This is a genomic window from Eggerthella sp. AM16-19 (assembly GCF_003474385.1).
Lineage (GTDB): Bacteria > Actinomycetota > Coriobacteriia > Coriobacteriales > Eggerthellaceae > Senegalimassilia.
In genome coordinates, this window is record NZ_QUCY01000014.1 from 1 (window position 1) to 57,671 (window position 57,671).

Below are 57,671 nucleotides of genomic sequence, written 5' to 3' on the forward strand. Positions count from 1 at the left end.
ATCGCCGACGCGGCTTACGCCGCACCCCCAGAAACGTTACGCCGTGCAACCATTCCATTGGGTTTCGCGAAACAAAAGAGCTTCCCTGCTCCCGAAAGCGGGAGCAGGGAAGCTCAAGCTCCAAGCAAATTCGCAATCGCCGCGGCTCCGTGGAAAGCGGCAAGCATAGGAGCCATCCCATTTCACTCGTTCCGGGAGACGGGATGGCTCCTATGCTCTGAACGGGTTTGCATTTCCCTCGATTCCGCAGAAGGCCCGCGCACATAAGAAGGCCTCCCTTTTCCAGAAACGGGAGGCCTTCGAGCTCCTTATGAGCGCATCGCGGTCGCGACCAGCCGTCAAAGGCTAGATAGCCTCGTCTCCTCGCTCGCCAGTGCGGATGCGCACCACCTCGTCGACCGGGAAGACGAAGATCTTGCCGTCTCCCACGTTGCCGGTCCGAGCGATGGCGCTGATCACATCGATAAGCGCGTCCACCTCAGCATCGTCGCAGATGATCTCGAACTTCACCTTCGGCACCATGTTCAACAGCACCTCGGTGCCGCGGTAGTACTCCTTCCAGCCATGCTGGGACCCGCAGCCTTGCACCTGCGAGATAGTCATGCCCGAAACCTTCGCCTCGAACAGGGCATCCTTGAGCGGCTCGAGCTTTTCAGGGCGAACGATAGCGGTGATCTTCTTCATGGTTCAACTCCTTCCAATGCTAGCCGCAGCTTAATCCAGGCCGATGTATGCAGGGTAAGCGGATTCGCCGTGGGCTGCAATGTCGAGGCCCTGTGCTTCCTTCTCCTCGCTGACGCGCAGGCTGCCCTTGAAGCAGGCCTTAACGATGAAGGCGAGCACCACGTCGAGAATGCCGACGAATACAATGGTGATGGCGATACCTGCGATTTGGCTGCACAGCAGGCTCACATCGCCGGTGTACAGAAGGCCGCCGAAGTCGGTCCAGGACAGCTCGGGCACGCAGAAGATGCCGGTGCAGATGCCGCCCACGATACCGCCGACCGCATGGCAGCCGAACGCGTCGAGCGCATCGTCATAGCCGATCTTGGCCTTGCAGAACGAGATGGCGAAGTAGCAGATCGGGGACACGATGAGACCCATGATGATCGCAGCCCAGGGCTCGACGAAGCCAGCGGCCGGGGTGATGACGACCAAGCCGGCGACAAGGCCGGTGGCAGCGCCGACGAGCGTGGGCTTGCCCACCTTCACACGTTCGACGATCATCCAGGAGACGAGCGCCGCGCCGGAGGCGACCACGGTGTTGATCAGGGCAAGGCCCGCAACGCCATCGGCGACGAATTCGGAACCGGCGTTGAAGCCGAACCAACCGAACCACAAAAGGGTTGCGCCCAGGGCCACGAAGGGCACGTTATGAGGACGGTAGCCCATCATGCCGAAGCCCTTGCGCTTGCCGAGCATGAGGCACAGGATAAGGCCGGTCAAGCCAGAGGAGATGTGCACGACATCGCCGCCTGCGAAGTCGAGCGCGCCGATGGTGTCGCCGATAAGGCTGCCATCACCACCCCAAACCATATGGGCGAGCGGCGGGTACACCACGATGGTCCACACTGCCACGAATGCGCACACCGCTCCGAACTTCATACGGCCGGCAAGAGAGCCCGTGATAATGGCGGTGGTGATCATGCAGAACGCCATCTGGAAGATGAAGTTGATGATGGTGGGATACGTCGTATCCTCGGGAACCGTCTCGGCCTCGGCGAGCATGTCGGTCACGCCGCCCAGGAAGCCGAGCTGATCGAACCCACCGAAGAACGGGCTGGAGCCGTCCCCGCCGTACGCTAGCGACCAGCCGCAGATCGTCCACGTGATCGCCACGATGCCGATGGCCGAGAACACCATGACCATCGTGTTCACAACGTTCTTTCGACGCGACAGGCCTCCGTAGAAAAACGCCAAGCCTGGCGTCATGAGCAAGACGAGCATGGCGCATACCAGCATGAATGCCGTTGAACCCGTGTCATACATCACGCTACCTCCTTCGCTTTCCGATACCCATTCCCTCTGAGCACCTTTTTCTTACGCATTCGATACTGCCACTGATTGACCTGGCCTTTTGCGCAATACGCCATTGTTAACGCTCTGGGAAACGCTTTGTAACGAGCATGAGACGCGGGTGTTACAATGTGGAAACAGGCGAACTTTGTTGAAAGGAACGGGCTTATGGGCGTGCGATTCGTTGCCGTTGAAACGGATGAAGATCAGGAAAAGCTGGCGAAGCTTGCCGACGAGATTTGGCACGAATACTGGCCCGCGATCATCGGCGATGCGCAAACCGATTACATGGTCGAAAAGTTCCAAAGCCTGGAAGCCATCAAGCGAGACATGGCCGAGCATACCTACGAATACTGGTTCGTGGTTGACGAAGCCGGCAAAACCGTTGGCTACACCGGCGGCTGCGAGGAATCTGAGACCAGCCGCTACTTCATCTCGAAGATCTATCTACTGGCCGAGGAACGCGGCAAGCATTATGCTTCGCAGATCATCGGCTTCTATACCGACTTATGCCGGTCTCGCGATCTGCATAGCATGTACCTGACTGTGAATAAGCAGAACGACCTGGGCATTCGAGCCTACTACGGCAAAGGATTCGTCACCATCGAATCCGTCAAGAACGATATCGGCAACGGGTTTGCCATGGATGATTACGTGATGGAAAAGGAAGCGTAAGCGCTTTCACCTATCTGCTGTGAAGCCTTTATGGCCTTGCAGCGAAAAAGGCCCCACGTCTTCGATTCCGTTCGCCGACCTTGTCGGCAGCGCAAGCGTAAATGACTCAACTTGCTTGAACGGACCTCGAATGACGTGGGGCCTTTCGTTGCTCGCGAACTTGGCAGATCCGCGGGCTACAATGCCCGGTAGCGTTCTTGTACGCTGGCAGCGATGCCCTCGGCATCAAGCCCTTGTTCGTGAAGCAGCTGCCCTACCCCGCCTTGCGTGACGAACGCGTCCTTGATACCCAGGTTCATTGCCGGGGTATGCAAGCCCATGCGGGCCATCTCGCCGAGCACGCCTTCACCGACGCCGCCTGCGATAACGCCCTCCTCCACCGTGACGACCAGCTTCGTTTCGGCGGCAGCTTGAATAGCCTGCACATCCAGCGGCTTGACCCAGCGCATGTCCACCACGCGAGCGGAAACCCCCTGCTCGGCAAGCGTATCGGCAGCCGCCAATGCTTGGCCGACCACGCGGCCGAACGCCAAAATGGCGACGTCTTCGCCTTCGCGTACCACGCACGCCTTACCCTCCGGCAGCACCTCGGCAGCCTCGGGCAGCACAACGCCCTCGCCCTCGCCGCGCGGATAGCGGATGGCGAACGGGCCGCCCATCGCAAGCGCCGTATGCAACGCATGCACGAGCTCGGCCTCGTTCGAAGGCGCCAGCACGCGCATGTTGGGCACCATACGGGCATACACCAGGTCGAACACGCCATGGTGCGTGGGCCCGTCGGCGCCGACGATGCCGGCGCGGTCGATGGCGAAGACGACATCGAGCTTCGGCAGCGCCACATTGATGATCATCTGATCGACGGCGCGTTGCATGAACGTGGAATACAGCGCCACCACGGGCTTCTTGCCGTTTGCCGCCAGGCCGCCGGCGAAACCGACAGCATGCTCCTCGCAAATGCCCGTGTCCACGAAACGCTCCGGGAACTTCTCCGCGAACTCATCTAGGCCGGTGCCGCCCTTCATAGCGGCGGTGATGGCCACGATGTCGGCATTGTTCTCCGCCTCGGCGACCAACGCCTTGCCGAACACGCTGGTGTACTTTGGAGCAGAGGGTTTACCCGATTTGATGACCTCGCCGGTTGCGATGTTATAGGGCGCAATGCCGTGGAACTTCTCGGGATTGCGCACCGCAGGCATGTAGCCTTGGCCTTTACGCGTGACCACGTGCATGAGCACCGGGCCGTCGGCATTCAGCACTGCTCGCAGCGTTTCCCGCAGCTGCGCGATGTTGTGCCCGTCGATCGGCGCCGTGCATACGATGCCCAGCTGCTCGAAGATCATGGAATGGGGAATGACGAACTGCTTCATCGATTCCTTCATGCTGCGGCCGAAGTTGGTGATGGCCTTGCCCACCGGGCCGCTGCTCTCCAGGTGCTCCTGCACGTTGTCGCGCGCTTGGCGGTACTGCGACGATGCGCGCATGTAACCCAAATGCTTCATGAGCGCGCCAACGTTGTGCGAGATGGACATCTCGTTGTCGTTCAAGATGATGACCATGGGCGTTTGAGCCTGGCCGATATTGTTCAAAGCCTCGAACGCCATGCCACCGGAAAGCGCCGCATCGCCGATGAGCGCGACGACCTTCTGGTCAGCGCCCGCCAGATCGCGGGCCTCCGCCAAGCCGAGCGCCACCGAAAGCGAGTCGGATGCATGCCCGGAATAGTGCACGTCGTAGGGGCTCTCGCTGGGCTTGGGGAAGCCGGAGAGACCGCCATAGGTGCGAAGCGTGCCGAAGTCCTTCAAGCGTCCGGTGACCAGCTTGTGCGCATACGCCTGATGCCCCACATCGAATACGATCTTATCCTTGGGGCAATCGAGCAGGCTGTGCAGCGCCAGGATGATCTCGACCGCGCCCAGCGACGAGGCAACATGACCACCGGTTTTCGAGGTGGTGGTCACGATTTCGTGACGGATCTCGCCCGCAAGTATAGATAGCTCCTCATTGCTGAGGAGCTTCAGGTCGGCAGGGGATGTGATTATGTCCAGAATGCGCTTATCGCTCATGCTGCGCCTTTCCTTTTGTCATGCCATCCGATCGCCTTGCGCGACCTAGGCGGAAACGGCGGCCTGGCCTTGCTGCGCCGCGCCGCCGTCCGCTTGACCTTCCTTATGCGCGCCCGCTGCAGATGCCGCGGGTTGCGCCGAATCATCGGCAAGCCCTGCCGGGGCCTCGGAGGCCAGCGCTTCTTGGACGCTGGCCTCGTCGATGCCCTGCTCAAGCAGATCGCTTGCGCGAAGCCCCAGCCCAACCGCTTCCTCATACAAGGAAAGCGCCTGGTCCAAGGGCAAATCCTTATCGTTTACCGCTTCGACGATCTCATCGAGGCGGCTTTTGAGCTCCTCGAAGGACCCGTACGATTCCAATGCCACCGAATCGCGCCCTTACAGCACCAGGGGCTGCGCCGGGTCATCGCCTGCGGGAGCCGCGGCGGCCCCATCGTCGATATCTTTGGCGATGCGGCCCAGCACGCCGTTGACGAAGCGCGGGGAATCGTCCTCGCCGCCGAAATCCTTCGCCAGCTCCACCGCCTCGTTGATGGCGACGCTGGTGGGCACATCCTGAACGAACATGATCTCGTAGGCTGCCAAGCGCAGAATGGAGCGGTCGACGATGGGCATGCGGCCCAGCGACCAGTTCTCCGCAGCGGCCTTCAGGCTGCCGTCGATGACGATGCGGTTCTGCTCGACGCCGCGCACCAGGTCCTGAGCATATTCCGAAAGCGGGCCCTCCTCGGACGGGAAGACGCCTTCAGCCACGATCTGAGCTGCGGATGCGCCCTTGATCTCAGCGGTGTACAGAACCTGCAGCGCGACGCGACGTGCCGTCGTGCGCTCGTGTCTTTTCGATGCCATGTGCAAATAATCCCCTGTGCTTCTTCTTATTCCTAACGGTTGAACTGGACGCCGTCGATGTAGACGTCGACCGATCCAACCTGCGCGCCCACCTGGCTTGCCACGGCGTCCGCCACGGACTGGCGGACCGCAGCCGCCACGTCGGGCAGCACGTGTCCATAATAAACGTCGATGCGCACCGAGATCTGCAGCTTGTCGTTTTCGTCCGCTGCGATCTCGATACCGGACGTGGAGGGCTTGCCGCCGAGCACGCCGCGAATGCCGCGGCTTGCCGCGGGGGCGTTGCCAACGCTGGCGACGCCGTCCACATCTGCCACGGCGATGGAGACGATGGTCTCGACGACGCCCGGCGCAAGCGCCATGCCGTCAACGGTCAAATCGCTCATAACACATCTCCCATCTGGGTTTCGATGAAGTCCGTGGTGGCTTCGCCGGCGCAGAACACCTGGTTATCCAGCACGCGGCGATGGAACGACAGCGTGGTGGGGATGCCCTCGATGACGAACTCGTCAAGGGCGCGGCGGCCGCGCGCCAGGCACTCCTCGCGATCCTGGCCGTACACGATGAGCTTGGCCACCATGGAGTCGTAGAACGGGCTGATCTTCGAGCCGGAATGCACATAGGCCTCCACGCGCACGCCCGGGCCCGCCGGGGGCTCGAAGCGCGTGATGGTACCGGGGCACGGACGGAAACCGTGCTCGGGATCCTCGGCATTGATACGGAACTCCATGGCATGGCCGAACGGCGTGAACGGTGCCCTATCGGCGCAGCTCATGGGCTCGCCGGAGGCGATGCGCAGCTGCTCTTTGATGATGTCGGTGCCCGTGATCTGCTCGGATACCGGATGCTCCACCTGCACGCGCGTGTTCATCTCCATGAAGTAGAACTTGCCCGTGGTGTCCAGCAGAAACTCGATGGTGCCGGCGTTGCGGTAATCCACGGCGCGCACGGCCTTGATGGCCGCAACGCCCATGGCGCGGCGCAGCTCGTCGGTCAGCGCCGGAGAAGGCGCCTCCTCGATGAGCTTCTGGTGACGACGCTGCACGGAGCAGTCGCGCTCGCACAGGGCCACGTTGTTGCCGAAGTCGTCAGCGAGCACCTGCACCTCGACGTGACGCGGGCGCAGCACGAGTTTCTCCAGGTAGACCTCGTCGTTGCCGAACGCGGCGCCGGCCTCGGCGCGGGCGGCCTTGTAGTGCGACTCAAGGTCGGCGGGGTCGTGGACCTCGCGCATGCCCTTGCCGCCGCCGCCGGCGGTCGCCTTGATGAGCACAGGATAGCCCACGCTCTCGGCGAACCGACGAGCCTCCTCCACGGTATCGATGCAGCCATCGGAACCGGGGACGGTGGGCACGCCGCAGGCCTTCATGGTCTCACGGGCGGATGACTTGTCGCCCATGCGCTCGATGCACTCGGCGGAGGGGCCGATGAACACCAGGTCGTTGTCGGCGCATGCGCGGGCAAAGTCGGCATTTTCCGCCAAGAAGCCGTAGCCGGGGTGGATGGCATCGGCGCCGGTGATGGTGGCCGCCGCGATGATATTGGACATGACCAGGTAGCTTTTCGTTGCCTGGGCGGGGCCGATGCACACCTTCTCGTCGGCATACTGCACGGGATAGGTGTTCTCGTCCTCGGTAGAGTACACCGCCACGGTCTTCACGCCCAGCTCCTTGCAGGCACGCATGACGCGCAGGGCCACCTCGCCGCGGTTTGCGATGAGTACTTTCTTGAACATGTTACTGCTCCGAGACGGGCTGGACGGAATGGGGCTCGATGTAGAACAGCACGGTGCCGAACTCGACGGGGTCGGCGTCCTTGACGCACACCTCGCGGACGGTGCCCATCTCCTCGGCGGTGATCTCGTTCATGAGCTTCATGGCCTCGACGATGCACAGGGTCTGATTGGCGGCAACCTCATCGCCCACCTTCACGAACGCAGGCTCGCCCGGTGCGGGAGCAGCGTAGAACGTGCCGACCATGGGGGCCTTCACGGCATACCAGTTGGCGGGACGCTCGGGCTCGGTGGCAGCGGCGGCCGGAGCAGCAGGTGCTGCTGCGGGAGCTGCGGGTGCGGCGGCGACCGCCGGAGCGGCTGCGACCGGTGCAGCTGCCGGCATAGCGCCGGGCATGCGCACGGCGATGCGCTGACCGCCGTCCTCGACCACGATCTCGCCTACGCCGCTTTCCTCGGCAACGCGAACTAATTCGCGAATCTGATTGATATCCACGTAATCGTCCTCCTTGATATTGCTGGACTCCTCCTGCATGAGGAAGTCAACTTTCTCGGATGCGCGGTGCTTGCTCAGGAAGGTACGCGCCTCGTTGGGGAACAGGGCGTACATGAGCACGTCCTCTTCGCTTTGGGCCAGATCGCCGACCTCTTCGGCGACCTCGTCATAGGTGGTGGTGACCAGGCTCGACGGCGGCACGTCGTCGGGCAGCACCTGCGAATTGCCCGCGACCTTCTTCATGATCTCGGGGTCGATGCGCCCCGGGGCCTTGCCGTAGTAGCCGCAGATGTAGTCCTTCATCTCCTTGGACACGACGCCCCAGCGCTTGCCGGTGAGCACGTTGAACACGGCCTGCGTGCCCACGATCTGCGACATGGGCGTGACGAGCGGCGGATAGCCGACCTCTGCGCGCACGCGCGGGATCTCCTTCATGACCTCGGGCAGACGGTCGGATGCGTTCTGCACCTCGAGCTGGCTCATGAGGTTGGACATCATGCCGCCGGGCACCTGATGCGAGTACACCTGCATATGGATAAGCGAGGACACGCCGCGCTTGTAGTGGCTGCGCTTGCGCACTTCCTCCCAGTATTCGGCGATCTCGAAGAGCAGGTCCAGATCAAGGCCGGTGTCGTAACGGCTTTCCTGCAGCGCCGCCACGATCATCTCGACGGCGGGCTGGGAGTTGCCGAAGGCCAGCGGAGCGGATGCGGTGTCGACGATGGACACGCCCGCCTCGGCCGCCTTGAGGTAGTTGGCCGGGGCCATGCCGCCGACATAGTGGCAGTGCAGGTGCACGGGCAGGCCGATCTCGGCGTTGAGGGCCTTCACGATGCGCTCGGCACGGTACGGCATCATAAGGCCGGCCATATCCTTCACGCAGATGGAGTCAGCGCCGAGCTCCTTGAGCTGCTGCGCATATTCAAGATAGCTGTCAAGCGTATGCACCGGGGAGATGGTGTAGGAGATGGCGCCCTCGAAGTGGCCGCCGCATTCGTTGACGGCCTCGGCGGTATCCACCACGTTGCGGATATCGTTGAGCGCGTCGAACACGCGGAACACGTGCACGCCGTTGCGCTTGGACGCCTTGATGAAGCGGTTCACGATCTCGCGGGAATAATGCTTATAGCCGACCAGGTTCTGACCTCGGGTGAGCATGGACAACGGCGTGTTCGGCGTTGCCGCGTTGATGGAACGCAGGCGATCCCACGGATTCTCATCCAAAAAGCGCATGCACGAGTCGAACGTCGCGCCGCCCCATGCCTCGATGGCCCAGTAGCCGACGCGATCCATCTTCGGCAGGATCGGCAGCATGTCGCCGATGCTCATGCGCGTGGCCCACAGGCTTTGCTGGCCGTCACGGATAGTGGTATCCATGATCTGAAGCCTTGACATGAACTCGCACCCCCTTCGTTTTCAAGTGATACAGACCGTATTGATCGAAACCAGGATTATAGAAGATGCCGGCGCCGATACCGTGCGCACACGGCGAATTCACGGGCAAGAAACAGAAACGCCGCCCAGGCGGTGCGCTTCGCAAGCCCTGCAGTCTCGATGATCCGCACATACGGCGGAGACCCGCGCACACTCGAAGGAACTGCCCCGAATACAGCGAATGCGCCCTGAACGGGCGCATTCGGAGATATCGTCGCACTTGACGAACCTTGATTCATGCTTCGACTCGCCCAACATGGACGGATGCCGGCCTCCGCAGGCGTCTTTTGCCATGCTTCAATCGCGCAGCAAAAGCCGTTCGATGCGAAAGTGCGGTCGTCGACCGCCGAGGCGATGCGAGCTAGACGCGCTTGATGACGCGGCCGTCGCGGGTGTCGATCTGCAGCACGTCGCCGATCTCGACGAACGTGGGCACCTGCAGCTCGACGCCGGTCTCGAAGGTTGCCGGCTTGGTGGTGTTGGTGGCGGTGTCGCCCTTGAAGCCGGGCTCGGTGTGCGTGCACTCCAGCTCGACGAACATCTGCGGCTCGATGCTGATGAGCTCCTCGCCGGCGTACAGCAGGCTGGCCTCGTCGTTCTCCTTGAGCCACTTGGCGGTGTCGCCGACGGTCTCGGCGGGCATGCTCATCTGATCGAAGGTGTTGGGATCCATGAAGTAGAAATCGGAACCGTCGTTGTACAGATACTGCATCTTACGGGTTTCCAGACGCACGGTGTCGAACTTCGTGCCGGCGTTGAACGTGTAGTCGACCACGCGACCGGTCTTGATGTCGCGAAGCTTCGTGCGGACGAAGGCGCCGCCCTTGCCGGGCTTGACATGCTGGAACTCGACGATGGTGCACATCTTGCCGTTGTTGACGATGCACATTCCGTTCTTGAAATCGGCGGTAGAGATAGCCACTGGTAGATCCTTTCAACCGTTCAGGCGACCAAGGCCGCCCCTTTAGTTCAACCCTTAAATTATAACCATGTCATGCGTAGATTGCGTGAAAACCCGAAATCCCGTTTCGCTAACCACGCCGAAATCCTCTAAACGCATGCCGAAATCGCCCTCCAGGTATATGCCCGGTTCCACCGTGACCACGTTGCCGGGGACAAGCGGCTCCTTGTTGCGAGGCGACAACACGGGCTCCTCATGGATATCGATGCCCACGCCATGACCCAGCCCGTGGCCCATCTTGCCGGCGAATCCGCCCGCAGCAAGGGCATCCTCGGCCATTTGATGCATCTGCGCGCCGGTGACGCCGGGTTTTATCGCGGCCTCCACCTGCTCATTGGCCTCGCGCAGCGTTTCATAGGCGGCGCGCATCCGCGCATCGGGCTGGCCGACGAACACGGTGCGGGTCATATCCGAACAATACCCGTGGGCGCGAGCGCCGAAGTCCATGACCACGCACTGCCCCGCTTCAAGCCTTGCCTCGCCCGGGATGGCATGCGGGCTTGCGCCGTTGGCGCCGCAAGCCACGATGGATGAGAACGCCAGGCCGGATGCGCCATGACGCAGCATCCAGTCCTCAAGCTCGATCTGCACCTGCCGTTCGGTCATGCCCGGCTTCATGTAGGTGACGATATAGGAGAACGCCGCATCGGTGATTGCCTGGGCCGCCTTCATACGCGCAACCTCCGACGGCTCCTTGACCGCGCGCAGCGAGCGGACGAAGTCAGAGGTCTCGCGCAGTTGCGGGGACGCCGGCGCCTTGGCAAGCGCGACCTCGAGCGCGCGGAATGCCGCAAGCGTCATGGAGTCCTCGATGCCGAGCACGATGCTCTCGGGCGCCGGCGAGCCGGCGGGAGCGTTTGCATGCCGGCGTGCGAACACGTCGGCAACCCATTCACCATGGCCTTGACGCACGTCATCGACGGTGATGACGCCTTCGCCTTGCGCCGCCTTGCACGCCGCGCCGCTATAACGGGAGTCGGTGTGCAGCACCGCGTCATGGGGCGTCACCAGAAGCGCATGCGCCTGTTCATCGTCGAACACGCCGTCGAAGGCCGTCAGCCATTCGATGCTTGCGGTGTCGCGTACCAAAAACGTGCGGATGCCGTTTTCCGCCGCCGCGTTGCGCAACCGCTCCAAACGCCCTGCGGCCTGGGCTTTCATGTTATTCGTCAATGAGATCACGTCCTGCTACGATGACTTGGCCCGGCGCGTAGCGCCCCTCGAATCCCTCGCCCAAGCGCTCGGCCGTGCCTTCGAGCAGGATATCGAGCGCATCGTTGTAGCCGGCGAAGCCACGGCCCTTGACCTGGGCAACGCACGCCGGGGCGATCACCGAGATACGGCGGAACGCTTCACGCGCGCTGACGTCGGAGATGTGCACCTCGACGCACGGCGTGCTCACGCTGCCGAGAGCGTCGCGCAGCGCATAGGAATAGTGCGTATGCGCGCCGGGGTTGTACACGATGCCGTCGCACGTGCCGTGCGCGGCGTGGATCTTATCGACCAGGTCGCCTTCATGATTTGACTGGAAGCACTCCACCTCGCAACCGTGCGCGCGGGCATATTCGGAGAAGCCCGCCTCCAAATCCTTCAAGGTATCGTTGCCGTACACGCCCGGCTCGCGGATGCCGAGTATGTTCAGATTAGGCCCGTTCATCAGCAAGATCTTCTTCATGTTGCATGCCTTTCGTTGCTTCCCGCCGCCGTATTCAACAGCAGCTTAAAACGGCGGCCATCGCCGCATCTGCCTTCCCCAGCCAGCCTGCAAGATGGTCGGCCGTTTGCACACCGGACTTTACGCCGGCCGGACGTCACCGCCGCTTCTGCGCGAAATACGCCTCCAACTCTTCCAAGATCACGTCATCGGCCACATCCTGGAGCTGCCACTGCCCCACATCCCGCAAGCACACGAAACGCACCTGCCCGCGACGCGCCTTTTTGTCGCGTTTCATGACGTCGAGCACCTGCGCCGGGGAAGCCTCCCAGCCAAGCTCGGGCAAACCCAGATCATCGAGCAGCTGCCCTTGCGCCTGGGCTAGCTCGACCGGCATATCGGCGAGCCGCATGCCCATACGGGCCGCGAAGCGCATGCCCTCGGCAACCGCATGCCCGTGGCTATACGTGCCATAACCCGAAAGCTTCTCGATGGCGTGTGCCAGGGTATGGCCGTAGTTCAGGCACTCGCGCACGCCGCGGCTTTCCGTTTTGTCCTGCGCCACCACGTCGGCCTTGAGCACCACGCAGCGGGCGATGGCCTCGGAGACGGCATCAGGCTGGCGATCGACCACGGCCGATACCTGGTCGGAAAGCCAGAAGAAGAACTCGTCGCCATCGATGAGCGCGGTTTTCGCCACCTCGCCGCAACCGCATGCCCACTCGCGAGGCGGCAACGTTGCCAACACCTCGGTGTCGGCGCACACAAACGCAGGCTGCTTGAACGCGCCCACCAGGTTCTTTCCGGCGGATAGGTTCACGCCCGTCTTCCCACCCACGCTTGAATCCACCATGGACAGAAGCGTGGTGGGAACCTGCACCACCTGTACACCGCGCATGTAGGTTGCCGCGGCGAAGCCCGCCAAATCGCCCACGCAGCCGCCGCCGAGCGCGACCACCACGCAGTCGCGCTCAAGCGCCAAAGCGGCCATGGCCTCAAGCACCTCGCCAAGCACCGTGAGCGATTTCGCCTCTTCGCCTGCGGGAACGCAGATATCGGAAACGCGATACCCCGCTTGAACGAGCGATGCCTTCGCCCGGGCCAGGTACAGCGGGCCGACATTGGCGTCGGTGATGACAAGCGCTTGCCGTGCATCGGCGACGGCCGGCACGCCGCGCATGGACGACCCCAGCGTATCGAGCACCCCGGCCCCGATGCGCACGTTGTACGCGTCTTCGCCGGGGATGTTCACCACTACTCTTGTCGCAGGCACAGCACGCCTTCCTTCTCCAAAATCTCCTGGATCTCCTGCGCCACGACGTTGATGGACTTGCCCACGGTGTCGATGGACACGCTGGCAACGTCTTCGTACATAGGCAGGCGGCCGGCGATGGTCTGTCGCGCGGTCTCGAGGTTTTTGAACAGCGGGCGTGTAGACACGTCGCCGACGCGCTCGACGGCCTGCTCGGCCGTGACCTGCAGATACACCACGAAACCATTGTTCTTCAGGATCTCGCGGTTCTCCTCGCGCAGCACGATGCCGCCGCCGCACGACACGAGCATGGGGCCCTTGTGAGCGAACTCGTCGAGCACCTGGGTTTCCATATCGCGGAACGCCTGCTCGCCCTGCTCGGCGAAGATCTGGTTGATGGCCCTGCGCTCGCGACGCTCGATGTAGGCGTCCAGGTCGATGGTGGCAAGACCGCACTGACGGGCCAGGCGGCGCGACGTGGAGGTTTTGCCCGCGACCATGAAGCCCACGAAGAACACGTTGCGCGTCAGCTCGTACGTCGGGCGCGCATGGGGCTTGATCTCGGGGTTGTTGACGACGGCGACGACCTCGTCGGGGGTGGTGACCGACAGCGTGTAGGCTATCGGGTTGCTTTCCGGGGTGATGGCATCGTCCTTGACTTCCTGCTGTTCCATGATGGTCCTCCTGGCTGGCTGCTTTAACGAGATACGGTGTTCAAACGTTGCTTGTAGGCTTTGATGGCCGCTTTGATGTCGGCCATGTTGTCGGAGCCGAACTTGCGCATATAGGCATCGGCTATGGCGAAGGCGACCTCCCCTTCGGCGACCACCGCGCATGCCGGCACGGCGCACACGTCGCTTCGCTCCTTGGAGGCCTGGGTCACCTCGAGCGTGTCAAGGTCCACGGTCTGCAGCGGCTGCATGAGCGTGGGAATGGGCTTCATGGCCGCTGTGACCACCAGGGGCATGCCCGTGGTCATGCCGCCCTCAAGGCCGCCGGCGTTGTTAGACGCGCGCGTGAACTCGGCTTTCGCCCGATCGAGCAAAATGGGGTCGTGCACTTGCGAACCGGGCTTGCGGGCCGCTTCGAAGCCCATGCCGAACTCCACGCCCTTGATGGCGGGGATGCTGAACAGGGCGCCGCCGATGGTGGACGTCAGGCGCTCGGTGGGCACGGCATAGCCGCCCACGCCCGGCAAAAGACCACGCACGATCACGCGGAACGTTCCTCCCAGGCTGTCCTTGTTCTTGATGGCCCGGTCGATCTCACGCTTCATGGCCTCGCTGGCCTCCGCATCAGGGCAGCGGACTTCGCTTGTCTCGATCTCAAGCGGCGTATAGCGCGCCGCGTTCATGAACGGATCGTCCTCGCGCATGACGGCGCTTCCGATGCCGGTAACGTAGGAGAAGATCTCCACGCCAAGATCGGCAAGAAACTCGCGCGCGATGCCCGCCGCCGCAACACGCGGCGCAGTGGTGCGGGCGCTTGAGCGCTCGAGGATGTTGCGGCAGTCGTCGGTGTTCGTTTTCAACGCGCCCACCAGGTCCGCATGACCCGGACGAGGAGTCACCTCCCGAACCAGATCGAGCGGCGGCTCGCCGAAGGGGGCCATTCGATCGGTCCAGTTCGCCCAATCCCTATTTGCCACGAGCATGGCCACGGGGCTTCCGATGGTGCGCCCGAAGCGCACGCCGGAGATCACCTGCACCGTGTCATGTTCGATCTTCATGCGCCCGCCTCGGCCGTAACCCGCTTGGCGGCGCGCCAGATCGACGTTGATCTGCTCCTCGGATATCTTCAGGCCCGCCGGCACGTCCTCGACGATGGCGACCAGGCCCTGTCCGTGGCTCTCTCCTGCTGTGTAGTAGCGCATGCTGTTCTCTTTTCGTGCTAGTGCGCGGCCCGACCTTCGCGCCGCGCCGATACGGATGACTATGCTTCGATCACGCGCGCGGGCAATCGAACCCGGCGGCGTCTGCCATAAGGTTGAACAGCTCCGCTTCGGAATACGGTATCTTCACTTCCGCTACGTCGGACACGATGAGCGCCGAAGCAACCGCTTGCGCCACCAGCATGCCCCCGCCGTTGAAAGCCGCCTTGCAATCGGCTTGGAGGGCGTCGGCCACCAGCTTCGTACGCCCCGATGCGTACACCGCGTCCATAACCACCTGGCCCGGACGCAAAAGCCCCGTATCGAACGGAGCCGGGTCGTCGGGCTTCATGCCCACCGGGGTGGCGTTGATGACGATGTCCGCAGAGCCCAGCGCCCCCGTCGAGGTGGTATAGCTGCCGAACTTGAACGTCGGCTTCGTGTAAGCCTCACGGAAGCTGCGATGCCCCTCCTTCATGGCGGGGAAATCGATGGTGGCGTTGGCCAACCTGCCGAAACGTTCAAGATAGGCATCCAATACGCTCCGCGCGCGGTCCTTGTCGCGCGAGAGCAGCAAAAGCACGTCGGCGCCGGCGATAGCGCACGCGTGAAGGATGGAGAGGGCCGTAGGACCCGTTCCGCACACCACCACGCGCTTGCCCTTGAAGGTCACACCCGCAAGCTCCAGGAACTTGACGCATCCATCGCCATCGGTGTTGAAACCGATCAGCTGATCGTCCTTGCGGACGAGCACGTTGGCGCCTTGCGCCAGCTGCGCGCTAGCTGCTTTGCGCGTTGCAGCCTGGAAGGCCAGCGGCTTATAGGGAGTGGTGATGTTCACGGACAGGAAATCCCGCGCATCCAAAAAGGCGCGGGCATCGTCCAGCTCGGCGTAATCGGCAAGGGCATAGATCCAAGGCAGACCCAGCCTTTCGTATAACGCGTTGTACATTACCGGCGATTTCGAATGCGCGACCGGATGCCCCAGGATATAGAGGCGCTCGCCTTCGCTCTGCTCGGTCATGAAAGTCCTTCCTGGTCGATCAAGGGCCTGCAGGTTAGCAGGGATTTCATCATACCAATGCAGACTACTTTTGTAGGGGTTAATTCGACCGCAGCGCCCATCAAATGGGCGGATTCGCTACTTTTCCTGCGCGAGGGCGTTTTGGGCGGCGGATTTGCCGGCCGTGCTCGCTTGCGCCGGCTGAGGCGCGCCCTCGGGCACCACCCCGCCTAAGATGGCCTGCTCCACCATGCGCACGTACTTCGTATGGCGCAGGTCCTGCTCCGCCAGCGGCGCCAGCAGATACGCCGACATGCCGGCGTTGTGCGCGGCAAGCACGTCGGTCGATAGCTGATCGCCGACCATGACGGTCTCGCTGCGCTTCGCCCCCAGCATGGAGCACGCCGCGAACAGCGCCACGGGCAAGGGCTTCATGGCCTTGGCGATAATGGGCATGGATAGGCGATTCGCAAGTTCATGCACGTTTTTGTGCCAGTTGTTCGACACCAGGCAGAAGCTCACGCCTGCGTCTCTCGCCTGAGCAAGCCACAGGCCCACGTCTCGCGGGACGTCATGCGTTGCACGGGACAGGATGGTGTTGTCGATATCCAGCAAGACATAGCGGAACCCGCATGCAAGCAGGTCCCTTTCTATGTTGATATGCGATATGCGGGAGAAGTAGCGCTCCGGCTGCAAGTATGGCATGAATCCCCTTACGAGAACGCGGCCTGATGCTCGTCGTAGGTTTCGCTGAACGTGTACTTATCATTTTGGAAGTAGAAGAAGTAGTACTTGCCGAGCGCATCCTTATTAGGCGAACACACTGCCTGCAGGCACTCGATGGAAGGTGAGCAGATGGGCGTGGGCGGAAGCCCAGCGTTAGTGTAGGTGCTATACGGGCTGTTTGCATGCACCTCGTCCGCCGAGGGATCGTGTCCGACCTCGTAAGCGGTGGTGGCATCGCTTTGCAGGTAACCGTTGCTCGGCTCGCCCTTGGTGGTCAGACGATTGTAGAACACAGCCGCCACCTGAGCGCGCACCGTTTCGTCACCGCTGGATTCCTTCTCCACGATGGATGCCAGGTTGACGGTGTCATACACGGAAAGGCCCTGAGATTCGGGATAGGACCAGTCAAGCCCCGCCGTTTCGGTTTGGAACTGGGTGAGCATGGCGCGAATCAAGCTGTCGGCGGTAGCATCGGCGGCAACATCATAGGTTTTCGGGAACAGGAAGCCTTCAAGGCTGTTCGTGCCCGCAGACTTCAAGAAGCCGTAATCGCCCGCATACACGCTGGCATCCGATGCCGCCTGCTTGAAGGAATCGGCGCTGATGCGCCCGCTGGTGGCGCTTTCCACCGCCGAGGCGATCTCGGTCAGGCGATATCCTTCGGGAATGGTGAGCACGGCATCGGAAACCGGACCGTTGCGCAATGCGGAAATGATATCGTCGACCGTCGCACCGCCTGCAAAGGTGTAGGTGCCGGGCTTGAGGTCAGACCCCGCATCCAGGTCCTTCACGCGTTCGGTGAATTCCTTGGAAGACCCCACCAGCTTGGCATCCACCAGCGCGGAGCCTACGGTGTTGGCCGATGCGCCTTCGTTGACGGTGATGGTGGCCTGCTGGCCTTCCGCCAGAAGCTCGACCTTCGGCGACACGCAGCTGGCAACCGAGGAGCCGACGAACCACAGGATGCCGATGCCGAGAAGCGCCAGCACCGCAAGGAACACGTAATGTGGAACGTTGGATCGTTTGGGTTGGATATAACTGGTATCGTACGTGCGGAACAAACGGTCGCCGCGCGCATGCGCCGAGCGTGCCGCATGGTTCGGGCGGCGGGAATAGGTCACTTGCCTACGAGGGGACATTTACACTACCTTTCGCCTGCATGGCGGGCATCAAGCCACGCCTGAAGGAACACACTTGCTGCAATCATATCTATCTTGCCGCGCATATCGCGCTCCGACATGCCGCTTTCACGCAAACTGCGCTTCGCCTCCTGCGAGCTGAGACGCTCATCGGTGAACTCCACCGGCAAACCGGCAGCCTTTCCGATGCTTGCCGCGACACCGCGGATGCGGCCGGCCTGAGGCCCCTCCTCGCCCGAAAGCGTATACGGCAGGCCTGACAAGATAAGCTCCGGCTCCCAGTCCTCGAGCACGCGTTTCCAGCTTTTCGCATTGGAAAGGACCTCGTTTGCGGGAAGCACGCAAACAGGCGATGCCACGCGTTCGCGCGGGTCGCTGATGGCGACGCCGATGCGCGTCTGACCGATATCCAGTGCAAGAATCCTCATTGTCGACCTAACCTTACGCAACGAACGGATAAGAAAAACGCCCCGCAGCCAAGGGCGGCGGGGCGTGAAAGCTGCATCAAAAGCTACAGCAGCATCTTGCGAGCAGCCTCGAGCGCATCATCGATGCCCGCGGCGTTCTTGCCGCCGGCCTGCGCCATAGCCGGCTTGCCGCCGCCGCCGCCCTGCACGCAGGGGGCGATGGCCTTGATGATGGCACCGGCGTTGAAGCCGGCTTCGACCGCCTCGGGCGTGCCGGCTGCCATCAGCACGGCCTTGCCGTCCTTCTCGCCGATGAGCACGCATGCGCCGGGTTCCGCCATGCGAGCGGACAGGACATCCCAGCCGTTGCGAAGGCCGCCCGCATCGGCGATCTTCACACGGGAGATGACCACGGGGTAGCCGGCAGCGGACTTCACGGCAGAGCCCACGAGCTTGGTGATGTTGTCATCGGACACAATGCCCTTGGTCTGCTTGGCCTTCTTCTGGAACTCGCGCAGCTGCTTGACGTTGGCGGCGGTGCGCTCGGACACGTCGAACAGCGGCACGCGCAGCTCTTCGGCGGTTTCCTTCAGCTCTGCCTCGACCTTGTTGATGTAGTCAAGGGCGCCGAAGCTGGTGACGGCCTCGATGCGGCGCACGTTAGCGCCCACGCTGGTTTCGGACGTGATCTTCATGATGCCGATCTCAGCCGTGTTGGCGACATGGCAGCCGCCGCACAGCTCGCGGGAGAACCCGCCGCACTCCACGACGCGCACCTGATCGCCGTACTTCTCGCCGAACAGGGCGGTGACGCCGCTTTCGCGGGCCGCGTCAAGCGAGGTCTCGTAAATGTTGGTGGGCGTTGCGGACATGATGAACTCGTTGGCAACGCGCTCGACCTGCGCCAGCTGCTCGGCCGTAACCGCGGCGAAATGCGTGAAGTCGAAGCGCAAGCGGTCGGGACCCACGTAGCTGCCGGCCTGGGAGACATGCTCGCCGAGGACCTGACGCAGCGCGGCGTGCAGGATATGCGTGGCGGTATGGTTGCGCGTGACGCGTGCACGACGATCCGCATCCACGGAAGCCGTGACGGCAGCGCCCTGGGAAAGAGCGCCCTCGAGCACCTTCACCACATGGCAGACGAGGCCCTTCTCAGGGGCCTTCGTGTCGACGACCTGAACCTTGACGCCCTCGGCCTCGATGACGCCCGTGTCTCCCACTTCGCCGCCCATCTCAGCATAGAACGGGGTCACGTCCAAGACCGCTTCGCCGGTCTGACCGGCCTGCAGCTCGCTCACGCGCTTGCCGTCGGCGATAAGCGCGCTGACCGTAGCCTGGGCGGAAAGCTCCTGATAGCCGACGAACCTCGTGGCGCCGAGCTCCTTGAGCAGCTCGGCGTGGATGCCGCCGTACGTGGACCAGGCCGCCTCGGCGTCCTTGACGTTGGCCGCACGGGCGCGATCGCGCTGCGCCTCCATGCAACGCTCAAAGCCCTCCATGTCCACGACGACGCCGCGCTCCTCGCACAGCTCGCGCGTGATGTCCACGGGGAAGCCGTAGGTGTCATGCAGCGTGAACGCCTGCTCGCCGGGAAGCGTGGCGCCCTCGAGCTTATCGAGGGACTCGGACAGGAACGCGCGGCCCTGGCGAAGGTTGGCGCCGAAGCGCTCCTCCTCGGACAAGATGATGCCGCGGATGAGCTCGCGGTTGTCGATGACCTCGGGGTACACGCTGCCCATGAGCTTGACCAGCTCGTCGACGTACTCGTTGAGGAACGGCTTGTCCAGGCCCAGCATATGGCCCTTCATGACGGCGCGGCGCAGCAGGCGGCGCAGCACGTAGCCGCGACCCTCGTTGGAGGGCAGAATGCCGTCGGCGATCATGAACGTGACCGAGCGGCTGTGGTCGGCCATGATGCGCAGGCACAGGTCGGCGGCCTCGTCCTTGCCGTACTCGACGCCGGCCAAGCGCTCGCCCACGCCGACCAGGCTGCGAAGCACGTCGGTGTCGTAGTTGTTTGTAACGCCCTGCATGATGGCCGCCATGCGCTCAAGGCCCATGCCGGTATCGATGTTCTTGGTCTTAAGCGGGGCCAGCGTGCCATCTTCCTGGCCGTCGTACTGGGTGAACACGCAGTTCCAGTACTCCAGGAAGCGGTCGCAATCGCAGCCCGGCTTGCAGTCGGGGCTGCCGCAACCCACCTCGGGGCCCTGATCGAAGTAGATCTCGGAGCACGGGCCGCACGGGCCGGTAGGCCCGGCGCGCCAGAAGTTATCATCCTCGCCCAAACGGGAGATGTGGTCTTCGGCCACGCCGAGCGACTTCCAAATCTCGATGGTCTCGTCGTCGTTCTCGAACACGGTGAAGTACAGCTTATCCTTCGGAAGGCCGAGCACCTCCGTGGAGAACTCGAAGGCCCATGCGCACATCTCGCGCTTGAAGTAGCAGCCGAAGCTGAAGTTGCCCAGCATCTCGAAGAACGACAGGTGGCGAGCATCGCCGATATTGTCGATGTCGTTGGTGCGCACGCACTTCTGCACCGTAGTGGTGCCGATATATGCGGGGTCGAGCTCCTTCTGGTGCAGGAAGTAGGGCTTGAACTGCACCATGCCCGCGCTAGTGAGCAGCAGCGAGGGGTCATCGGGGATGAGAGAGGAGGACGGCATGCGTTTGCAGCCCTTGCTCTCGAAGAACTTCAAGTACTTCTCGCGGATCTCCGCGCTAGTCATGTACTCCATGTGCCTGTCTTTCTAACTATGCCTTGCCATAAATCGGCGCGCGTGCGCCCTATTGCCGATCGCCGTCGCGACGTTGCTCTTTGCCGCGGCCCACCTTCGGAAGGGAGAAGCCCGTCGAAGCGTCCGGATGAGGGGACGTTGCATCGGCGATGGGGTCGAGCGATCCGTCGGATCGAGGCGTGCCCTGGAAGAACACGCCATCCTCGGCAACCAGCTGGCGCCCGGTTTGCTTCTCGAAATAATACACGAAAACAGACTTCATAACCGCCACGGCGGGAATAGAGGCCAGCATGCCCACAAGCGAGCCGGTGAACCCGCTCATGGCCCCGCCGATCGCGCTGCCCGCAACCAAGGCGATAAGGGTGAGCGCCGGATGGATGTCCACCGATGACGCCATGATCTTCGGAGAGACGAACGTATACACCACCTGCTGGATGATGATGGTGCCCACAAGCGCCACCAACGCGATCCACGGGCTGACGAACACGCCCACAAGCGCCGCCAGCGCACCGCCGAGCCACGGGCCCACGATGGGGATGATGTTCAAGATGCCAGCGATGATGCCGAGCGCGGCGTAATTGGGAATGCCCGAGACGGCGAACAGCACGCCGCACGCCACCCCGATGACGCCGCACTGGATAAGCGTGCCCTTGATATAGCCGCCCATAACGCGCGTGAACGTGACGTGCAGCATATCCATGGTCTCGCGATGGGAAGGGCCTGCCAATCGCATGGTCTCGCGACCGAGCGCGGGAAGCTCGATGAGGATCCAAAACGCTATGACCAGGGCGAAGCCCACCGCTATGCCCGTGTTCACCACGCCGGCACCGATGGCGACCACGCCCGTGGCGCTCTGTCGCGCCACATCGGACGCCGCTGAGCCCATAGAGGACAAGGCCTCGTTCATATAGGCTTGCACCGTGTTGTTCTGGAACACATCGGAATAGCGAGCGTACACGCCGTTGGCCCAGCCCATGAAGTCGTTGATGTAGCCGGGGATGCTCTGCACCAGGTCAGTGAACTGCTCACCGAAGCCGAACGCCGGGGAGAGCATAAGGAAGCTGACGATCGCCAGCACGGCGAACATGAGCAGATAGGCGATGCCCGTTCCCGCCGGGCGCGGCACGCCCTTGGATTCCAGCTTGTTCACCGTGCCGCGCAGGCAGAACACGATGATCAGCGTCCAAAGCAAGATGCCGATCGGGACGCTGAGGATGTTGACGAGGTAGACCGCTGCGCCTGTGAGCAGGATGGCGCCTACCGCGGTCCATACCATGAGGAACCGTCGGCGCGCCTTCTCCATCGCGACATCGGGATTGGTGGCCATGGATACCAGCTCCTAGCGCTCCTGGGAGGAATCGTTGCCCTGGGGAGCATACGTGAAGTACGCAGGCTGCTCAGGCCGGTCATCAGGCTGGACCTGCTGGGGCGCATCGTCGTCGTTTGCCTGGGCCTTGGAGGGGGTGCCGCCCTGCGCATCGTCGCCCTCGTCCGGCGCGCCTGCCAATGCTGCGGCTTGGGCCTTCGCCTTCGCCTCGCCAAGAGCGACCGATTCATCGCTGGCATGCTTGGACTTGAGCTTCTCGCGAACCTTGGAGGTGACGTTGTTCATGATCTCCATGGGAGCGTTCGTGGCGGCCTCGACCACGCCCACCGCATTCGAGGCGGAGTCGGTGATGTCGCTGACATCCTCCAAGATCTGATCGAGGCGCATAATCTCGAGATTCGCCGCATCCACGGTCAAGGACACGCGATCGACGAGCGGATCGACCTTGTCCATAGCGGGCTCGAGCGATTTCGTGATGCGTTGCACGCTTTCAAGCGTCGGGTCAAGTTGCTCCTTCATTTTGTCGACCGTGGTGCGCGTTTTGCGCACGGTGATGACAAGCTCGATCACGAACCACACCAAAGCCACGCCGAGCACCACGTACACGATAGGCAAAACCACGCCCATAACTTCGCCGAAATCCACCAGACGCCTCCTTCATATATCCATATACGCCGCCAACTATAGCATGCGGTCTTGGATTCTACCCCGCCGACGCATGCGTTTACACCCGCCGTTCATAGCGGTTGCAATGCGGTTACCTTCGAAAAGACGTGGGGTTTTGCCTTGCGCTCCTTAAGAAGAAGCGCCTAACGGGCACCCGTTTCCTCGCCTTCGGAAGCATCCCGCGCGCCCGGTTTCTTCCGCCCGCTGCGCACACCGTTCGCCTCGACATCGACCGACCCGCCCTTCGGCAGCTCGGCCCCATGATGGACCCCCGCCGCCGCATGGGGAGCCTGCGCCCGATCGCGCGCCGCGGCATCTACGCGATACGACTCCCAACCGCGCTCGGAGGGATGATAGAAGCAGCCGCGCTCAAGCCCTTCCGGCAAGTAGCGTTGATCGACCCAGCCTGCAGGATAATCGTGCGGGTATTTGTACGCGCCGTAATGCTCGGAGCCGGGGCGGTGCCTGTCGCGAAGATAGTCGGGGACATCGCGCTTGGGCCCGTTTCGCACTTCCGCCAAGGCAGCATCGATACCCGCCTCGCACGCGTTGCTTTTCGGCGCAAGAGCGATATAGGTTGCCGCCTGCGCCAAGTTGATGCGGCATTCGGGATACCCGATGACCTCCGCTGATTTGAACGCGGCCGCGGCCACCAGCAATGCCTGAGGATCGGCGTTGCCCACGTCCTCGGACGCGTGGATAAGCATACGGCGCGCGATGTATTTGGGGTCCTCTCCCCCATCGATCATACGGGCGAGCCAATACAGCGCCGCATCGGGATCGGAACCGCGCATGGACTTGATGAAGGCGGATATGATGTCGTAATGCATATCCTTGTTCTTGTCATACGGCAATGCGCGATGCGGCGTAGCGCTTTCCACCTGCGCCTTCGTGATAACGGCAGGGTTCTCGCGCGTGCCGGGCTGCTGCATGCCCGCCGCAAGCTCGAGGGTGGTAAGCGATGCGCGGCCATCGCCGCCCGCCAAGAGCACGATAGCGCTGCGAGCAGCCGGGTCGAGCGTATACAAGCCGTCCAGCCCGCGAGGGTCGGCAACGGCCCGGTCGACCAGCTGCGCCACATCGCCGTCGGAAAGCCCCTTGAGACCGACCACGCGCGAGCGGCTGATAAGGGCGGAGTTCACCTCGAAAAACGGGTTCTCAGTGGTGGCTCCCACCAGCACCACGGTGCGGTTCTCCACCGCATGAAGAAGCGCATCCTGCTGACTGCGATTGAATCGATGGATCTCGTCCACAAACAGGATGGTACGCGAGCCGTTGAGCGCCAAGCGCTTCTCGGCGGCGTCGATTTCCCGGCGCAGGTCGGATACGGTGCCGCCGATGGCCGACACCTCCACGAACGTGGCCTTCGTGGATTCGGCGATGACGTGAGCGATGGAGGTTTTGCCGGTTCCCGCCGGGCCGTAGAGGATGACCGAGCTGACGTTGTCCTGCTCGATGGCCGCACGCAACCAGCTGCCCGGGCCCACGGCATCCTGCTGCCCCACCACATCTTCCAGCGTTCGCGGGCGCATGCGCACCGCCAGCGGCGCCACCTGCTGCTTGCGTTCGTTCTCCATTGCCGTGAATAGCGTGTCCATGACCACCCCTGCCTGTTGATTGGCAAACCATGATAGCACGCGAACGTTTGTTTGCCTAGAGAAAAATGGGGCGTCTCGCTCAGCTCGAAAAGCAACGGCTTGCTTACACCTGCTTCACCGATTCTGTCAAGACTTTACTTTGCCTTGAGGTCCCATATACTCGATATCAGGTTCCACCCTTGTCGCCGTACTTTTTGCGATGGACCGATGCTATTTCCGAGGGAGCTCAAGATAGCAAGTGAAACGGAGATTCGCGCCCGTTGGCACGAAAGCCGGGAAGCAAGCTGCGAGCACCCACCTTGTTGAGGTGGGTTCATCCTTCCGGCCGGGGGTGGGACTTTTTTCATGCCCGAATCCGGCCCGCCCCGCCATCACACCCGCAATCATCTTGCGAAAAGCAGTTACGCCGCAGGCAGCCTGAGCACGAACGTGGTGCCCTCGCCTTGCGCCCCTTCCACGCAGATCGTGCCGTGGTGGTATTGCACCGCATGCTTGACGATGGCAAGCCCCAGGCCCGTGCCGCCTGTTTCCTTCGAACGGCTTTTATCCAGACGGAAGAATCGCTCGAACACCTTTTCGCGCATCTCCTCGGGAATGCCCGCCCCGGTATCGCTCACGCGCACCGTGACCACCGATTCGGGGTCCGGCTCCGCCCCTGCCGCACGCAGCGCCTCCAAAACCTCCTCGGACGCAGCGCCCTGCGACACGCGCACCGACACGCTTCCGCCGGCATGGTTGTAGCGCACCGCGTTTTCGATAAGGTTGTACAGCATCTCCTCGGCAAGCGTCTCGCTACCGTTGATATGGGTGGACCCGCCCTTCACGGAGATGGATACGCCCTCGTCAGCGGCGAACGACTCCAAGCGTCCGGCCATCCGTCGGGCAACGGACGTCACGTCGATGGGCCGCTCCTCGCGCGCGAACGCGCTCTCGTCGAGCTTCGAAAGCGTGAGCACGTCGTTGATAAGGCCGCGCATCGCCTGCGCCTCGTCGTAGATAAGGCCGGCGAACTTCTGCCGGTCCTCAGGCAGCACCATGTCGTTCTTCATAAGCTCGGCATAGCCCGATATCACCTGCAGCGGCGTCTTCATCTCGTGGCTAACGTTGCTGGAGAAGTCGCGGCGCATGCTTTCCGCTTCGGCAAGCTCCTTGTTCTGCTTCTTGAGCTGCGTCTGCTGATCGTCGATGCGCTGAAGAAGGGGCACCATTTCCCCGTAGATGTCGTTTTCCAAAGGTTCCGCCATGTCAAGGGCGTCGATAGGCTTCATGATGTGGCGCGTGAGCAGCCGGGACAGCAAGAATACCAATCCGGCGACGACCACGAGCGCGAACAGCGTTGGCACGAGCATCTCGCCCAAGAAGGCGAACAGGGAATGACGGGTTTCAGACAAGCGGACGATGCGCCCATCGGAGAGCTTCTCAGCGGCATACACCGTATCGGTGCCCAAGGTTTCCGAATAGCGCATGCTCACCGCCTCGCCCGTGCGCGCGGCCTTGCTGACCTCGGGACGGGAGGCGTGGTTATCCATCTGGCCGGCGTCTGCCTGGCTATCGTAGAGCACCAGGCCGTTTTCGCTGATAAGCGTGTAGCGGGTGATACCGCTGAACTGCTGGGACAAGACGGTGGCCACATCGGCGGCCGGGGCCTCGTCAAGGGCCGTCGCCGCCCGGCTGGCTTCCTGGACCAGGGCCTGCTCGGCATCATGCTCGTAGGAGTAATAGAAGATGCTGACCATCACCGCGGAAAAGGCCAAAAGAATCCCCAGGGAAAACGCCAAAACGGTGGTGAAGATGCGGCCGGCAAGGCTTTTAACGTGATCGGGCGAAGGGCTCATGCGGCAAACCTCTATTCCGGCTGTCTGATGCTGTAACCCACGCCGCGCACGGTTTTGATGCAGGCATCGGCACCCGGGCATGCGGCGGAAAGCTTCTGGCGCAGCGTTTGGATATGCACGTCGACAGTGCGCGTCTCGCCCACGAACGTCATGCCCCATACGTCCTCGAGCAGCTGACCGCGCGACAGCACGCGCCCGACGTTGCGAAGCAGTGCGCGCAGCAGGTCGAACTCCTTGAGCGTGAGCTCGACGGGGATGCCGCCTGCGGAAACGGTGTGCTCGAGCACGCGCAGCTCGATGGGCCCGCACTCCAGCACATCGCCGGCGGGCGCGGTTGGCGCCGCGGCGCGGCGCAAGAGCGCGTTCACGCGGCTGACCAGCTCCATCATGCCGAAGGGTTTGGCCAGGTAATCGTCGGCGCCCGCATCAAGGCCGCTGACCTTGTCGAACTCGGTGCCTTTCGCCGTGAGCATCATGACGGGAAGGAACTTGGTGGCCGGGTCCTCGCGCAGGCGGCGGAGAACCTCGAGTCCGTCGATCTCGGGCAACATGATGTCGAGCAACACCAAGTCGGGAAGCGATTCTCGGCAAGCATCGAAGAAGTCGCCGGCATGGGCGAAGCCCGCTGCCTCAAGGCCCGCCTGCTTGAGCGCGTACACCGTCAAATCGCGGATATTCGTGTCGTCTTCCAAGTAGTAGATCATGCTTGCACCTCGTTATTCCACAACCGAATCGTCTGGACGCGGGCCCGCCAGGCGATAGCCGACCCCACGCACCGTCTCCACGGCATCGGCATGCTCGCCGAGCTTTTGCCGAAGCGTGAGCACGTGCATGTCGACCGTGCGGCTGCCGCCGCCGAAATCCCAGCCCCACACGTTTTGCAGGAGCTTCTCGCGCGACAGCACGGCGCCGGGATGGCGCATCATATACGCCAGCAAATCGAATTCGCGCATGGTAAGCGCCACGGGCGCCCCGTCGACGAGCAGCTCACGCGCCTGGAAATCCAGGGAAAGGGCGCCCAGGCTCAGAACGTCCTCGCAACGGCCGCCTCCCCAATCGGGAGCACGGCGCAGCATAGCGCGCACGCGGCTCACCATCTCCATCATACCGAAAGGCTTCGTGATGTACTCGTCGGCCCCGGCATCCAACGCCCGCACGATGTCCAGCTCCGAGTTTTTAGCCGTGACCATCATAACGGGCACGCGAGAAAGCTTGCCGGGCGTGCTGCGGATGCGCTTGAGGATTTCCAGGCCATCGACGTCGGGAAGCATGATGTCCAAAACCACCACATCCGGGATGCTTTTGGCGCATGCGGCGCGAAACGCCGCATCATCGGGCTGCCCTTCGGCCTGGATGCCCGACTGCGTCAAGGCGTAAAGCACCAGCTGACGGATGTTCTCATCATCCTCGACATAGTAGACAGTCAACCCTCAAGCACCCCTTCCACAGCCGAAGCGCCGGGCGCGACGCGAACCCTGCGCCCCGCTGCCGCGGTGCTCGGGGATCGGACAGCCCACCGGGCTGTCCGACATAGTAGACAGCCAACCCTCAAGCACCCCTTCCACAGCCGAAGCGCCGGGCGCGACGCGAACCCTGCGCCCCGCTGCCGCGGCGCGCTACCCTTCGGCGTTTTCCTTACCCGCAGAGTTTAGCGTATGCTCGCCCGTTGCGCGGAAAACGGCCCAGCTTGCGATGCGCTCGGCATCGTCGCCCATGCGCTCGAAGTACTTCGCCACCATGAGCAGCTCCGGCAGATGGCTGGCGCCCTGCGTCTCGCTGCGAATCAGATCGACCACCACCTGCTCGCAGCGGTCGTACAGCTCGTCCACCTCGTCGTCCATGGCGAACACGCGCTGGGCAAGCGCGGCATCTGCCTGGGAGAACGCCTTCGTGGCAAGCGAGACCATGTTCGACACCTTGTCGGTGGCCTCGGCGAACTCGCTCTGCAGGCGAGAGATGGCCTTCGGCGTAAGCTGCTGGGAGAGGTACGCAGCGTCGCGCGTCATCTCGTCGATATGCGCCAAGTCGCTGACCAGGCGAAACGCGCCGGTCACTTCCCGCAGATCATCGGCCACCAGCGGTTGCTGCATGAGCATGATGTCAAGGCAGCCGTCCTCGATGGCCTCGCGCAGCCTGCGCGCCGCCTTGCTACCGGAAAGCACGCTTTCGGCGGCATCGGCGTCGCCGGCAAGCGCCCGGCCCAAGGCCCGAACATCGAGCACCGTCTTCTCGGACAGCTGATTAACCAGCGCCCCCAGCTCCTCCAGCTTGTTGATATAACGGGTACGGGTCTTCATCAGCTGAACCTTCCTGTCAGGTAGTCTTTCGTCTTCTGCTGCACGGGGCTGCCGAACAGCTGCTTGGTCGGCCCGGATTCCACCAGCTCTCCCAGGTAGAAGAAGGCTGTCTTGTCGGCCACGCGCGTGGCCTGCTGCATGTTATGCGTGACCACCACCACGGTTCGCTCACGGGCAAGCTGCACCATCAGCTCCTCGACGAGCGCCGTTGAGATGGGGTCAAGGGCGCTCGTGGGCTCATCCATGAGCAATATCTCGGGCTGCGTGGCCAAAGCGCGCGCGATGCACAGGCGCTGCTGCTGGCCACCGGAAAGCCCCAGGCCCGATTGGCCCAGCTTATCGCGCACCTCGTCCCACAGGCCGGCATCGCGCAGGCACCTCTCCACCAGCTCGTCGGCCTCGGCGCGCCCGAGCCTGCGCATGCGGCGCGGTCCGTACAGGATGTTGTCGCGGATGGACATGGGAAACGGGTTGGGGTGCTGGAACACCATGCCCACCCTCACGCGCAGCTCGTTGGCATCGCCGCTGAAGATGTCGCGCCCTGCCACCTCGATGACGCCTTCGGTGCGCACGGTGGGAACGAAGTCGCACATGCGGTTGAAGGTACGCAGCAGCGTTGACTTGCCGCAGCCGGAAGGCCCGATGAACGCGGTGGCGCGGTTCTTCGGGATGTCGAGCGTAACCCCCTTAAGCGCCTGGAAATCGCCGTACCACAGGTTGAAATCGCGGATGGAGATCATGGGCTCGTCGACCTGGGCACCCGCATCGCGCACCACCGCGCCCTGCTCGTTTTTGAAATCGGTCATATGATCAGCCGAACCTTCCCGTCAGATAGTCTTGCAAACGTTTATCCTTCGGCTGGCTGAACAGGCGCTTGGTGGGGCCGGTCTCCACCATATCGCCCACGTAGAAAAACGCCGTGTTGTCGGAAACGCGCGTCGCCTGCTCCATGTTGTGCGTCACGATGATGGCGCAGATGCCCGACTCGGCGATGGAGCGGATGGTCTCCTCCACCGTGAAGGTGGAGATGGGGTCAAGCGCGCTGCATGGCTCGTCGAACAGCACCACGTCGGGATGCATGGCAAGCGTGCGGGCGATGCACAGGCGCTGCTGCTGGCCGCCGGAAAGGGCATAGGCGCTTTCGTCGAGCTTGTCGCGCACCTCGTCCCATAGCGCGCCGGCGCGCAGGCTCTGCTCCACCAGCGCATCGCAATCCTCCTTGCCGTTCACCAAACCGTGACGCTTGGGGGCGAACAGGATGTTGTCGCGGATGGACTTGCGGAACGGCGTAGGCTGCTGGAACACCATGCCGATGGATTTGCGCAGCTCGAACAGATTCTCCTTGCGCGTGTTGATGTTGCGGCCGTGGTAGAGCACCTCGCCGCCGATCTTGCACTTGGGGATCTCGCGATTCATAAGGTTGAGGCAGCGCAGAAACGTGGACTTGCCGCAACCGGACGGGCCGATCAGCGCCGTCACCTGCCCCGCTGCGAAGTCGAGCGACGTGGGATGCAGGGCCTCGTTGCTCCCGTAGCATACGGTCAGATCGCGCGTGCTCAGAAGCTCGCCGCCGGCAGGCCGACCGCTCCCCACCTGGGGCACCTCAGCGCCTATCATTTCGTTTTCCCTGCTCATTCGCTGGTCAGCCTCCTTTCCAGATACTTGCCGATCACGCGTGCCAGGATGTTGAACGCCAGGATGCACACCATGAGCACCGCCGCGGTGCCGTTGGAGATGGCCGCCAGGTCGGGCACGACGCCCTCGCTGTTGATCTTCCAGATATGCACCGCCAAGGTCTCGGCCGGGCGAAACACGTTCCACGGGCACGACGGGCTGGAGAAGTCCAGGCACGTGAAGTCGAGCACCGGGGCGGACTGGCCCGCCGTGAAGATCAGCGCCGCGGCCTCGCCGAACACGCGGCCCGCGGAGAGCACCACGCCGGTGACGATGGCGGGCATGGCGGCGGGAAGCAGCACGTGGATGGTGGTTTCCCAACGCGTCAGACCCATCGCAAGGCCCGCATCGCGCTGGCTGCGCGGCACGTCCTCGAGCGCCTGCTGGATGACGCGCACCAGGATGGGGATGTTGAACATGGTCAGCGCCACCGCACCGGCGATGATGGAGAAGCCCCAGCCCATGTACAGCACGAAGAACAAGAAGCCGAACAGGCCCACGACCACCGACGGCAAACTGGACAGCGTCTCGATGGCGGTCTTGGCAACCGCCGTGGCCGCGTTGTCGGGCGCATACTGCGACAGGAAGATGGCCGCGCCCAGGGAAAGCGGCACGCTGATGAGCAGCGTGAGGACCAGAAGGTAGAAGCTGTTGAACAGCTCGGGGCCGATGCCGCCGCCTTCCTTGAACTGCTGGGGCTTACCGGTGAGGAAGTTCAGATCGAACAGCTTCGGCGCGCCCGCCACCAGGATGTAGATCACGATGGCTGCGAGCATGAGCATGACGAAGGCGGCGATGCCCACGAGCACGCCGGTGGCGATGCGGTCCTGCCGGTTGATGCGGCGCACGTGCGCCGACATATCGAAGTTAGTCACGTTTCGCCGCCCCCTTGTGCCCGATGAGGTGGATGATCATGATGAACACGAGCGACATGGCCAACAGCAGCAGGGCCAGCGACCACAGCACGTCGTTGTGCACTGTGCCCATGGCCTCGTTGCCCATGCCCATGGTCAGCACGCTGGTCAGCGTGGAAGCGGGCGTGAACAAGCCGGAAGGCATCTGGATGGCGTTGCCGACGACCATCTGCACCGCCAATGCCTCGCCGAAGGCGCGCGTCATGCCCAGGATGACCGCCGTCATCAGCGACGGCGCAGCGCTTTTGAGCACCACGTTCCAAATGGTCTGCCAACGCGTGCATCCCAGCGCATAGCTGCCCTCGCGATACTCGTGCGGCACGGCGGCCAACGCGTCGATGGACAGGCTGGTGATGGTCGGCAAGATCATGATGGCAAGCACCACGGCGCTCGAGAAGATGCCGAAACCGGTGATGGTCTGGCCCATGGCGGCAGCCGCATCGCGCACCCAGGCCACGATGACCGTCAAGCCGATAAGGCCGTAAACCACCGACGGGATGCCCACCAAAAGCTCCAAAAGCGGCTGGAACACGCGACGGCCGAAACGCGGGGCCACCTCCACCACGAAGATGGCGCTGCCGAACGCGATGGGCAGCGCGAACAACGTCGACAGCAACGTGACGGAGAACGAGCCCGCGATCATGGGAAGCGCGCCCACCGTGGGCATGCCGCTCGCGTCCTCCTGATGCGGGTTCCACGTGGTTCCCGTCAAAAACGAACCGAGGTCGATGCCGTCGGCGGTAAACGTTGCGATACCGCGTCCGGCGACCATGGCGACAAGCGTGACGACAAGAAGCGCCACGAGCGCGATGCACGCGCCCGTGGCGCCCTGACCGACCCGCTCGACGCGTGCTTTCGCCATCAAGGCCATATGCGCGCGTCTCCTTTCGAAACTCGTTGACTCGATGCGGGTACGGCGAACCTACTTGTTGGACACCTTGCCGGAAGCGTCCTTCTCCACCTTCATGCCGGACATGGGGATATAGCCCTGCTGCTCCACCAGGCCGCCCTGCACCTCTTCGCCCATCATGTACTCAAGGAACGCCTTCGTGGCCTCATCGGGGCTGGCAGCGGTGTACATGTGCTCGTAGGACCAGATCTTCCAGGAGTTGTCCTCGACGTTTTGCGCGTCCGGTTCCACGCCGTCGACCTTGAGGGCCTTGAAGCTGCTGTCGAAGTAGGAGAAGGCCACGTAGGAGATGGCGCCGGGGGTGCTGGCGACCATCTTGGCGGCAGTGCCCGAGGAATCCTGCTCCTGCGGCTTGAAGGAATCAGGCACCTTCGCGCCGGCCAGGACGACGTCCTCGAACGTGGCGCGCGTGCCGGAACCGGAAGCGCGGTTGATGACCGTGATCGGAGCGTTGGCGCCACCGACCTCGCTCCAGTTGGCGATCTCGCCCGTGAAGATCTTCTTCAGGTCCTCGAGCTTGATGTCGTCGATGGTCACGTCAGCGTTGACGATCGGGGCCATGCCGACGATGCACACCTTGTTATCGGCGATCTTGGAGATGTCGGAGGAATCCTTCAGCTTGGACTCGGCGAACACGTCGGAGTTGCCGATTTGCACGGCGCCCTGCGCGATCTGCGTGACGCCCTGACCGGAACCGCCGCCCTGAACGGTGATCTGGACGCCGGGGTTCTCCTGCATGAACTGCTCCGCGGCCGCCTCGCACAGCGGCTGCAGCGCGGTGGAGCCCACCGCCGTGATGGTGCCGGAAAGCGCCTTCTTACCAGAGGCGGCGTTGCCGGACTCGGCGGAGCCGCCGTTGGAACCCGAGCAACCTGCCAGACCGAAACCGGCGACGGCCAGCGCGGACATGCCGGCGATGCCGATGAAGCTGCGGCGGCTGATGTAAGAACCCTGCATAGTACGTGTACTCCCTTCGGATGTCTTCTCATGCAAAACGAGCTTGCAGGTGAGGATGGTACGCGCACCATCGGCCAGAGCACGGCCGCAAGCGCGGTCCATGACCGAAGCGTGACAGGGTTTTACGCGCAGCTTACAAGCCGGGCCGGGGCGCTTTACAAAGCGCTTGTTTCGCGGCGAACGCTTTACCCGAGCCTGTCGGCAGCTATGGCGATGGGAACGAGGCGCTTGGAGGCCTTGTGCGTAGACAGGAGGAGAAGCTGCATGCCGCCAAGGCCGTCGAACCACGCCGAAACAAGCGGGCGCAGCCCGCTAAAACGCGCAAAAAGCCGAGGATCTCGGAAGCAACCGCCTCCGAAACCCTCGGCCCATTCGTATGCGATATCCGATTATTGCCTGGTCAGCGGCGCAATGGCGCGCAGCACGGCGTCCTTCGCCGGCGTGGCGTCATCGCCGCTTGCCATGGTGAAGATGAGCGACCCGGCGAAACCGACGTCGACCACCTCGGTGAACCACAGACGCGGGGCCGCTTCCACCGCGCCCACCCGGCGCGCCGCGGCGAGCGCCGCCTGCTCGATGTGCCCGGCCCGCTCGTCAAGGTCCTCGCCGCCGCCTTCCACCACCAGGGACAGCGTCACCTTGCCCGGAGGAGGCAGGTGCACGAGCGACGTCTTGTTAATGATGGAGTTGGGGATGACCACCATCTCGCCCTTGGAGTTGGTGATGGTGGTATGGCGCCAGTTCACGTCCTTCACAACGCCCGCAGCGCCGCCGACCGAGATGTTGTCGCCCGGCGATACGATGCGCAGCAAGCTGACCTGCACGCCGCCGATGAGGTTGGAGATGGTGTCCTGGAAGCCCAGCGAGATGGCGATACCGCCGATGCCCAGCGCCGTGATGGCCGCCGACACGTCCACGCCGAAGCACGTGGACAGCACCACCGATCCGCCCACCACCCACACGATGGCGCGGCCGATGTTGATGAAAATCGACGACGAGGGCAGCTCGTCGGAATAGTTGAGCACACGGCGCAGGAACTTCGTGAGCAGATGCCCGACCACCGCCGTGATCACGATGATGACTCCGGCGGTTATGAGCATGCCCAGCCATGCGCTGCCCACCGCCGATATGATGCCGTGCTCGAAATCCTCCATATAAGGAAAGCCCCTTCCGCGGGATGACCCGCTTCAAACCGCAGGGCCGTACCCGAACCGGGACGCGACCCCGCAAGAACCGTTATTCCACGGTACCGTACACCTGACCCCAGGCATGTCCGCCGATAGCCGAGTTCAGCTGATCGCACAGACGTTGGCGCGTATAGGTGCCCGGCGGCAACAAGGCGATGATCTCGTCGAGGTCGTCGGGCAGGTCGAACGACTCGGCCGTGACGACCACGTCAAGCCGCCGCACGAACTTCCCGCCGTCGGCGAACACCGAATCAACGACGCGCTGCAGCTGACCGTAATGCTCACTGCGGCGCGTGTTCGTCGCAAGCTTCGCCATAGCGGCTATGCCTCCACGTCGGGTCGATGCGCATCGAGGCCTTCGGTCGCCGCGACCAGGGCGCCGGCATAAGCGGGTGTGGCCTGGCCGGTTGCGCGCAGGAACTGCGCGCCGGCCGCCCGAAGGTGCTGGGCAGCCTCCATCATGACGTCGGGGCGATGATACGGGTTTTCCGGCGTTGCCTGACGCTGACGGGGGTTGTGCTCCACGACGTCGAGCTGCGCGAGCACGGGCAAGGGCAGCTTCGCCGCCTGCCGCGCAAGCTCGCAGACTCGCTCGACGGGGGCCTGCGTGCAAAAGCCTGCCACACTCGCCTCGAACTCGGCCATCACATCGAGCGCCTCATCGAAGCCGTGGCGGCCGTCTGCCAGCATGCCGTCGACGCCCACGTTCACGGAAGCGAACACGGGCAGGCCGCTGACCTGGCGCAAACCCATAAGCGCGCACTTCAGGTCGCTTGGGCTGGAGAACCCGTTCAAGAAAAAGCCGTCAAGGGAAAGCCCCTCGAAGGCGCGCGCCGCGCGAGCATACTGGTCGCGGTTCTCGTTGAGCGACGCTTTGCTGGACGCATCGAGCGGCAGACCGCACGGCCCAAGCTCGACCAGCACATGCTGGGGGCGCAGCTTCGCGGCGCATGAGACGGCGGCGCGGGCAAGCTCGGGCAGGCGCTCGGCCATGCCCCGATGCGCCAGGCGCGCCGGGGTCATGCCGGCCGTTTCGGTGACAAGGCACTGCACGCCCGCCATAAGGTTCAGGCGAAGGGCGTCCTCAACGGCCTCCGGCTCCATAAGCGTGGCATATTCCACATCGCCGTCGAGCTCGAACCCTTGGCGCGCGAGCACAGGAGCGATGGGGCTGGACAGCACGAGCATATCGCGGTGGAACCGCAGCTGGATATCAGGCATGGATGTTTCCTTTCGACCTGAACATGATACCAAAGGGCCAAAGGAGCCCGGCAAAGGGGCATCGCAGGCACACAAGCGCTACCCACACCCGCGCTCCATAAGGTTACGAGAAGAGAACATTGGCTTTTATCAGGGGAAACGGCTATTATGCCACCCTGTTCCCGTCCGCTTGGCAACGGAACGGTAACGGCGTCTCCTGGGCATTCACATTCCGTTCACGAGCGCATCACCCCAAAGCCACTCCCCGGACACGCCCGCTTCAACATCGGCCGGTATAGTAAGCCTTGCAAGCGGGACATCCCCTTTCCACCGCTTGTCTGCTCCCCATAGCAGATCGCGATGCTAAAGCATCGTTCCTCCCCTCCTTTCGGGCCGCAAGTTTCCCCCTTTTCACTTGCGGCCCATCCCTTTTCTTGGGCAAAAACCGCCAACGCATGAAACCGCGCCGCCGAGAAGCCGGTCTTCGTGCAACGTCGCAAGCGGAAGAGCATATCGGACCGCATCCGTGCAAGCCGCCTTACCTGCCAGGGCGCCGACATCCCACCCTGACGAGCCCCGCCTTTTACCATCGGATAAGCCTGTCGCACCCCGTTGTTCATCAACTCGTAACGAGAACGCCGGTCGCTTCACAAAATGCGCAAGCCGCTGCCATAACGCCTTCAACGTCGATGGTTATACTGCATAACAGCGAACGGAAAGGTTCCCCTCCTTCCTCCGTCGCTCTGCTTTCTCCTTAAAAGCAGTTGATCGGTGCCAACGAACCGGCACCGTATATCCCCTCCTTAATGGCCCCGGCAGGTTCCCCTTCCTGCCGGGGCCGCTCCTTTTTTCGAGCCTTCCCGCACCTCGCCCACAGGCTCCTCAAGCCACATGAACGCCGAAGGATTCGCAACCATGCCATCCGGCATCCGACCCCTCGCGGTCGCGTTTTCCCTAAAGCCCAGTACATCCACGGCTTTACCCAGTCGATCCGCCCCCCTGACAACGAAAAGGCCGCCCGGTGCATCACCGAGCGGCCCAGCCGTCGCAGGTTTTCGCCGAAGGCCTTAGGCCTTCTTGCCGTATTTGCGCTCGAACAGGATGTTGTTCGTCTCCAGCCAGCTTTCCACGGTGCCGGTGTCGAAACCGTCCTGCGGATCGATGACGAGCGCGTACATCTCCTCCTCCTTGAGCACCGCGTCCAGCGCGTCGGTCAGCTGGATCTCGCCGCCGACGGTGGGCTTGGCCTCGGCCAAAAGCTCCATCACGCGCGCGGACAGCAGGTAGCGGCCGAACACGGCCAGGTTGGAGGGCGCATCCTCAAGCGCGGGCTTCTCCACCAGGCCGTCGATCTTCCACACATCGTCGGAGATGGCGGAGCCGGCGATGACGCCGAAGCGGTTCACCTGGTCATCGGGCACAGGCATGACGGCGATGACCGAGGCGCCGTTGTGCTCGTCGGAGACCTTCTGCATGGCGGGCAACATGTTGTTGTCGGGGACCAGGACGTCGCCGAGCAGCACGTAGAACGGCTCGTCGCCCGTCTTCTCGGCAGCGCAGTGCACGGCGTGGCCCAGGCCCAGCGGCTCGTCCTGGTACACGTAGCTGACGTTAAGGTTGCCGGCATGCTCCACGGCGTCGGCGTACTTGTCCTTGCCGCGCTCGCGCAGCATGGACACCAGCTCGGGATTCGGAGAGAAGTGCTCCTCGATGGACTTCTTCTCGCGGCTGTTCACGATGACCACCTCGTCGGCGGCCGACGCCAGGCCCTCTTCCACGATGTACTGGATGACGGGACGGTCCACGACGAGAAGCATTTCCTTGGGCTGGGCCTTCGTGGCCGGCAGGAAGCGCGAGCCGAGGCCGGCGGCGGGGATGATAGCCTTCATATAAGGTTTACCTTTCTTCGGGGGAATAGACGCGAAGCGCCGCGAGACGCGGCGCTTCGTCGATTCGCTTCGGCAATTGTAGCACGCAGGCTATTCGGCCTTCAGTTCCGCCACAGCCTCTTCAAGCACGGCGATCTGCTTCTCGGTCTTCTTCAAACCGCTGACAGAAACGAACACGTAGATGAGCAGCACGGCCCACATAAGCGCATAGGCTGCGATGATGAAAGGCATGGACGGGATGACAGTGCTGTAGATGTCGGCAAGTACGGGATTCATGGGATGCTCCTTCGATCAAGCGCCCCTGGGGCGCGAACGTTTGCTAACGGGTAACGGGGCTCGGTCGGCTTTCGCCTAGCGCTGCTCCTCCAAAACCTCCACCTCGTCTTTGAGGGCCTGCAGACGCTGTTGCAGGCGAACCTGGCGGAAGCGGAAACGGTACAGCGCGAACCCGACGAGCAGAAGGCCCGCCAAGCACACGGCCACGGTCATGCCCATATCGCCGGACATGCCGCCCTCGCGCAGCACCACGGGATGCACGCTCGAGGGGATGAGGCGCGTGATCATGAAGCAGATGGGCACGTCGACCATGGCGATGATGGCGATGACGGCGGCGTACACGCCGCGGCGTTCAGGCTCGTCGATGGCGTTGCGCAGCACGAAGTACGCGATGACGATGAGCATGAGGATGAGGTAGGTGGTCAGGCGCGGCTCCCACGTCCACCACACGCCCCACTCGAAGCGCTCCCACAGATCGCCCGTGATCATGGTGCAGACGACGAACACGAGCGAGATCTCCATGCACACCTTCGCGCACGTGTCGAAGCGCTGGTTTTTGGTAGCCAGAAAGCGCACGGAGTAATAGCACGCGAACGCCAGCGAGCAGAACGACACTAGGGCCACCGGCATATGGAAGTAGAAGATCTTCTGGGACAGCAGCAGCTTGTTGGCCACCATCTGCCCACCGATCAGCTCCACGCCGTCGACGGCGGCTCCGTTGACGGGCCCGGCGTACAGAAACGCCATGAGAAAGCCCAGCGTGGAGAGCACGATGCCCGCCAGCAGCGCCCACGGCGCCACCTTGTCGGGCCACTGCCCCGCCTCGGGCAGCTTCACCGGTTTGTTCGTCATTGGTTTCCTTTCCTTATGAAGATCGCAGGTCAAAAGCTATGCGGAGATAACGAAATCATACAGAACCCAGCTAACCAGCAGCATGATGACGTCGTAGCCGCCGGCAAGCGCCATCGACTGCGTGAACACGTCGAGATACCCCTCGGCGCCCACCACCACGGCGGTGGTGGCCGAAGCGCATGCGTAGAGCAGCGGGAAGATCAGCGGCACGAACAGCACGGCGAGCATGACGTCCTTGCCGCGCGTGTTCACGGTGATGGTGGACAGCAGCGTGCCGATGCCCGCCACGCCTATGGTGCCCACCGCAAGCGGCACCGCCATGAGCATGAAATCGGGGCCGGGCTGGGCGGTGGTCAGGAAGAAGAACCAGAACAGCGGCACGGCGATCACCTCGACCACCAGCAGGAACAACAGGTTCGAGGTGGCCTTCGCCAGAAAGATCACGCTGCGGTCCATGGGCACGAGCAGGATGCCCTCCATGCAGCCCTGCTCCTTCTCATGGTTGAACGAGCGGTTCAGGCCCAACAGCGACGTGAACACGATAAGCGCCCACAGAAGGCCGCCGGACAGCTGCAGCACATCGGTCGCCTGCGCCGTCTGCCCGAGCGCCGCGCCGTAGACAATGAGCACGAGCAACGCGTAGATGCTCATGGACATGAGCATCTCCTTGGTGCGGAACTCCTGCTGCAGGTCCTTGGCAAGCAGGGTTTTATACTGGGCGAACGTGCTGGGCACGCTCAGGGCCACCTGGCCGGCGCGCACCCGATCGGCGCCCGTGCTTGGCTTGCGCGCCATCTACGACACCCCCATTCCCACCGTGGAGCGGTACAGCTCGGAGAACCCTTCGAAATCAAGCTGATCTTTCGCCCCGAACGTCACCACGCGCCCGCGCGCCAGCACCAACGCATGCGTGCACATGTCGAAGCCCTTGCGCAGGTCGTGGCTCACCATGACGAACGTGCGGCCCTCGCGCTGCTTCTCGATCAGCTGATCGAAGATGTCCACGGCGTGCGGATCAAGGCCGGAATACGGCTCGTCCAAAAACACCACGTCGGGGTCGTGGATCAGGGCACGGGCGATGGACAGGCGCTGCGTCATGCCGCGTGAGAACGTGCGCACCACGTCAAGGCGACGGTGCTTCAGCTCGACGGCCTCGAGCAGCTCCATGACGCGCGCCTGCGGATCTGCCAGCCCATAAAGCTTCGCATACAAAAGCAGGTTCTGCTCGGCGGTAAGGTCGGGATAGAGCATGGCGTTATGCGAGATAAGGCCGATGCGCCCGCGGGCCGCTTCGGGGTCTTCCCGCAGGTCGATACCCATAAGGCTTGCCGAGCCGTCGGTCGGGCGCGTGAGCGTGGACAGCATGCGCAGCAGCGTGGTCTTGCCGGCGCCGTTGGGGCCGAATATGGAAAGGAACGCCCCTTGCGGAACCTCGATGGACGCCTTATCCACCGCCTTGCGCGTGCCGAACACCTTCGACAGCTTCCTTGTCCTGATGGCAGCCGTTTCCTCCATCGGCCCCCCTTCCCCTGCATCTTGGATGCGTGCGAACGCTTTGCACGCCAGTCTAACGCAAATGACGATCGCCGCACGAGCGGCCGCGTCGGCTTCGGGCGCCTATGCCGCGCCCGCCGCCGATTCGCCCAACGCCTCATCGGCGGCGACACGCTGCTCGTCGGTGAGCTTGCGGCTAGCGCGTCTGCGGCCCGCCGTGGCCACGCACACGCCGATCATGAGCAGCCCGAAGCCCGCCCACACCAGCGAGATGAGCGGATTGACCCGCACATCCATGGAGAACGCGCCGTCGTTGTTCACGCCGCGGTACACCACGAACAGATCCTCAGTGGGCAGCGAGATGACGCTGGCGACCAGCTTCTGCTGCTGTGTCTTCTGTGCCAGCTGCACGCTCGGGCTGACCTGGCCGATGAAGGCGCCGTCCTTGTAGGCATCGTAGTTCACGGTGTACATGATGGCGTCGCCGTTGTTCACCTCGGTCACGGAATTGGACACGTACTCAAGCGTGTAGTCCTTGATTTGGAAGGTCTCGGACGCGGTATCGGTTGCCTCATCGTAGCCGATGTAGGCGACCTTCTCCGTCACGTACATCGACGAGCCGATCAGGCCGACCAGGATGACGGCCATGGCCGCATGCGACAGGAAGCCGCCGAAGCTTGCGGGGCGGTTACGCAGGCACCCGCCAAAGGCCGCCGCAGCGCCGCAGCTATGCGACTCCTTGTACGAGCGCACGATGCGGCCCAACATAAACAACGAGTTGAACAGCAGCACGCTTGCCACGAGGAAGCCCACGAGCGCAAGGCCGTTGTAGTACCAGGCGGGGCCATCGCTTGCCAGCTCCTCGGCGGCGGTGCCGCCTGCGGCGAGGATGGCGTTATAGCTGGGCACCAGGTACGTGGCCCAGTACACCGCCAGCACCGCGAACAGGACCAGCGCGCAGATGGCGGAGATGCGCGCCTGCTTCAGGAACTTCGAGCGCAGCGTCTTGCCCCAGGCCAACAGCGGGCACACCGCAAGGATGGCCAGGTACACCACGCCCAGCGGGCGGGCGATGGCGTTGAACGTGCCCGAGGACACGGTCTGACCGCCGAACGGCAGGAACTCAGGCAGCGCCGAGGACACGGTCAGGTACGCCAGCAACGTGGCGAACACCACCATGATGACGTTGTTGAAGTAATAGGCGCCTTCCTTGGACAGCAGGTTCTCCACCTCGTCGGAGCCATCGGCGGCCGGGCCGAAGCTCTTCCAGCGAACGACCAGGCCCACGATGCCGGCCAGCAGCGCCGCGACGATGAGCGCGCCGAACAGCACGAGCGACACCGGGTCGCCCTCGAAGGCATGCACGGACTGCACCAGGCCCGAACGGGAGATGAACGTGCCCACGATGACGAACGCGAACGTGATGCAGGCGCACATGATGCTCCAACGCTTGAACGCGCCGCGCTGGCGGTACACGGTGAAGCTATGGATGAGCGCCACGCCCACCAGCCACGACAGCAAGCTGGCGTTTTCCACGGCATCCCAGCCCCAATAGCCGCCCCAGCCGAGCACCACGTAGGCCCACACAGCGCCAAGGCCGATGCCGATGCCCAGGAACAGCCACGAGAACAGGGCGTAGCGCTGGCTGCGCACCACCCATTCCCTGGACGGGTCGTTCACGATGAGCGCGGCGATGGCATAGGCGAACGGGACGGTCAGGCCCGCATATCCCACGAACAAGGTGGGCGGATGGATGGCCATGGCCCAATGCTCCAACAGAGAGTTCATGCCCAACATGCTGGCCGCATTGGTCAGCGAACCGTCGGCGTTGTAGTACTTCTGAGGCGTGACCGTGAACGGCATGTTGCTCTCGCTGAACAGCAGCACGCCCACGAACGCCGCCAACACCAACTGTGACACCATAAGCGCCATGGAATCCAGCTTGCGCGGGCTTTTGAGGTCGCGGATGGCCACCACGGAGTTGAACACGCTGATAAGCCACGCCCAGAACAGCAGCGAGCCCTCGCGGCCGGCCCACAGGCCGGACAGCTTGAACAGCCAGCCGAGCGTGCCCTCGGCGTTGCTATGCTGCTTGAGCACGTACTCGATGGAATAGTCGCCCGCGAAGAAACAGTACACCAGGATGCCGCAGCATACGGTGAGCGCCACCGTGGTCAGGATGGAGGCGATATGCCCGCCCCATGTCAGAGTCTCGCCAAGCGAGCTTTCCCCCTTGCGCCCCAAAATCGCGCCCGCAAGCAGGCACAGCACCGATACGGCCACGCCGGCGAACGCCACCAGCAGGCCCATAAGGCCGATAGTCGACATGCGTGAAACCTCTTCCTAACCCTCAAGCGCCACATCGGTGGCGGCGAACTTGCCGTCGGCAGAAAGACTGCCAGTGACCACGAGCGAGCTGCCTTCCGCGATCTCGTCGGACAGCGCGCCGTCGAACGCGACGGGCAGCGTCTTGCCGGAATCGGGATCGGCCAACACGAAGCGATCGCCCTCGCCGGCGGCCTTCAGGGAGCCCGTTTGCACGGTGCCGGAAACCTTCACCGGCTTGTCGACGACCTCATCGCCGTACTCGAGCAGACGGGAGACGCTCAACGCACTCGAGGCGTTCTCGTACTTCGAGGGGCACTTCGTCACCAGTTCGGTAGCATGCAGCACGCCGTCGTCGGCGATCTTGCCCGTGCAGATTGCGGTCACATCGTTGCCGAACGTGGCCGACACGCCCCCTTCGTAGCGCACCTCGAGCCGATCGCCGGGGTTTCCGTCCTTGTCGTAGATGGCGAACGTGAGCACGTTGTCGTTGGTGGCGTAGGAGTTCTCCACCACGTTGCCCGTCACTTGGATTTTCTGGTCCGCGTACTTCCCCGCAACGGCGTCGGCGACCGTGGCCGACTTCGCAACGCCGGAGCCGCCGACGACGGCCAAGATCACGACCAGCACGATGACGATGATGCCGGTTACCGCCATCATGCGACGCTTCGTCTTCGTATTCACAGGCCCTCCCTTTTTCCTTAAGCGTTTATCCCTTGCTTTCTAACGGTAACCATATCGAAAACAACGGGGGTATTCCATCACCCAGATAGTGTAATTTGCTCGTTAAATCGCTCTGTTTACCCGGAAAAGAGACCGTTTCGGCCGTTTACCGACACGATGGTCGACAAGGAGGGGGGAACGCCGCGATCAAGGCAACCGCCTTGCCAGCGCCGGTTCGCACCGCGGCCGCATGCCTCCAGGACGCGAAAAGCCCGGGGCAGGCGCACCTGATCGGCGCACCCGCCCCGGGCCGTTACCTCGAATCGCGCAAGCATTCCGCCAAAGCGGCCATCCGAGCAGCGGGCGCTTCCCGTCGCCACGCAAGGTACGTGGGCAGCTCCATGCCCTCCCCTTCCGCGAACGGCACCGCCTCCACATCCGGGAACTGCTCGGGATAGCGGCCATCGCATATCACGAGCACCGCCCCTCCGTCTTCATGGAGAAAGCCATGATGCCGCGCCGCCAACATCTCCAGCGACGCCATGCGCGGACGCACGCCGTGCCGGGAAAGGAGCTCAAGCGCCGTCGCCTTAAGCCAGCGGGAATCATACGGCTCGGCAAGCAGGGCGCCTTCCAGGTCGGCAAGGGCAAGTGACTTGCGTGAGGCAAGCGCATGCCCGCGCGACACCAACAGGCGCAGCTCGACCGCACCCACGCGCTCCGACACAAGCCCCTCGGCCCCCGGGCGTCCCGCCACCACCGCCGCGTCCACCGCACCGGATTCCAGCTCCGACAAGCACGAACCGCTGGAAAGGAAGGACACGTCGAGCGCGATATGCGGGCAGCGGCGCCGGAAACCGCGGAAATCGCGCTCGGCCATCACACTGCCACGCAAAGGGGAGCTGGCCACCGCAACACGCAACCGGGAAGTCCCCGCCGCGCCCGACAGGCCGCCGTCGCCGCAGATGCGCCGGATATCGTCTACTCCCTCGAGGACCTCGGAGGCGCGATGGAGCACCTGCGCGCCGCGGGCGGTGGGGCGCAGACGGCGCCCTGTCGGCTCGAACAGCACGATGTTGAGCTTGTGCTCCATGTCATGGACGGATTTCGAAACGGTTTGCGGGGAAACGTACAGCTCCTGCGCAGCGGCGCTGTAGGAACCCGCACGCGCCGATCTTACGAAACGATCAAGCTGCTCGATGCTCGGACTCATTGCAACCCCCTCGCATAACATACGGAATATCGCGGGTAATACCACTAAAACTGCAGGTCATACGCGTATGGAGGTATATGCTACCAAAACGGCCGCAAAAAAGGTTTCGGCTATCGCCGATCGCATTCCGCGCCCGGCCGCGGATAAAAAAGCCCCGGCATCGTAACCACTCGGTTACGATGCCGGGGCAAAATACCTGACGGCGGTGCGCTACTGCTCGGCGAAAAACGCCAGCGCCACGGCGCCCGGCCCCACATGCGTGCCGATGGTGCCGCCCACGGTGGAATAGCCGACGCTCTCCACATGGTCCTCCCACAGCTCGCGGCTATCCTCGATATACTTGCGCACCAGATCATCGCCCAAGCCGGTATAGCCCAGGAAGAACGGCATGTCGAAGTCGATGCCGCCGGCCTCCTTCACCTGCTGGATGAGCAGGTTGTTGCCCTTCTTCGAACCGCGCGCCTTGCCAAGCACGGCGACGGCGCCGTCTTGGATGGCGACCACGGGCTTGATGGACAGCACGCCGCCGGCGAATGCCGCCGTTTTGGAGATGCGTCCACCCTTTTGCAGGTATTCCAACGTATCAAGCAGCGCGACCAAGCGGATGCGGCCCTTCGCATCGTCGAGCTCGGAGACGATCTGAGCCGCCGACATGCCCTGCTTCGCCAAGCGCACCGCAAACGCCACGAGCGCCTTCTGCCCGATGGTCACATTCGTGGAGTCCACCACGTGCACGCGACCTCCCCACGCCTGCGCCGCGGCGAGCGCGCTCTCGTGCGTGCCCGACAGCTTCGCCGACAACGTGATGACCACCGCCTCGTCCGAGCCGCCGACGTCGGGCGCGCCGAGCACGCCCTCAATCGTCTGCGAGAACGCGAACGGCGACACCTGGCTGGTGCGCGGAAGCTCATCGGACTCCACCAGCTTCTCGTAAAACCGGTCATGCGACAGGTCCACGCCATCCAAATACTCCTTATCGCCGAACGCGATGGAAAGCGGCACGACGGCGCTTACGCCATCGAGTTCACCTTGTACCAGGTCAGAGGCTGAATCGGTGATGATATGAACACAAGGCGCATCGGCGCCGACAGGTTGCTGCTGCAAAATACTCCTATCGTTTTGCGAATCGCATCATTGCACGCGAGCTCGTCTTGCCTGCGTGCAACACCCCATATTGCAGCATTATGTCCATTAACGCAATCGTCACCTTACAATCGGCATTCTTGCAACCCGCCGATCCGGCCGCGTATCCAACACCCCTATGGTCGCAGCTCCGCGAAATCGGCGTCTTCGATGCACACGTCGGCGTTATAGAACGCCTCCAACGCGGCGGTTCCCAAGGCGATATCGGCGACGCCGGCCGTCTCATAGCTGGAATGCATGGCCAGCTGAGGCAGGCCCACGTCGACAGCGTGCATGCTCACCTGCATATTCGACAGGTTCCCCAGCGTCGACCCGCCCGGCATGTCGCTTCTGTTCGCAAAGCGCTGCAAGGGCACGCCCGCATCCTGGCATATCGCACAGAACACCGCACGGCTAAAGGCATCGGTGCAGTACTTCTGGTTCGCCGCTTCCTTCACCGCAAGACCGCGGTTGAGCATGACGCGATTGCCCTGGTCGTAGAGCTCGGGATGGTTTGGATGCACGGCGTGGGCGTTGTCGCAGCTGACCAGCATGCTCTTCGCCAGCGCGCACCGCAGCTGCCCAAGCGTGAACCCAAGTCCCGCGTTCACGCGCTCGAGGCAGTCGCGCAAAAACGTCGACATGGCGCCTTGCTTGGTATTCGAGCCCACTTCCTCGTTATCGAAGCAGCAGAACACCGAGACGGCATCGTCGTTGCCCGCGGTCAGGAACGCGGCAAGGGAGATGTAGGCACACCCCAGGTCATCCAAACGCGGAGCGCTTATGAACTCGTTGCGCCAGCCCCACACGGAAGGCTGCTGACGGTTCACCAGGAACAGGTCGCGCGCAAGCACCTGCTCGGGCGCGACGCCCGCCTCCTGGGCAACCAGCCGATCGAAGGACCCGGGCTGAAGCGCCCCTGCCGACATGACCGGACACAGATCGACGGCACGGTTCGGGGAAAAACGGGAATTCGCCTCGCGATCAAGGTGGATGGGCACGCGAGGAATGATAAGCAGATCGGCATCTGGCGCGATCAGGCGGCTTTCCACGCGGTTACCCGAACGCACCAACACGCGGCCGGCAACGGACAAGGGCCTGTCGAACCAGGTGTGATCCATCACGCCGCCGTATGCTTCCACGTTCAGACGCAAATAGCCCGCCGAACCGGAAAGCTCGGGAGCCGCCTTTACCTTGTACGTCGGGGAATCGGAATGCGATGCCGTAAGTTGGAAGCGATACGCGTCAAGCTTCGCGCCGACCTTGAACGCGATGATGCTCGAGTTGTTGCGCACGGTGTAGTAGCGCCCGCCGCGCCGAACCTCCCACGGCTTGCTTTCGGGCAGATAGGCGAAACCGGCCTCATCCAAACGCCGCCGCATGGCCGCCACCGTATGGAACATGCTCGGGCACTCCTGCACGAACGCCGCCATATCATGCGCCGCACGCACATCGGCCGGGGCGACGCCCGCCTCCGCCGATACCATCTGCGTCGAAGCCGGGTCCTTATCCATCATCTCATCCGCCATGGTCAGCTCCTTTCGTTCCCGTCCAGTCTAGCAACCAACGCATACGGCAACGGGTTGCACTACAATACGAACCTGAAGAACACGCATTGGAAAGGATGTGCCATGATCGCGGCATTATGCGTCGGGGCAGGCGGTTTTTGCGGAGCCATCGCACGCTATCTGCTTGGACTGCTCCCCTATCAGGGGCAATTCCCGCTCATCACCTTCGTCATCAACTTCACGGGAGCCGTGGTCATCGGCGCCGTGGTGGAAGCGGCCAACGTCCGCCCCGGCATGCTGCCCTCAAACGCCGTGCTGTTCCTGAAAACCGGCCTGTGCGGCGGATTCACCACGTTCAGCACCTTCTCGCTTGAAACGCTCGACCTGCTCGAGCGCGGCGAATACGCCATAGGCGGCGCCTATGCGCTCGGCAGCTTGACCGCATGCGTGCTGGGCGTCGTCGCAGGCAAGATGCTGGTGCGCTGGGCGCTGGGGGCGCAAGCGGCTTAACGCAACGGCAGCGCCCGCTTGGGGCAAGGCAGGCGCGCTGCCGCGCAACGCCCCATCTCCGCAACGCCCCGAAACGCGACGCCCTGTCTCCGCAACACCCCGGCGCCCGACGCGGTTCAGCAATGCTTTATCGCCATAATGTCGGACGCGCCCGATTCGAAGGCAGGCGTTTCGAGTCCTGTCATACGCCCCGAAACGCGAAAAAGCCGCCCGCAACGGCAAGCGTTGCAGACGGCTTATCGGCCAAAACAACAGGCGAAGGCTACTTCACCGTAAGCACCGGCACATCGGTGGCGCGCAGCACGCCGAAGCTGACGCTGCCCAGCATGCCGCGGATGGCGCCCAGGCCGCGACGGCCCATGACGATGAGATCGCAATCATGCTCCTCAGCGTAGCGCGACAGCGCATCGGCAGGGGAAGCGCCGGCGACGGCCTCCACCTGGGCACGATCGCCCAGATCGGCCAGAGCATCGCCCAAATCCTCGGCAACGCGCTTCTGCGCCTCGTCGAGCACGCGCTTGACCACGCCCTGATACTCCTCGTAATCCAGCATGCCGTAGGGCACGCCGTCAAGCGCGCCATCGGTTCCCATGCGGTCCACGCCCATGTAGCTGGACGGCACGGCATGCACCACGGACAGCTTGGCGTCGGCATCGCCGGCAACCAGGTCCTTGGCGTAGTTCAGAGCATTCTTCGCGTGATCGGACCCATCATAGGGGACCATGACATGACGGAACATCATAACGGGCTCCTTCCCTCAAAAGCGCCCAGCGGCACCCCGCCGCGCAGGCTTGAAACCGGCGGACGATCGCCGGATACGCAAGGCTTGCCCCTTGGCGCCTTGCTTTCGGACCCAACCGTTACGTTGCCGTCGTCCAAGCAGGTAACGCACCGTGTTGAACCTGCTCATGATTATACTCCATGCAGCGCGCGACGGGCCGCTGACCCGCGATCGGAACCCTGCCGCAAGGCAAGACGAACCGTCGAACGGGGCCGAACGCGCACATACGCGAAAAAGGGCGCGGCCCGAAACCGGACCGCGCCCCGAGAAACCAGCCTTCCCAACTGCCGCCGGCTAGGCAACCACCTTCGATTTCTCCACCTGTTCCACGAACCAATACGTGAAGCGCGAGAGCACCGGCCGCAGGATGCCCATGATCACGAACGGCACGACGAAGGCGAGCGCTGTGCCGATCTGCACCCAGAAATCGTTCTGGTACACGCCCATGCTCGCCGCGCGCATGGCGTTGATGACGTGCGTCGCCGGCAAAAACGGGCTGACGGCCTGGAAGAAGCTGGGCAGCAGCTGCAAGGGGAAGCTGCCACCGCCGCCGGTCACATAGATGATGAGCAGCAGCACGGCAAGCGCCTTGCCAAGGTTGGCGAACAGCGACACCAGCGTGTAGACGATGAAACTGAACACGAAGCCCGCCGTCCAGAAGCACACAAGGTACAGCAGCGGGTTGGCAACCTGGACCCCCACGAACAGCATGTTGCCCAGGCACACCACCGTCGATTGCATGAAGGCCAATACGAACGGCGCGCCGTAGCGCCCGAAGAACAGCTGCCAAGACTTGGGGTCGACCAGCCCCGCCTCGCGCTTGGCGCGCTCGGAGGGAACCGGGTTCAGCAGCACCATGATCAGCAACGACCCCACCCACAGGGCCAGCGTGGTATACAGCGGCGCCATGGCAGACCCGAAGTCCTCCACCGGGAACACGGCGATGCGCTCCACCCCCACAGGTGCGGACACCGCCTTGGCGAGGGCCTCGGGGTCCGAGCCGATGATCTGCTTCAGCTGCTCCACGTTTCCGCTGGCCAACGCCTCGTTGACGCGCTGAGACAACGCCGACATCTTGTCGGCCGACCCATGCAGCTCATCTGACATGGAGCGGATGGCGCTCTGCGCGCCCGCAAGGTCGGACGCCACCGAGGACGCGGCGCCGTTCAAGCCGTCGCCCACGCCGGAAAGCTGCGAAGCGCGCGCCGAAAGCGACTGGGCCGCCTGCGCCACCGAACTCGCCAAGCTCTCAAGGCCCGGCTTCAGGTTGTTCTCGTAATCGTTCTTCAGCTTGTCGGCGTTCGCCTTCGCCTCGTCGAGCTTCGCCTGGATATCGGCACGGGACGAGGATTCCGGGTCGTTGCCGGTAGCCATCTTGTCCGCCGCCGAGGTCAAGCTGTCGCGCAGCTTCCCAAGCGAGGATATGGACGTGTTCAGCTGCGACACCACGGCATCCACCGCGGGGCGGTACTGCTCGTCAAGCTGCGGCTTTATGGATTCAAGCACCTCGATGAGCTGCTGATAGCGCTCTATCTGGGAATCCACGTCGGCCGCCTGGTCGCGAAGGCTTTGCGCGGCGTTGGCCTTATCGGTATCCACCTGCGCATATACCTTATCGATGGCCGCGGGCACCTGGTTGAAGCCGTCGGAGCTTTGGGCCAGGGCATCGGACAAGGACGAGACCGACGTCGTCAGCGCATCGCCGATGGTCTCGGCGCCGCTTTTCGCCCCCGAGGCCTGCTGCTGCGCATCCTTCACCGCATTTTGCGCATTGCCCAGAAGCTGGGTGGAACTTCCTACGAGCGCCTGCGCCGTCCCCGCCAGATTCGCGTACGACTCGAGCACGTCGGCTGCGGTGCGCATCTGATCGGCGGACGAGGATATGGTGCCCGAGAGCTTGGCCACCTGCCCCGCCGCATCGGCATCATCTGCCACCGTCCCCAGCGAATCGATCAGCCCCAGGGCCACATCGGAGATGGTCTCGGCAAACGTGGTGTTCACCTGGGCGGCAACCTTGCTGGACGCCTGATCGGTCACGCGCGGTGCCACGGCGTTCTTCTTCTCGTTCTCATAGTAGATGAGCTCGGCGTGCTCGGCGTTGTCGGAGTAGAAGCTCATCATGTCGGAGCTGAAGCTTTGCGGGATGACCACCGCCGCATAGTACTTGCCCGATCGCGCGCCGTCGATGGCGTCCTCCTCGTCGGTGAACACCCAGTCAAGCTGGTCGTTGGCGCGCAACGCCGACTCCACGCTGTCGCCAACGTTGATCTTCGTGGGCAGCAGGTCGCTTTGGTATCCCTCGTCGGAATTGGCGACGGCCACCTTCAGGTTGCCCGTGTTGTCGAACACGTTCCAGCACGCGATGACGTTGTACCACGTGAAAATGGACGGCAAGAACACCAGGCCCAAGACGATGACCACGGTTATCACGTTGCCGAACAGGTGCTTGATATCGTAGGAGAACAGCTTGAACACGTTACGCATGGCCGCCCCCCTTCTTCGAATCGCCCTTCTTCTTATGCTTCTTCCCGTGCTTGCCGCGCTCAGCCTTGCGCTGCGCAAGCGCCTCAAGGTCCTCGGCGCTCAGCTCAAGAGCGGGCATCTCCGCCTCGAGCAGCTCCACATCGCCCTTGCCGTTTCCGCCCTTTTCACCATGAGCCTCCTCGTCGGTCAAAAACGGGCCGTCGAAGTACGCCGGTCTGCCCTTTGCCGCCAAGTCCATCAGCGATGCGCCTTTACCCGGAGCATCCTTCGGCTTGCGGGCAGCGCCCTGTCCGGCATCCTCGGCGCTGCACGCAGAGGCAGACTGGTCCGTCAGGTCGTCGGCAGCCACGCCCACAGGCGGCAGCGGCACGGACACGCCCGCCGCACGGGCGGAGCGATCGACAGGCACCGAAACGCGGGCCGTCGACATAGCAGCAGGCACCAATTCCTTGACCACCTTCTTGCCCCGATCAGCCAGATGCCCGCGCAGCTCGTCATCGCTCATGCTGTCGATGGACGCCTGGCGCTGAATGTTGTCGCGCACCATCTCCAATCCCAGCAAGAAGCCGATAAGGATGACCAACCAGGTCAGCCATGCTGTCAGAATGACCACCTTCTCGGTAGTGGTCACGGCGAACACCACCGAGACCGCCACCGGCACGGCGATGCCTAAGATGAGCGCGCCGCGCTTCAAGCGAGGATAATGCCTCAGGAACGTATCGGCCTGCTGACGCACCGTATTATGGAACTCGTCATGGTCGGACAATGCCCGGATAAGCTGCCCGATACGATAACGTCGCTCGGGAACCAATGCCTCCTCGACGTTGAGCAGGTCGCTCTGCTTGATCTCCTTCGCCACCAGGCGGTTGAGGTTGGTCAGATGCGGTCGCACGAACAGGCCTACCAGCGCCATGGACAGCGCAATGAGCAGCAGCACCCCGCAATAACCCAGCCACTGCGTGCCGTAGAAGCCGCCGATGGTCTCGCGCAAGGCGTTGATGCCGTAGGTGAACGGGAACATGGGGTATACCGTGCGGAAGAAGGCGTCGGTCATCTCGACCGGGTACAAACCCGTGCCGCCCGGGATCTGGACGAACACCATGATGATGCATAGGCCGATGCCGATATGCTGGAACGACGATGACAGCGTGTACGTGATGCACAGGTAGGAAAGAGACAGCAAAACCGCCGTCGCGAAAAACGCCGGCACCGATGCTGCCTGCACGCCGATGAGCAGGCAGCCCGTCACGCACACCACGGCCTGCAGGGTCACCAGCAAAGCGAAGAACAGCCAACGGCCGATATAGCCCTGCATCACCGTCAGGCCCGGCACGCCTTCCTTGTCGACCTCCAGCTTCAAGATGACGCACAACATCAACGTGCCGATCCACAGGCTCAGGCTGATGAACAGCGGGGCCATGGCCGAACCGTAGGCGTTGAGCGGATACAGCTTCTCGGTGGTCACCTGCGTGGGAGCCTGCATGAACTCGGCGATCTTCCCGGGGTCGATGCGCCCGTTGTCCATCAGCTCGGACACCGCGGAGGACGTTCCCAGCAGGGACACGTCGTTGCGAGCCTGGCGCATGGTCCCCTCAAGGCCGGACAGCAGCACGTCGGTCTGCGCCATGGCATCGCCTGCCACGTGCAGCGTCCCGGACAGCTGGTCGATCACGCCCGAGGTCTCGTCGATCAGGTAGCCTTGGTTCGAGATGGCCCCCTTAAGGCCGGCGGCGGCGATGCCGACCTGGGAGATGCCGTTGCTCACCTGCGGCAGGGCGCTGCCGAACAGCTGCTGCTGATAAGCCCCCGAAGCCGTGATGGCGTTTTGCGCGGCGACGTTGACGGTGTTGGCGGCGGCCGCGACGCTGGCGGCCGTAGCATCTACGTCGCCGCTAAGCGTCTTCAGATCATTCAGGTCACGCTGCAGCTCGGCGTTGCGGGCGGTCAGGGAATCGATGGCGAATCGCAGCTGCTCCTTGTTCGGATCGGAGTCGGGCATCTGATCGTGCACGATCTGCAGCTGCTCGATGACGGCGGTGTTCATGTCCAGCACGCCCTGGGCTCGATCTGCCGCGGCGTCCACGGTGCCTTGCGCAGCCGATATGGCGTTGGAGGCATCGGTGATCGAGCCAGCCGCCTGCGAGGCGACCTGGGACAGCATCAGGTTCGTGTTCGACATGCCGGGCATGGCCACCGACGTGAACGTGCCCAGGCTGTTTTGCAGCGTCAAGGAAAGGTCGCTCACCTGCTGCAGCTGGTCCTGCACGGTTTGCGCGTCGGCACGAGCCTGCTCAAGCTGGCCCTTCGCCGACTGCGCCTTCTGGCGGGCCTCCTCGGTGGACGCCGCCAACCCGCTCACAGTCGCACGCGCATCGGAAACCGAATCGACGGCGCGCGAAAGCTGCGCGGCAGAGCTGTTCTGCGCGGTACTCAGATTCTGTTCGGCCTCGGCGACCTTATCGTTGAGCGTGTCCGCCACCACCGAGCTGACCGTGGAAACGAACTGGCTGTTGATGGTCTCATCAAGGGTGGAGGAGCCCGCATCGGTCACCTTCGGCGACACGGGGTTCATCTTCTCGTTAACGTAATACCGCAGGTTAGGCTGCTGAAAATCGCCCGTCACAATGGTGAACAAGTTGGCGGTGAAGTCCTCGGGGATGACGAACGCCGCATACACCTCGCCCGATTCCACCTTGCGCATCGCGTCGTCGTAATCGGTGAACTCCCATTTCAACTGGTTGTTCTCATGCAGCGTGTCCACGATCTGGTTGCCCAGGTTCATCTGACCCATCAAGTCGTTCTCGGATCCGGCGTCCTGATTCACCACGCATACGCGCATGTTTCCCGTATTGTCATAGGGGTTCCAAAAGCCGATGACGTTGAACCACGTGTACGTTGACGGCAGCACGACCAGCACCACGACCACCACCAGGGCGGCCGGCGCCTTCAAAAGGCGCAGCAGGTCGCGGCCGAGCACGTGCAAAACGTTTTTCATAGCAGGCGGTACCTCTTCCATAGCCGGCGCTATCGAGCGCGGTTCCATAACCTTGCGGCGCCATCGCGAAAACAAGCGCGGGCGGCCAGCCCCACGGCAGACCGCCCACGCCCAAGCGTCAAGACGACAGGCGCCCTATTGCGTACCCGTCATTGTAAAATACCCCACCTGCGGCGCTACTCCATACAACGCCAAACCACAGAATCCGTTTCATTACTGTAAGAATCCCCTTTATCGGGCGAATCAAAAGGCGCTGCGCACCGCATCGACCCTACGCGCGGCTCGGCAGCTCCACGGACGCCTGATCCAGCACATGGCCGTTCATCGCGCGACGCAGCTCATTGAGATAAAAGCCTTCCGGCAGCCCCAGCTCGCAATCGAGGGCGTACACGTTCAACGTGTAGCTATGCGTGGCATCAGGCGGCTGCGGACCGCAGTAACGGGAGTGCACTTGCGGGTTGTCGCTACCGTGCGCCATGGGCGACCAATTGCTGTTGCGGCCCTGCACCATATCAACCGCCCCCGTGCGGCTGGCGTCCTCGGGGATAAGCGTGGTGGTCGCCGGCAGATTGCACGCGGTCCAGTGGATCCAGCAGAAGCCGCCCACGGGGATCGCGTCGTAATCGATGAACGCCAGAGCAAGCGTCCGTGCCTCCTGCGGCACATCGTTTATCTCGATGGGAAACGAACGCACGGGAAAACCCTCCAGCCGATCCGGCTCGGGCGCATACTTTCCGAACCTATCCGCCAACAGGCCGCCATCCACCTCCACATGCACCTTCATGACACGCTCCTTCCCCGTCAACGTTTTCAACGTCGCGAACGCCTTTGCGAGCGATCCGCCGTCGTCCCAACAGACCGAACAAGACACGACGCGGGCGAGCGGGCGCTGAAAGCCCTTCCCGCCCGCGGGCCCTTTCGTTCCAAGCGCGCTTTCCCCGCAAGCGTCACCGGCCCACCGGTTCAGGCGAGCCTTTTCCCGCAATCCCTTTCAGCCGACCAGCGCAGGCGCTCTTTTCGCGCAAGCGATCCTTTCCCCGCAGTGTAGCATGCGCCGCGCAACCGCCGCCGCGCATGCCGCGGGCTCGTCGGAAAATCTGCGCTTTTCGCGGGAGGCGTGCCACCGTCCACTCCATTCGTTATGATGAACCTTACCTTTATATACGATTGGAGGGATGCCTCACCATGTGCGGTATCTGCGGATTTACGCAGGCTGATGATGCAAGCCTGCCCACACTGAAAGCCATGTGCGACGTCATGGCCCATCGCGGGCCCGACGGCGAAGGCCAGTATATCGACGCCGAAAGCGGCATCGCCTTGGGCCATCGCCGCCTTTCGCTCATCGACCTTGCCAACGGCAACCAGCCCATGGTGCGCTCCACGGGCGACCACGCCGCCGTCATCACCTCGCCGGCGCTGCGCCTTGATGGCACCCCCTGCGGCACGCCCGAGCAGGCTGCCGCCAAGGGGCGCTTCGCCATCGTGTTCAACGGCGAGATCTACAACTACCGCGATCTGCGCGCCGAGCTCGAGACGCAGGGCTGGCAGTTCCAAACCAACTCCGACACCGAAGTCCTGCTCACGGGCTATCTGGCATGGGGCGAAGGCGTGCTCGACCGCCTGCGCGGCATGTTCGCGTTCGCCATCTGGGACCGCGATTCGCGCGAGCTGTTCTGCGCCCGCGATTTCTTCGGCATCAAGCCGTTCTACTACACGCAGCAAAACGGCCGCTTCATCTTCGCTTCCGAGATCAAGTGCATCCTCGAGCATCCGGACTACACGCGCGAGCTCAACCATGAGGCACTCGAGCAGTACCTGTGCTTCCAGTTCAGCGCCCTTCCCGAGACGTTCTTCAAGGGCATCTTCAAGCTGGCTCCCGCGCACTGCATGACCGTGCATGCCGACGGGTCCATCACCGAGCGCCGCTACTGGCGTCCCGAGTACAACTTCGATGCGCAGCGCAGCCGTCAAGATACCGTCGAGGCCATCGACGAAGCCGTGCGCGACAGCGTCCGCTACCACAACGTGGCCGATGTCGAGGTCGGCAGCTTCCTGTCCTCGGGCATCGACTCCAGCTACATGGCCGCGTGCCTGGCCAAGGAAAACCCCGACATCAAAACGTTCACCGTGGGCTTTGATTGCTATAAGAACGCCGCCGCCAACAACGCCGAAGGCGCCGGCGGCATGATGCGCGACGAAATCTCGTGGGCCCACGAGCTTGCCGACGAGCTGCACATCGCCAACACCAACAAGTACATCGGCGAGGACGAGTACTGGGAAAGCCTGCCCCGCGTGCAATGGCACATGGACGAGCCTTCGGCTGACCCTTCGGCTGTGGCGCTGTACTTCGTGGACCAGATCGCCGCAACGCAGGTCAAGGCGGTGCTTTCCGGCGAAGGCGCCGACGAGTTCTTCGGCGGCTACCGCATCTACCAAACGCCGTTCTCCAACGCTAAGCTGTCCTGGGCCCCGAAGGGCCTGCTGCGCGGCGCATCCAGCGTCATGCGCAAGCTGGGCATCCGCGGCGCGAACTACCTTGAGCGCGCCAGCGAAACGCCCGAAGATTGGTACTACACCAACGCCAATGGCGTTGCCTTCACCGTGGAAGAGCGCGCCCAGCTGCTGCGCGGCGGCTGCAACGCCCCCACCCCCCAGCAGCTCACCGCGCCGGTATACGCCGAGGTCAAGGACCTGGACGAGACCACGCGCATGCAGTATGTCGACCTGTACTTCTGGCTGGTCGGCGACATCCTGTTGAAAACGGACAAGATGTCCATGGCCCATTCGCTGGAGTCCCGCGTGCCGTTCTTGGACCGCCGCGTCTTCGATGTGTCGGCAACCATCCCCACCCCGCTCAAGGCCAACGAAACGCAAACCAAGCTCACGCTGCGCGAGGCGTCCGAGCGCGCCATCCCGAAGGACTGGGCGCAGAAGGAGAAGCTCGGCTTCCCCGTCCCCGTGGTGAACTGGCTGCGCCAGGACCGCTACTACAACCAGGTGAAGGAATGGTTCACCGGCGATATCGCGCGCGAGTTCTTCAACACCGATGAGCTAGTGCGACTGCTTGACGAGCACAAGGCCGGCGCCGACCGCAGCCGAAAGATCTGGATCGTCTACATGTTCCTTATGTGGTACAAGATCTACTTCGTGGACAAAACGGTGCCGGAAAAGCCGAAGGCCCGCTAGTCGACGCATCACAGTAACGCCGAAGCCCCTTGCAACCAGGTTGCAAGGGGCTTCTTAGTTGATAGGCAAGGCCTTCGGATTGCTATGCGAACGACGGCCGACACTCGAAGAGCCGTCCGTCACGCCAAGCGCGAAGCACGAACGCTCGTCAGATGACCGTGCTCATCCTCGAACACGCACAAGCGCTTATCCCGGCTTTCGTATAGATGGGTGAACTTCGCAAGATGGCGTTTTCTTTCCGCCTTGCTCCCGGAGCGCTTGGCTTCCTGCTTGCCCGCCATCAGTACTGCACCTTCCAAAACACCAGGCCGGCGGCTGGAGCATTCTCCCCGGCCGCGGTTCGGTCGCGAGCTTCAAGCACCTCGCGTACCCATTCGGGCTTGCGCAGGCCGCGGCCCACCATGACCAGCGTGCCCACGATGGTGCGCACCATGGAATGCAGGAACGCATTACCCACCACCTTGATGGTCAGCACCTCCTCGCCCATGATGGTCTCGCGCGAAAGCGAGATCTCATGCACGTTGCGACACGTGGGCTTGCCCACGGCGCTGGCCGCCATGCAGAAGCTTTTGAAGTCGTGTTCGCCTTCCAGGTAGCGCGCAGCCTGCTGCATCGCCGTTATATCCAGGTCGGCATGCACGAACCAGCTGAAATCGCGCATGAACAGCGGCGGCGTGTCATCCAGGCAGATATGGTAGTGGTATTCGCGCCATTGCGCGTCGAACCGCGCGCTGAAGCCCGGATCACGCTCCTCGACCTTGCGCACCGTGATGTCCTCATGCGTCAACGCGTT

At 63.1% G+C, this 57,671-nt stretch carries 52 protein-coding genes (1 of these 52 running past the window's edge); 3 read left to right on the forward strand and 49 right to left on the reverse strand.

Annotated features, from left to right (window positions below):
* Nucleotides 1-345: 345 nt before the first annotated feature.
* A complete protein-coding gene (locus tag DW178_RS06620; RefSeq protein WP_118350234.1) occupies nt 346-684 on the reverse strand; it encodes a P-II family nitrogen regulator in 339 nt (112 codons plus the stop codon).
* Nucleotides 685-714: 30 nt separating this feature from the next.
* On the reverse strand, nt 715-1,989 hold the full coding sequence (locus DW178_RS06625; protein WP_118350235.1) for an ammonium transporter: 1,275 nt from the start codon (nt 1,987-1,989) through the stop codon (nt 715-717).
* Between the two features lie 195 nt (nt 1,990-2,184).
* On the opposite strand from DW178_RS06625, the gene DW178_RS06630 reads away from it, so the two are divergent.
* On the forward strand, nt 2,185-2,691 hold the full coding sequence (locus DW178_RS06630; RefSeq protein ID WP_118350236.1) for a GNAT family N-acetyltransferase: 507 nt from the start codon (nt 2,185-2,187) through the stop codon (nt 2,689-2,691).
* A 176-nt stretch (nt 2,692-2,867) separates the two neighbouring features.
* Here DW178_RS06630 and dxs read toward each other — a convergent pair whose 3' ends face one another.
* The 42 genes from dxs to DW178_RS06845 all read right to left on the reverse strand — a co-directional run bounded on the left by dxs (nt 2,868) and on the right by DW178_RS06845 (nt 46,943).
* Nucleotides 2,868-4,754, reverse strand: coding sequence for a 1-deoxy-D-xylulose-5-phosphate synthase (gene dxs, locus DW178_RS06635; protein ID WP_118350237.1), 1,887 nt, complete (start codon nt 4,752-4,754; stop codon nt 2,868-2,870).
* Nucleotides 4,755-4,799: 45 nt separating this feature from the next.
* On the reverse strand, nt 4,800-5,120 hold the full coding sequence (gene xseB / locus DW178_RS06640; RefSeq protein WP_118350238.1) for an exodeoxyribonuclease VII small subunit: 321 nt from the start codon (nt 5,118-5,120) through the stop codon (nt 4,800-4,802).
* Between the two features lie 12 nt (nt 5,121-5,132).
* Complete coding sequence (gene nusB, locus DW178_RS06645; RefSeq protein ID WP_114620510.1) at nt 5,133-5,603, reverse strand: transcription antitermination factor NusB; 471 nt, start codon at nt 5,601-5,603, stop codon at nt 5,133-5,135.
* A gap of 32 nt (nt 5,604-5,635) precedes the next feature.
* Nucleotides 5,636-5,989, reverse strand: coding sequence for an Asp23/Gls24 family envelope stress response protein (locus tag DW178_RS06650; protein WP_042434922.1), 354 nt, complete (start codon nt 5,987-5,989; stop codon nt 5,636-5,638).
* Nucleotides 5,986-7,338, reverse strand: a complete 1,353-nt coding sequence (gene accC, locus DW178_RS06655) for an acetyl-CoA carboxylase biotin carboxylase subunit (RefSeq protein WP_042434925.1) — start codon at nt 7,336-7,338, stop codon at nt 5,986-5,988. The genes DW178_RS06650 and accC overlap by 4 nt, the downstream gene beginning before the upstream one ends.
* A gap of 1 nt (nt 7,339) precedes the next feature.
* On the reverse strand, nt 7,340-9,226 hold the full coding sequence (gene accB / locus DW178_RS06660; protein WP_118350239.1) for an acetyl-CoA carboxylase biotin carboxyl carrier protein: 1,887 nt from the start codon (nt 9,224-9,226) through the stop codon (nt 7,340-7,342).
* Between the two features lie 400 nt (nt 9,227-9,626).
* Nucleotides 9,627-10,187 (reverse strand): elongation factor P, encoded by a 561-nt coding sequence (gene efp / locus DW178_RS06665; protein ID WP_114620514.1) that lies wholly within the window; start codon nt 10,185-10,187, stop codon nt 9,627-9,629.
* Between the two features lie 54 nt (nt 10,188-10,241).
* On the reverse strand, nt 10,242-11,387 hold the full coding sequence (locus tag DW178_RS06670) for a M24 family metallopeptidase (protein WP_118350240.1): 1,146 nt from the start codon (nt 11,385-11,387) through the stop codon (nt 10,242-10,244).
* 1 nt (nt 11,388) lies between these two features.
* Nucleotides 11,389-11,901, reverse strand: a complete 513-nt coding sequence (gene aroQ / locus DW178_RS06675) for a type II 3-dehydroquinate dehydratase (protein ID WP_118350241.1) — start codon at nt 11,899-11,901, stop codon at nt 11,389-11,391.
* A 136-nt stretch (nt 11,902-12,037) separates the two neighbouring features.
* The gene (gene aroB, locus DW178_RS06680) at nt 12,038-13,153 is read right to left on the reverse strand and encodes a 3-dehydroquinate synthase (protein WP_118350242.1); all 1,116 of its coding nucleotides are present in this window, start codon (nt 13,151-13,153) and stop codon (nt 12,038-12,040) included.
* Nucleotides 13,135-13,806 carry a shikimate kinase gene (locus DW178_RS06685; RefSeq protein WP_199669256.1) on the reverse strand — a complete coding sequence of 224 codons (672 nt, stop codon included), beginning with the start codon at nt 13,804-13,806 and terminating at the stop codon, nt 13,135-13,137. Before DW178_RS06685 ends, aroB begins: the two co-directional genes overlap by 19 nt.
* Nucleotides 13,807-13,829: 23 nt before the next feature.
* A complete protein-coding gene (gene aroC / locus DW178_RS06690) occupies nt 13,830-15,005 on the reverse strand; it encodes a chorismate synthase (protein WP_118350243.1) in 1,176 nt (391 codons plus the stop codon).
* A 70-nt stretch (nt 15,006-15,075) separates the two neighbouring features.
* Complete coding sequence (locus DW178_RS06695; RefSeq protein ID WP_118350244.1) at nt 15,076-16,026, reverse strand: shikimate dehydrogenase family protein; 951 nt, start codon at nt 16,024-16,026, stop codon at nt 15,076-15,078.
* A 117-nt stretch (nt 16,027-16,143) separates the two neighbouring features.
* Nucleotides 16,144-16,710 (reverse strand): YqeG family HAD IIIA-type phosphatase, encoded by a 567-nt coding sequence (locus DW178_RS06700; protein ID WP_118350245.1) that lies wholly within the window; start codon nt 16,708-16,710, stop codon nt 16,144-16,146.
* Nucleotides 16,711-16,718: 8 nt separating this feature from the next.
* Nucleotides 16,719-17,870, reverse strand: a complete 1,152-nt coding sequence (gene mltG, locus DW178_RS06705) for an endolytic transglycosylase MltG (protein ID WP_118350246.1) — start codon at nt 17,868-17,870, stop codon at nt 16,719-16,721.
* Between the two features lie 5 nt (nt 17,871-17,875).
* Nucleotides 17,876-18,298, reverse strand: coding sequence for a Holliday junction resolvase RuvX (gene ruvX / locus DW178_RS06710; protein WP_114620522.1), 423 nt, complete (start codon nt 18,296-18,298; stop codon nt 17,876-17,878).
* Nucleotides 18,299-18,381: 83 nt separating this feature from the next.
* Nucleotides 18,382-21,015 (reverse strand): alanine--tRNA ligase, encoded by a 2,634-nt coding sequence (gene alaS, locus DW178_RS06715; RefSeq protein ID WP_118350247.1) that lies wholly within the window; start codon nt 21,013-21,015, stop codon nt 18,382-18,384.
* Between the two features lie 49 nt (nt 21,016-21,064).
* Complete coding sequence (locus tag DW178_RS06720) at nt 21,065-22,342, reverse strand: AI-2E family transporter (RefSeq protein WP_118350248.1); 1,278 nt, start codon at nt 22,340-22,342, stop codon at nt 21,065-21,067.
* A 12-nt stretch (nt 22,343-22,354) separates the two neighbouring features.
* Nucleotides 22,355-22,987 (reverse strand): DUF948 domain-containing protein, encoded by a 633-nt coding sequence (locus DW178_RS06725; RefSeq protein WP_118350249.1) that lies wholly within the window; start codon nt 22,985-22,987, stop codon nt 22,355-22,357.
* A 164-nt stretch (nt 22,988-23,151) separates the two neighbouring features.
* Nucleotides 23,152-24,606: a replication-associated recombination protein A gene (locus DW178_RS06730; RefSeq protein WP_118350250.1), complete on the reverse strand. Its 1,455-nt coding sequence runs from the start codon at nt 24,604-24,606 to the stop codon at nt 23,152-23,154.
* A 401-nt stretch (nt 24,607-25,007) separates the two neighbouring features.
* Complete coding sequence (locus DW178_RS06735; protein WP_118350251.1) at nt 25,008-26,441, reverse strand: sensor histidine kinase; 1,434 nt, start codon at nt 26,439-26,441, stop codon at nt 25,008-25,010.
* An 11-nt stretch (nt 26,442-26,452) separates the two neighbouring features.
* The gene (locus DW178_RS06740; protein WP_118350252.1) at nt 26,453-27,145 is read right to left on the reverse strand and encodes a response regulator transcription factor; all 693 of its coding nucleotides are present in this window, start codon (nt 27,143-27,145) and stop codon (nt 26,453-26,455) included.
* Nucleotides 27,146-27,157: 12 nt separating this feature from the next.
* Nucleotides 27,158-27,868, reverse strand: a complete 711-nt coding sequence (locus DW178_RS06745; RefSeq protein WP_118350253.1) for a response regulator transcription factor — start codon at nt 27,866-27,868, stop codon at nt 27,158-27,160.
* 189 nt (nt 27,869-28,057) lie between these two features.
* Nucleotides 28,058-28,738 carry a phosphate signaling complex PhoU family protein gene (locus tag DW178_RS06750; protein WP_199669257.1) on the reverse strand — a complete coding sequence of 227 codons (681 nt, stop codon included), beginning with the start codon at nt 28,736-28,738 and terminating at the stop codon, nt 28,058-28,060.
* Nucleotides 28,738-29,544 (reverse strand): phosphate ABC transporter ATP-binding protein PstB, encoded by an 807-nt coding sequence (gene pstB, locus DW178_RS06755; RefSeq protein WP_118350255.1) that lies wholly within the window; start codon nt 29,542-29,544, stop codon nt 28,738-28,740. Before pstB (DW178_RS06755) ends, DW178_RS06750 begins: the two co-directional genes overlap by 1 nt.
* A 4-nt stretch (nt 29,545-29,548) precedes the next feature.
* Entirely contained in the window at nt 29,549-30,373 is an 825-nt protein-coding gene (pstB, locus tag DW178_RS06760) for a phosphate ABC transporter ATP-binding protein PstB (RefSeq protein ID WP_286168556.1), read from the reverse strand.
* Entirely contained in the window at nt 30,370-31,287 is a 918-nt protein-coding gene (gene pstA / locus DW178_RS06765; protein WP_286168557.1) for a phosphate ABC transporter permease PstA, read from the reverse strand. The genes pstB (DW178_RS06760) and pstA overlap by 4 nt, the downstream gene beginning before the upstream one ends.
* Nucleotides 31,280-32,197 carry a phosphate ABC transporter permease subunit PstC gene (gene pstC, locus DW178_RS06770; protein WP_118350256.1) on the reverse strand — a complete coding sequence of 306 codons (918 nt, stop codon included), beginning with the start codon at nt 32,195-32,197 and terminating at the stop codon, nt 31,280-31,282. The genes pstA and pstC overlap by 8 nt, the downstream gene beginning before the upstream one ends.
* A 51-nt stretch (nt 32,198-32,248) precedes the next feature.
* Nucleotides 32,249-33,193 carry a phosphate ABC transporter substrate-binding protein PstS family protein gene (locus tag DW178_RS06775; RefSeq protein ID WP_118350257.1) on the reverse strand — a complete coding sequence of 315 codons (945 nt, stop codon included), beginning with the start codon at nt 33,191-33,193 and terminating at the stop codon, nt 32,249-32,251.
* 389 nt (nt 33,194-33,582) lie between these two features.
* Nucleotides 33,583-34,347: a mechanosensitive ion channel family protein gene (locus DW178_RS06780; protein WP_118350258.1), complete on the reverse strand. Its 765-nt coding sequence runs from the start codon at nt 34,345-34,347 to the stop codon at nt 33,583-33,585.
* A gap of 82 nt (nt 34,348-34,429) precedes the next feature.
* Nucleotides 34,430-34,696 (reverse strand): hypothetical protein, encoded by a 267-nt coding sequence (locus DW178_RS06785; protein ID WP_042434996.1) that lies wholly within the window; start codon nt 34,694-34,696, stop codon nt 34,430-34,432.
* A gap of 5 nt (nt 34,697-34,701) precedes the next feature.
* On the reverse strand, nt 34,702-35,601 hold the full coding sequence (locus DW178_RS06790) for a homocysteine S-methyltransferase family protein (protein ID WP_118350259.1): 900 nt from the start codon (nt 35,599-35,601) through the stop codon (nt 34,702-34,704).
* 1,046 nt (nt 35,602-36,647) lie between these two features.
* Nucleotides 36,648-37,469 (reverse strand): UTP--glucose-1-phosphate uridylyltransferase, encoded by an 822-nt coding sequence (locus DW178_RS06800; protein ID WP_114620535.1) that lies wholly within the window; start codon nt 37,467-37,469, stop codon nt 36,648-36,650.
* A gap of 90 nt (nt 37,470-37,559) precedes the next feature.
* Nucleotides 37,560-37,745 carry a hypothetical protein gene (locus DW178_RS06805; protein WP_118350261.1) on the reverse strand — a complete coding sequence of 62 codons (186 nt, stop codon included), beginning with the start codon at nt 37,743-37,745 and terminating at the stop codon, nt 37,560-37,562.
* 75 nt (nt 37,746-37,820) lie between these two features.
* Nucleotides 37,821-38,597 carry a cytochrome c biogenesis protein CcsA gene (gene ccsA / locus DW178_RS06810; protein WP_118350262.1) on the reverse strand — a complete coding sequence of 259 codons (777 nt, stop codon included), beginning with the start codon at nt 38,595-38,597 and terminating at the stop codon, nt 37,821-37,823.
* Between the two features lie 36 nt (nt 38,598-38,633).
* Nucleotides 38,634-39,392 (reverse strand): heme exporter protein CcmB, encoded by a 759-nt coding sequence (locus tag DW178_RS06815; RefSeq protein WP_118350263.1) that lies wholly within the window; start codon nt 39,390-39,392, stop codon nt 38,634-38,636.
* Nucleotides 39,393-40,112: an ABC transporter ATP-binding protein gene (locus DW178_RS06820; RefSeq protein WP_118350264.1), complete on the reverse strand. Its 720-nt coding sequence runs from the start codon at nt 40,110-40,112 to the stop codon at nt 39,393-39,395.
* 102 nt (nt 40,113-40,214) lie between these two features.
* The gene (locus tag DW178_RS06825; protein WP_118350265.1) at nt 40,215-42,419 is read right to left on the reverse strand and encodes a heme lyase CcmF/NrfE family subunit; all 2,205 of its coding nucleotides are present in this window, start codon (nt 42,417-42,419) and stop codon (nt 40,215-40,217) included.
* A gap of 15 nt (nt 42,420-42,434) precedes the next feature.
* The gene (locus DW178_RS06830) at nt 42,435-43,100 is read right to left on the reverse strand and encodes a cytochrome c maturation protein CcmE domain-containing protein (RefSeq protein WP_118350266.1); all 666 of its coding nucleotides are present in this window, start codon (nt 43,098-43,100) and stop codon (nt 42,435-42,437) included.
* A gap of 292 nt (nt 43,101-43,392) precedes the next feature.
* On the reverse strand, nt 43,393-44,292 hold the full coding sequence (locus DW178_RS06835) for a LysR family transcriptional regulator (protein WP_158574091.1): 900 nt from the start codon (nt 44,290-44,292) through the stop codon (nt 43,393-43,395).
* Between the two features lie 210 nt (nt 44,293-44,502).
* Nucleotides 44,503-45,396: a DegV family protein gene (locus tag DW178_RS06840; protein ID WP_118350268.1), complete on the reverse strand. Its 894-nt coding sequence runs from the start codon at nt 45,394-45,396 to the stop codon at nt 44,503-44,505.
* A gap of 155 nt (nt 45,397-45,551) precedes the next feature.
* Nucleotides 45,552-46,943, reverse strand: coding sequence for a M18 family aminopeptidase (locus tag DW178_RS06845; RefSeq protein ID WP_286168559.1), 1,392 nt, complete (start codon nt 46,941-46,943; stop codon nt 45,552-45,554).
* A gap of 102 nt (nt 46,944-47,045) precedes the next feature.
* On the opposite strand from DW178_RS06845, the gene crcB reads away from it, so the two are divergent.
* Nucleotides 47,046-47,432, forward strand: coding sequence for a fluoride efflux transporter CrcB (gene crcB / locus DW178_RS06850; RefSeq protein WP_118350269.1), 387 nt, complete (start codon nt 47,046-47,048; stop codon nt 47,430-47,432).
* 262 nt (nt 47,433-47,694) lie between these two features.
* Here crcB and DW178_RS06855 read toward each other — a convergent pair whose 3' ends face one another.
* From DW178_RS06855 to DW178_RS06870, 4 genes are all read right to left on the reverse strand, one after another.
* Entirely contained in the window at nt 47,695-48,174 is a 480-nt protein-coding gene (locus DW178_RS06855) for a universal stress protein (protein WP_118350270.1), read from the reverse strand.
* Between the two features lie 333 nt (nt 48,175-48,507).
* On the reverse strand, nt 48,508-50,697 hold the full coding sequence (locus DW178_RS06860; RefSeq protein ID WP_118350271.1) for a YhgE/Pip domain-containing protein: 2,190 nt from the start codon (nt 50,695-50,697) through the stop codon (nt 48,508-48,510).
* Nucleotides 50,690-53,692 (reverse strand): YhgE/Pip domain-containing protein, encoded by a 3,003-nt coding sequence (locus tag DW178_RS06865; RefSeq protein WP_158574093.1) that lies wholly within the window; start codon nt 53,690-53,692, stop codon nt 50,690-50,692. The genes DW178_RS06860 and DW178_RS06865 overlap by 8 nt, the downstream gene beginning before the upstream one ends.
* Before the next feature lie 271 nt (nt 53,693-53,963).
* Nucleotides 53,964-54,476 carry a YbhB/YbcL family Raf kinase inhibitor-like protein gene (locus tag DW178_RS06870; protein ID WP_118350273.1) on the reverse strand — a complete coding sequence of 171 codons (513 nt, stop codon included), beginning with the start codon at nt 54,474-54,476 and terminating at the stop codon, nt 53,964-53,966.
* A gap of 401 nt (nt 54,477-54,877) precedes the next feature.
* Here DW178_RS06870 and asnB point away from each other — a divergent pair, with 401 nt between their 5' ends.
* A complete protein-coding gene (gene asnB, locus DW178_RS06875) occupies nt 54,878-56,878 on the forward strand; it encodes an asparagine synthase (glutamine-hydrolyzing) (RefSeq protein WP_118350274.1) in 2,001 nt (666 codons plus the stop codon).
* 280 nt (nt 56,879-57,158) lie between these two features.
* On the opposite strand, the gene truA is transcribed toward asnB, so the two are convergent.
* Nucleotides 57,159-57,671, reverse strand: the 3' portion of a protein-coding gene (gene truA, locus DW178_RS06880) for a tRNA pseudouridine(38-40) synthase TruA (protein ID WP_118350275.1). It continues 381 nt past the right edge of the window; only the last 513 of its 894 coding nucleotides appear in the window; the start codon falls outside the window, past its right edge; the stop codon is at nt 57,159-57,161.

Coding starts and splice junctions, on each gene's coding strand:
- DW178_RS06620 (WP_118350234.1), bottom strand. CDS start 684: ATGAAGAAGATCACCGCTATCGTTCGCCCTGAAAAGCTCGAGCCGCTC.
- DW178_RS06625 (WP_118350235.1), bottom strand. CDS start 1,989: ATGTATGACACGGGTTCAACGGCATTCATGCTGGTATGCGCCATGCTC.
- DW178_RS06630 (WP_118350236.1), top strand. CDS start 2,185: ATGGGCGTGCGATTCGTTGCCGTTGAAACGGATGAAGATCAGGAAAAG.
- dxs (WP_118350237.1), bottom strand. CDS start 4,754: ATGAGCGATAAGCGCATTCTGGACATAATCACATCCCCTGCCGACCTG.
- nusB (WP_114620510.1), bottom strand. CDS start 5,603: ATGGCATCGAAAAGACACGAGCGCACGACGGCACGTCGCGTCGCGCTG.
- DW178_RS06650 (WP_042434922.1), bottom strand. CDS start 5,989: ATGAGCGATTTGACCGTTGACGGCATGGCGCTTGCGCCGGGCGTCGTC.
- accC (WP_042434925.1), bottom strand. CDS start 7,338: ATGTTCAAGAAAGTACTCATCGCAAACCGCGGCGAGGTGGCCCTGCGC.
- accB (WP_118350239.1), bottom strand. CDS start 9,226: ATGTCAAGGCTTCAGATCATGGATACCACTATCCGTGACGGCCAGCAA.
- DW178_RS06670 (WP_118350240.1), bottom strand. CDS start 11,387: ATGAAAGCCCAGGCCGCAGGGCGTTTGGAGCGGTTGCGCAACGCGGCG.
- aroQ (WP_118350241.1), bottom strand. CDS start 11,901: ATGAAGAAGATCTTGCTGATGAACGGGCCTAATCTGAACATACTCGGC.
- DW178_RS06685 (WP_199669256.1), bottom strand. CDS start 13,806: ATGGAACAGCAGGAAGTCAAGGACGATGCCATCACCCCGGAAAGCAAC.
- aroC (WP_118350243.1), bottom strand. CDS start 15,005: ATGCGCTACTACACAGCAGGAGAGAGCCACGGACAGGGCCTGGTCGCC.
- DW178_RS06695 (WP_118350244.1), bottom strand. CDS start 16,026: ATGACCGAGCAGAGCGAAGGCGAGCGCCTCTATATCCTGGGGCATCCG.
- DW178_RS06700 (WP_118350245.1), bottom strand. CDS start 16,710: ATGCCATACTTGCAGCCGGAGCGCTACTTCTCCCGCATATCGCATATC.
- mltG (WP_118350246.1), bottom strand. CDS start 17,870: ATGTCCCCTCGTAGGCAAGTGACCTATTCCCGCCGCCCGAACCATGCG.
- ruvX (WP_114620522.1), bottom strand. CDS start 18,298: ATGAGGATTCTTGCACTGGATATCGGTCAGACGCGCATCGGCGTCGCC.
- alaS (WP_118350247.1), bottom strand. CDS start 21,015: ATGGAGTACATGACTAGCGCGGAGATCCGCGAGAAGTACTTGAAGTTC.
- DW178_RS06720 (WP_118350248.1), bottom strand. CDS start 22,342: ATGGCCACCAATCCCGATGTCGCGATGGAGAAGGCGCGCCGACGGTTC.
- DW178_RS06730 (WP_118350250.1), bottom strand. CDS start 24,606: ATGGACACGCTATTCACGGCAATGGAGAACGAACGCAAGCAGCAGGTG.
- DW178_RS06735 (WP_118350251.1), bottom strand. CDS start 26,441: ATGAGCCCTTCGCCCGATCACGTTAAAAGCCTTGCCGGCCGCATCTTC.
- DW178_RS06740 (WP_118350252.1), bottom strand. CDS start 27,145: ATGATCTACTACTTGGAAGACGACACGAATATCCGCGATTTGACGGTG.
- DW178_RS06750 (WP_199669257.1), bottom strand. CDS start 28,738: ATGAAGACCCGTACCCGTTATATCAACAAGCTGGAGGAGCTGGGGGCG.
- pstB (WP_118350255.1), bottom strand. CDS start 29,544: ATGACCGATTTCAAAAACGAGCAGGGCGCGGTGGTGCGCGATGCGGGT.
- pstB (WP_286168556.1), bottom strand. CDS start 30,373: ATGAGCAGGGAAAACGAAATGATAGGCGCTGAGGTGCCCCAGGTGGGG.
- pstC (WP_118350256.1), bottom strand. CDS start 32,197: ATGGCCTTGATGGCGAAAGCACGCGTCGAGCGGGTCGGTCAGGGCGCC.
- DW178_RS06775 (WP_118350257.1), bottom strand. CDS start 33,193: ATGCAGGGTTCTTACATCAGCCGCCGCAGCTTCATCGGCATCGCCGGC.
- DW178_RS06780 (WP_118350258.1), bottom strand. CDS start 34,347: ATGGAGGATTTCGAGCACGGCATCATATCGGCGGTGGGCAGCGCATGG.
- DW178_RS06785 (WP_042434996.1), bottom strand. CDS start 34,696: ATGGCGAAGCTTGCGACGAACACGCGCCGCAGTGAGCATTACGGTCAG.
- DW178_RS06790 (WP_118350259.1), bottom strand. CDS start 35,601: ATGCCTGATATCCAGCTGCGGTTCCACCGCGATATGCTCGTGCTGTCC.
- DW178_RS06800 (WP_114620535.1), bottom strand. CDS start 37,469: ATGAAGGCTATCATCCCCGCCGCCGGCCTCGGCTCGCGCTTCCTGCCG.
- DW178_RS06805 (WP_118350261.1), bottom strand. CDS start 37,745: ATGAATCCCGTACTTGCCGACATCTACAGCACTGTCATCCCGTCCATG.
- ccsA (WP_118350262.1), bottom strand. CDS start 38,597: ATGACGAACAAACCGGTGAAGCTGCCCGAGGCGGGGCAGTGGCCCGAC.
- DW178_RS06815 (WP_118350263.1), bottom strand. CDS start 39,392: ATGGCGCGCAAGCCAAGCACGGGCGCCGATCGGGTGCGCGCCGGCCAG.
- DW178_RS06820 (WP_118350264.1), bottom strand. CDS start 40,112: ATGGAGGAAACGGCTGCCATCAGGACAAGGAAGCTGTCGAAGGTGTTC.
- DW178_RS06825 (WP_118350265.1), bottom strand. CDS start 42,419: ATGTCGACTATCGGCCTTATGGGCCTGCTGGTGGCGTTCGCCGGCGTG.
- DW178_RS06835 (WP_158574091.1), bottom strand. CDS start 44,292: ATGAGTCCGAGCATCGAGCAGCTTGATCGTTTCGTAAGATCGGCGCGT.
- DW178_RS06845 (WP_286168559.1), bottom strand. CDS start 46,943: ATGGCGGATGAGATGATGGATAAGGACCCGGCTTCGACGCAGATGGTA.
- crcB (WP_118350269.1), top strand. CDS start 47,046: ATGATCGCGGCATTATGCGTCGGGGCAGGCGGTTTTTGCGGAGCCATC.
- DW178_RS06855 (WP_118350270.1), bottom strand. CDS start 48,174: ATGATGTTCCGTCATGTCATGGTCCCCTATGATGGGTCCGATCACGCG.
- DW178_RS06860 (WP_118350271.1), bottom strand. CDS start 50,697: ATGCGTAACGTGTTCAAGCTGTTCTCCTACGATATCAAGCACCTGTTC.
- DW178_RS06865 (WP_158574093.1), bottom strand. CDS start 53,692: ATGAAAAACGTTTTGCACGTGCTCGGCCGCGACCTGCTGCGCCTTTTG.
- DW178_RS06870 (WP_118350273.1), bottom strand. CDS start 54,476: ATGAAGGTGCATGTGGAGGTGGATGGCGGCCTGTTGGCGGATAGGTTC.
- asnB (WP_118350274.1), top strand. CDS start 54,878: ATGTGCGGTATCTGCGGATTTACGCAGGCTGATGATGCAAGCCTGCCC.